Annotated in this window: 56 protein-coding genes and 2 pseudogenes (2 of these 58 running past the window's edge); 19 read left to right on the forward strand and 39 right to left on the reverse strand. The window is 63.5% G+C overall.

Annotated features, from left to right (window positions below):
* The 4 genes from gntR to ACFFNA_RS03135 all read right to left on the reverse strand — a co-directional run.
* Nucleotides 1-11: the 5' end (the start) of an HTH-type transcriptional regulator GntR gene (gene gntR, locus ACFFNA_RS03120; RefSeq protein ID WP_378915500.1), read on the reverse strand. 1018 nt of this gene lie to the left of the window's left edge; only the first 11 of its 1029 coding nucleotides appear in the window; its start codon is at nt 9-11; its stop codon lies off the left edge, out of view.
* A 158-nt stretch (nt 12-169) separates the two neighbouring features.
* On the reverse strand, nt 170-1396 hold the full coding sequence (locus ACFFNA_RS03125) for an MFS transporter (protein ID WP_378915502.1): 1227 nt from the start codon (nt 1394-1396) through the stop codon (nt 170-172).
* 256 nt (nt 1397-1652) lie between these two features.
* A complete protein-coding gene (locus ACFFNA_RS03130) occupies nt 1653-2429 on the reverse strand; it encodes a FadR/GntR family transcriptional regulator (RefSeq protein ID WP_111543824.1) in 777 nt (258 codons plus the stop codon).
* A 103-nt stretch (nt 2430-2532) separates the two neighbouring features.
* On the reverse strand, nt 2533-3429 hold the full coding sequence (locus tag ACFFNA_RS03135; protein WP_378915504.1) for an NAD-dependent epimerase/dehydratase family protein: 897 nt from the start codon (nt 3427-3429) through the stop codon (nt 2533-2535).
* A gap of 119 nt (nt 3430-3548) precedes the next feature.
* Here ACFFNA_RS03135 and ACFFNA_RS03140 point away from each other — a divergent pair, with 119 nt between their 5' ends.
* Nucleotides 3549-4487 (forward strand): NAD(P)-dependent oxidoreductase, encoded by a 939-nt coding sequence (locus ACFFNA_RS03140; RefSeq protein WP_378915506.1) that lies wholly within the window; start codon nt 3549-3551, stop codon nt 4485-4487.
* Nucleotides 4488-4599: 112 nt separating this feature from the next.
* Here the strand turns inward: ACFFNA_RS03140 and ACFFNA_RS03145 are convergent, their stop codons facing one another.
* Both ACFFNA_RS03145 and ACFFNA_RS03150 read right to left on the reverse strand, forming a co-directional pair.
* A complete protein-coding gene (locus ACFFNA_RS03145; RefSeq protein ID WP_111543567.1) occupies nt 4600-5382 on the reverse strand; it encodes a FadR/GntR family transcriptional regulator in 783 nt (260 codons plus the stop codon).
* 181 nt (nt 5383-5563) lie between these two features.
* Entirely contained in the window at nt 5564-6553 is a 990-nt protein-coding gene (locus ACFFNA_RS03150; RefSeq protein WP_111543566.1) for a sugar-binding protein, read from the reverse strand.
* 468 nt (nt 6554-7021) lie between these two features.
* Here ACFFNA_RS03150 and ACFFNA_RS03155 point away from each other — a divergent pair, with 468 nt between their 5' ends.
* The 12 genes from ACFFNA_RS03155 (at nt 7022) to ACFFNA_RS03210 (ending at nt 17863) form a co-directional block, all read left to right on the forward strand.
* A complete protein-coding gene (locus ACFFNA_RS03155; RefSeq protein ID WP_111543565.1) occupies nt 7022-7762 on the forward strand; it encodes an ATP-binding cassette domain-containing protein in 741 nt (246 codons plus the stop codon).
* 40 nt (nt 7763-7802) lie between these two features.
* Entirely contained in the window at nt 7803-8801 is a 999-nt protein-coding gene (locus tag ACFFNA_RS03160) for an ABC transporter permease (protein ID WP_378915509.1), read from the forward strand.
* Nucleotides 8802-8836: 35 nt separating this feature from the next.
* The gene (locus ACFFNA_RS03165; protein WP_378915636.1) at nt 8837-9634 is read left to right on the forward strand and encodes an SDR family oxidoreductase; all 798 of its coding nucleotides are present in this window, start codon (nt 8837-8839) and stop codon (nt 9632-9634) included.
* 177 nt (nt 9635-9811) lie between these two features.
* Nucleotides 9812-10639: an AraC family transcriptional regulator gene (locus ACFFNA_RS03170; protein ID WP_378915511.1), complete on the forward strand. Its 828-nt coding sequence runs from the start codon at nt 9812-9814 to the stop codon at nt 10637-10639.
* A gap of 133 nt (nt 10640-10772) precedes the next feature.
* A complete protein-coding gene (locus tag ACFFNA_RS03175; RefSeq protein WP_111543561.1) occupies nt 10773-11216 on the forward strand; it encodes an SRPBCC family protein in 444 nt (147 codons plus the stop codon).
* 21 nt (nt 11217-11237) lie between these two features.
* Nucleotides 11238-12032 carry an FAD binding domain-containing protein gene (locus ACFFNA_RS03180; RefSeq protein WP_378915513.1) on the forward strand — a complete coding sequence of 265 codons (795 nt, stop codon included), beginning with the start codon at nt 11238-11240 and terminating at the stop codon, nt 12030-12032.
* 61 nt (nt 12033-12093) lie between these two features.
* A complete protein-coding gene (locus tag ACFFNA_RS03185; protein WP_378915515.1) occupies nt 12094-12576 on the forward strand; it encodes a (2Fe-2S)-binding protein in 483 nt (160 codons plus the stop codon).
* Between the two features lie 11 nt (nt 12577-12587).
* Entirely contained in the window at nt 12588-13955 is a 1368-nt protein-coding gene (locus tag ACFFNA_RS03190) for a xanthine dehydrogenase family protein molybdopterin-binding subunit (RefSeq protein WP_378915517.1), read from the forward strand.
* A gap of 1 nt (nt 13956) precedes the next feature.
* On the forward strand, nt 13957-14961 hold the full coding sequence (locus tag ACFFNA_RS03195; protein ID WP_111543557.1) for a xanthine dehydrogenase family protein molybdopterin-binding subunit: 1005 nt from the start codon (nt 13957-13959) through the stop codon (nt 14959-14961).
* A 9-nt stretch (nt 14962-14970) separates the two neighbouring features.
* A complete protein-coding gene (locus ACFFNA_RS03200) occupies nt 14971-15852 on the forward strand; it encodes an AAA family ATPase (RefSeq protein ID WP_378915519.1) in 882 nt (293 codons plus the stop codon).
* A 5-nt stretch (nt 15853-15857) separates the two neighbouring features.
* The gene (locus tag ACFFNA_RS03205) at nt 15858-16976 is read left to right on the forward strand and encodes a vWA domain-containing protein (RefSeq protein ID WP_378915638.1); all 1119 of its coding nucleotides are present in this window, start codon (nt 15858-15860) and stop codon (nt 16974-16976) included.
* Nucleotides 16976-17863 (forward strand): amidohydrolase family protein, encoded by an 888-nt coding sequence (locus ACFFNA_RS03210; protein ID WP_378915640.1) that lies wholly within the window; start codon nt 16976-16978, stop codon nt 17861-17863. The genes ACFFNA_RS03205 and ACFFNA_RS03210 overlap by 1 nt, the downstream gene beginning before the upstream one ends.
* Nucleotides 17864-17885: 22 nt before the next feature.
* Here the strand turns inward: ACFFNA_RS03210 and ACFFNA_RS03215 are convergent, their stop codons facing one another.
* The 8 genes from ACFFNA_RS03215 to ACFFNA_RS03250 form a co-directional block, all read right to left on the reverse strand.
* Nucleotides 17886-18416 (reverse strand): GNAT family N-acetyltransferase, encoded by a 531-nt coding sequence (locus ACFFNA_RS03215; protein ID WP_378915521.1) that lies wholly within the window; start codon nt 18414-18416, stop codon nt 17886-17888.
* 30 nt (nt 18417-18446) lie between these two features.
* Entirely contained in the window at nt 18447-18854 is a 408-nt protein-coding gene (locus ACFFNA_RS03220; protein ID WP_111543553.1) for a carboxymuconolactone decarboxylase family protein, read from the reverse strand.
* 261 nt (nt 18855-19115) lie between these two features.
* Complete coding sequence (locus ACFFNA_RS03225; protein WP_378915524.1) at nt 19116-20612, reverse strand: sugar ABC transporter ATP-binding protein; 1497 nt, start codon at nt 20610-20612, stop codon at nt 19116-19118.
* A complete protein-coding gene (locus tag ACFFNA_RS03230) occupies nt 20612-21661 on the reverse strand; it encodes an SMP-30/gluconolactonase/LRE family protein (protein ID WP_378915526.1) in 1050 nt (349 codons plus the stop codon). The genes ACFFNA_RS03225 and ACFFNA_RS03230 overlap by 1 nt, the downstream gene beginning before the upstream one ends.
* Nucleotides 21658-23781, reverse strand: coding sequence for an ABC transporter permease (locus tag ACFFNA_RS03235; RefSeq protein WP_378915528.1), 2124 nt, complete (start codon nt 23779-23781; stop codon nt 21658-21660). The genes ACFFNA_RS03230 and ACFFNA_RS03235 overlap by 4 nt, the downstream gene beginning before the upstream one ends.
* Nucleotides 23782-23857: 76 nt before the next feature.
* Entirely contained in the window at nt 23858-24883 is a 1026-nt protein-coding gene (locus ACFFNA_RS03240; RefSeq protein ID WP_111543549.1) for a sugar ABC transporter substrate-binding protein, read from the reverse strand.
* Between the two features lie 59 nt (nt 24884-24942).
* Nucleotides 24943-25929: an ABC transporter permease gene (locus tag ACFFNA_RS03245; protein ID WP_378915530.1), complete on the reverse strand. Its 987-nt coding sequence runs from the start codon at nt 25927-25929 to the stop codon at nt 24943-24945.
* A 271-nt stretch (nt 25930-26200) separates the two neighbouring features.
* On the reverse strand, nt 26201-27634 hold the full coding sequence (locus ACFFNA_RS03250) for a DHA2 family efflux MFS transporter permease subunit (protein ID WP_378915532.1): 1434 nt from the start codon (nt 27632-27634) through the stop codon (nt 26201-26203).
* 118 nt (nt 27635-27752) lie between these two features.
* On the opposite strand from ACFFNA_RS03250, the gene ACFFNA_RS03255 reads away from it, so the two are divergent.
* Both ACFFNA_RS03255 and ACFFNA_RS03260 read left to right on the forward strand, forming a co-directional pair.
* Nucleotides 27753-28754 carry an ornithine cyclodeaminase family protein gene (locus tag ACFFNA_RS03255; protein WP_378915534.1) on the forward strand — a complete coding sequence of 334 codons (1002 nt, stop codon included), beginning with the start codon at nt 27753-27755 and terminating at the stop codon, nt 28752-28754.
* Nucleotides 28751-30274, forward strand: coding sequence for an HAL/PAL/TAL family ammonia-lyase (locus ACFFNA_RS03260; RefSeq protein ID WP_378915536.1), 1524 nt, complete (start codon nt 28751-28753; stop codon nt 30272-30274). Before ACFFNA_RS03255 ends, ACFFNA_RS03260 begins: the two co-directional genes overlap by 4 nt.
* Here the strand turns inward: ACFFNA_RS03260 and ACFFNA_RS03265 are convergent.
* The 11 genes from ACFFNA_RS03265 to ACFFNA_RS03315 form a co-directional block, all read right to left on the reverse strand.
* A complete protein-coding gene (locus tag ACFFNA_RS03265) occupies nt 30239-31018 on the reverse strand; it encodes a 3-methyl-2-oxobutanoate hydroxymethyltransferase (RefSeq protein WP_378915538.1) in 780 nt (259 codons plus the stop codon). The genes ACFFNA_RS03260 and ACFFNA_RS03265 overlap by 36 nt on opposite strands.
* 34 nt (nt 31019-31052) lie before the next feature.
* Complete coding sequence (locus ACFFNA_RS03270; protein ID WP_378915540.1) at nt 31053-31367, reverse strand: MocE family 2Fe-2S type ferredoxin; 315 nt, start codon at nt 31365-31367, stop codon at nt 31053-31055.
* Between the two features lie 11 nt (nt 31368-31378).
* Nucleotides 31379-32473 (reverse strand): fatty acid desaturase family protein, encoded by a 1095-nt coding sequence (locus ACFFNA_RS03275; RefSeq protein WP_378915542.1) that lies wholly within the window; start codon nt 32471-32473, stop codon nt 31379-31381.
* A gap of 61 nt (nt 32474-32534) precedes the next feature.
* Nucleotides 32535-33719, reverse strand: coding sequence for an aldose 1-epimerase family protein (locus ACFFNA_RS03280; RefSeq protein WP_378915544.1), 1185 nt, complete (start codon nt 33717-33719; stop codon nt 32535-32537).
* Nucleotides 33720-33777: 58 nt separating this feature from the next.
* The gene (locus ACFFNA_RS03285) at nt 33778-34692 is read right to left on the reverse strand and encodes a sugar phosphate isomerase/epimerase family protein (RefSeq protein WP_378915546.1); all 915 of its coding nucleotides are present in this window, start codon (nt 34690-34692) and stop codon (nt 33778-33780) included.
* Nucleotides 34693-34734: 42 nt separating this feature from the next.
* Complete coding sequence (locus ACFFNA_RS03290) at nt 34735-35823, reverse strand: Gfo/Idh/MocA family protein (RefSeq protein WP_378915548.1); 1089 nt, start codon at nt 35821-35823, stop codon at nt 34735-34737.
* Between the two features lie 35 nt (nt 35824-35858).
* Nucleotides 35859-36920, reverse strand: coding sequence for an ABC transporter ATP-binding protein (locus ACFFNA_RS03295; protein ID WP_378915550.1), 1062 nt, complete (start codon nt 36918-36920; stop codon nt 35859-35861).
* Between the two features lies 1 nt (nt 36921).
* Nucleotides 36922-38013 carry an ABC transporter ATP-binding protein gene (locus ACFFNA_RS03300; protein WP_378915552.1) on the reverse strand — a complete coding sequence of 364 codons (1092 nt, stop codon included), beginning with the start codon at nt 38011-38013 and terminating at the stop codon, nt 36922-36924.
* On the reverse strand, nt 38010-38969 hold the full coding sequence (locus tag ACFFNA_RS03305) for a carbohydrate ABC transporter permease (protein ID WP_378915554.1): 960 nt from the start codon (nt 38967-38969) through the stop codon (nt 38010-38012). Before ACFFNA_RS03305 ends, ACFFNA_RS03300 begins: the two co-directional genes overlap by 4 nt.
* Nucleotides 38966-39826 carry a carbohydrate ABC transporter permease gene (locus ACFFNA_RS03310; RefSeq protein ID WP_111543537.1) on the reverse strand — a complete coding sequence of 287 codons (861 nt, stop codon included), beginning with the start codon at nt 39824-39826 and terminating at the stop codon, nt 38966-38968. The genes ACFFNA_RS03305 and ACFFNA_RS03310 overlap by 4 nt, the downstream gene beginning before the upstream one ends.
* An 81-nt stretch (nt 39827-39907) precedes the next feature.
* Nucleotides 39908-41521, reverse strand: coding sequence for an extracellular solute-binding protein (locus ACFFNA_RS03315; RefSeq protein ID WP_111543536.1), 1614 nt, complete (start codon nt 41519-41521; stop codon nt 39908-39910).
* A gap of 330 nt (nt 41522-41851) precedes the next feature.
* Between ACFFNA_RS03315 and ACFFNA_RS03320 the strand changes: the two genes are divergently transcribed.
* Nucleotides 41852-42880, forward strand: a complete 1029-nt coding sequence (locus ACFFNA_RS03320) for a LacI family DNA-binding transcriptional regulator (protein WP_111543535.1) — start codon at nt 41852-41854, stop codon at nt 42878-42880.
* Between the two features lie 52 nt (nt 42881-42932).
* On the opposite strand, the gene ACFFNA_RS03325 is transcribed toward ACFFNA_RS03320, so the two are convergent.
* The 10 genes and pseudogenes from ACFFNA_RS03325 to ACFFNA_RS03370 all read right to left on the reverse strand — a co-directional run bounded on the left by ACFFNA_RS03325 (nt 42933) and on the right by ACFFNA_RS03370 (nt 52010).
* A complete protein-coding gene (locus tag ACFFNA_RS03325) occupies nt 42933-43385 on the reverse strand; it encodes an aconitase X swivel domain-containing protein (RefSeq protein WP_111543534.1) in 453 nt (150 codons plus the stop codon).
* On the reverse strand, nt 43382-44632 hold the full coding sequence (locus ACFFNA_RS03330) for an aconitase X (protein WP_378915557.1): 1251 nt from the start codon (nt 44630-44632) through the stop codon (nt 43382-43384). The genes ACFFNA_RS03325 and ACFFNA_RS03330 overlap by 4 nt, the downstream gene beginning before the upstream one ends.
* Nucleotides 44633-44867: 235 nt before the next feature.
* The gene (locus ACFFNA_RS03335) at nt 44868-45929 is read right to left on the reverse strand and encodes an ABC transporter ATP-binding protein (protein WP_378915559.1); all 1062 of its coding nucleotides are present in this window, start codon (nt 45927-45929) and stop codon (nt 44868-44870) included.
* The gene (locus tag ACFFNA_RS03340) at nt 45929-46717 is read right to left on the reverse strand and encodes an ABC transporter permease (RefSeq protein WP_378915561.1); all 789 of its coding nucleotides are present in this window, start codon (nt 46715-46717) and stop codon (nt 45929-45931) included. Before ACFFNA_RS03340 ends, ACFFNA_RS03335 begins: the two co-directional genes overlap by 1 nt.
* Entirely contained in the window at nt 46717-47580 is an 864-nt protein-coding gene (locus tag ACFFNA_RS03345) for an ABC transporter permease (protein WP_378915563.1), read from the reverse strand. Before ACFFNA_RS03345 ends, ACFFNA_RS03340 begins: the two co-directional genes overlap by 1 nt.
* A 67-nt stretch (nt 47581-47647) precedes the next feature.
* Entirely contained in the window at nt 47648-48709 is a 1062-nt protein-coding gene (locus ACFFNA_RS03350) for an ABC transporter substrate-binding protein (protein WP_378915565.1), read from the reverse strand.
* A gap of 58 nt (nt 48710-48767) precedes the next feature.
* Nucleotides 48768-49741 (reverse strand): annotated as a pseudogene (locus tag ACFFNA_RS03355) (PfkB family carbohydrate kinase).
* Nucleotides 49738-50778, reverse strand: a complete 1041-nt coding sequence (locus ACFFNA_RS03360; protein ID WP_378915567.1) for an ADP-ribosylglycohydrolase family protein — start codon at nt 50776-50778, stop codon at nt 49738-49740. The pseudogene ACFFNA_RS03355 and the gene ACFFNA_RS03360 overlap by 4 nt, the downstream one beginning before the upstream one ends.
* A gap of 3 nt (nt 50779-50781) precedes the next feature.
* Complete coding sequence (locus ACFFNA_RS03365) at nt 50782-51507, reverse strand: GntR family transcriptional regulator (protein ID WP_378915569.1); 726 nt, start codon at nt 51505-51507, stop codon at nt 50782-50784.
* 230 nt (nt 51508-51737) lie between these two features.
* Nucleotides 51738-52010 (reverse strand): DUF982 domain-containing protein, encoded by a 273-nt coding sequence (locus ACFFNA_RS03370; protein WP_378915571.1) that lies wholly within the window; start codon nt 52008-52010, stop codon nt 51738-51740.
* 71 nt (nt 52011-52081) lie between these two features.
* Between ACFFNA_RS03370 and ACFFNA_RS03375 the strand changes: the two are divergent.
* The 3 genes and pseudogenes from ACFFNA_RS03375 to ACFFNA_RS03385 all read left to right on the forward strand — a co-directional run bounded on the left by ACFFNA_RS03375 (nt 52082) and on the right by ACFFNA_RS03385 (nt 54048).
* Nucleotides 52082-52338, forward strand: a pseudogene (locus ACFFNA_RS03375) (hypothetical protein).
* 161 nt (nt 52339-52499) lie between these two features.
* Entirely contained in the window at nt 52500-52787 is a 288-nt protein-coding gene (locus tag ACFFNA_RS03380) for a hypothetical protein (protein ID WP_111543524.1), read from the forward strand.
* A gap of 190 nt (nt 52788-52977) precedes the next feature.
* Nucleotides 52978-54048: a sensor histidine kinase gene (locus ACFFNA_RS03385; protein ID WP_378915573.1), complete on the forward strand. Its 1071-nt coding sequence runs from the start codon at nt 52978-52980 to the stop codon at nt 54046-54048.
* A 5-nt stretch (nt 54049-54053) separates the two neighbouring features.
* On the opposite strand, the gene ACFFNA_RS03390 is transcribed toward ACFFNA_RS03385, so the two are convergent.
* From ACFFNA_RS03390 to ACFFNA_RS03405, 4 genes are all read right to left on the reverse strand, one after another.
* Nucleotides 54054-54539 (reverse strand): pyridoxamine 5'-phosphate oxidase family protein, encoded by a 486-nt coding sequence (locus tag ACFFNA_RS03390; protein ID WP_378915575.1) that lies wholly within the window; start codon nt 54537-54539, stop codon nt 54054-54056.
* A 19-nt stretch (nt 54540-54558) separates the two neighbouring features.
* On the reverse strand, nt 54559-54732 hold the full coding sequence (locus ACFFNA_RS03395) for a hypothetical protein (RefSeq protein ID WP_378915577.1): 174 nt from the start codon (nt 54730-54732) through the stop codon (nt 54559-54561).
* Between the two features lie 272 nt (nt 54733-55004).
* Nucleotides 55005-55169: a DUF3309 family protein gene (locus tag ACFFNA_RS03400; protein WP_111543521.1), complete on the reverse strand. Its 165-nt coding sequence runs from the start codon at nt 55167-55169 to the stop codon at nt 55005-55007.
* 255 nt (nt 55170-55424) lie between these two features.
* Nucleotides 55425-56060, reverse strand: partial view of a methyltransferase family protein gene (locus ACFFNA_RS03405; protein ID WP_378915579.1) — the 3' portion only. The gene runs 45 nt beyond the window's last position; only the last 636 of its 681 coding nucleotides appear in the window; its start codon lies off the right edge, out of view; the stop codon is at nt 55425-55427.

Here is a 56060-nt window from a genome sequence, read left to right on the forward strand (position 1 = left end):
GGCTTGATCAAGGGCCCGCTCGCTCGGAAGGGCACCTGCCAAAGCGCGGTCGCGATACGATCGTCCTTGCAGTCGTCATCTCACCCGGCCCGCTTTGCCGCACCCACTCGTCTTCTGGCGTCGCGCAGCCTTTCGTCCTTGTCAAGCAACAGGAAACAACTCTCCACGTTCAAGCCATCGCCATAGCACGTTGCCTTGCCTTCCAAAACAACAGCCCGATCGCCAGTATGTTCAGCAGATTCCAGGCGATACCGTTGAGGAATGCCGCGGCATAGGAGCCGGTCAGGTCGTAAATCCAGCCCGACATCCAGCCGCCGATCGCCATGCCGAAGATCGTCGCCATCATGACGATACCGATACGCTGGCCGGCCTCCCTGGCCGGCATGTATTCGCGCACGATGATCGCGTAGCAAGGCACGATGCCGCCTTGCGACAGACCGAACACCAACGACACGACGTAAAGCGAGGCAAGCCCGTCGAAGGGGATGTAGAACAGCAGCGACAGGCATTGCAGCACCGAGCCGATGAGCAGCGTCTTCACGCCGCCGATGCGGTCGGCGAGAAAACCGGACGCCAGCCGGCTGACGACGCCGGCCGCCATCATGATCGACAGCATGTCGGCGCCGTGCGCCATGCCGTAGCCGAGATCCATGCAATAGGCGACGATATGCACCTGCGGCATCGACATCGCCACGCAGCAGCCGAGGCCAGCGACGACCAGCAGCACCTGCAACGCCGCCGGTGACAGTGAAATCGACTGCACCGGCCGGCTTCCCGGCGAACCGGCGGCCGCCGCCGGGGCACCGCGCCGCAATAGCAGCACCAGCGGCACCATGGTCACCAGGCAGAAGATGCCGATTGCGGCATAGGTGAAGCGCCAGCCTTCCGCCTTCATCAGCGTCGGCATGATGGTCGGCCAGAATGCTCCAGCAAGGTAGTTGCCGGCGGCCGCTGCCGTCACCGCGACACCGCGCCGGCGATTGAACCAGTGCGAGATATCGGCGATCAGCGGCCCGAAGATCACTGACGTGCCGACACCGATCAGCAACCCTTGAGCCAGGGTGAATTGCAGGATCGAAGTCGACAGCGCCGCGAGCAGGAGGCCAGCGGCGAGCGCAATCGAGGAGAGCAGCGCCGGGATCCAGTAGCCCATACGGTCGATGGCGCGGCCGACCAGCACGTTGCCGGCGGCGAAACCGACCATGGTCGCGGTGTAGGGCATGGACGCCGCGGCGCGATCAACGCCGAACTCGGCCTGCACGGCGGGCAGCACGACGACAACAGCCCACATGCCGACGGCGCCGATCGTCGCCAGCAGCATCGAAATGGCGAGCCGCATCCAGGCATAGGTGCTGTCGATGCCGGGGCTCGGCCGGCTCAAGTCGGTTCGGGTCAAGGCGTTTCCTGTCGGCGGTCTCAAAAATCGGCTACCGTTTGCGCCACTATCGGCGCATTCGCAGCGCAGAGCAGCGCCACGGCGGGCAAATCCGTGGCTCCAGGGCCAGGGGCGGACATGGGAACCGATGCCAGTGTGCGGAGTTTTCCGGCAAGAACCTGCCCGCTTCGCGAAAGAAAGTGCTCGAGGACGCCAAGGACGAACTGCGCGCCGCCTTCGGACATACAAGGAGAATTAGCCGCGATCCTTTAGCGGCCTACCGCGAACGGATGACGCCGTCGGTGTTGGCCAACAACTTGCGCACCGCGTTGCGCGCCGCATCCGGCCGTTGCAGGCGGATGTTCTTCTCGATCGCTTCATGCAGCTTCTGCGCATGCTGCAAATCATCCAGCTCCCGCGTCGTATAGGCGAACAGATGATCGAAGGCGGATTCTATCAGCACGCCAAGCGGCACCAAAAGGTCGTTGCCGGATGCCCGCAGGATCGCCAGGTGGAAACGCGTGTCGGCACGCGTGCGCTCCTGCAGGCTGGTCGCCTCGCCCATCTCGCGGCAGGCCTGGCTGATCTCGGCCATCTGCTCGTCGGTCCGCCGCATGGCGGCAAAGGCGGTCGCTTCCGGCTCGATGATGTGGCGGAACTCCTGCACGGTCTTCAGGAACACCTCGCGATCCGGTGACGTCGCGTACCAAGCCAGCACATCGCGGTCGAGCAGGTTCCAGCGTTCCTTCGGCTCGACCCAGCTGCCGATCTTGGGGCGCGACGCCAACAGGCTCTTGGCCATCAGCATCTTGATCGCTTCGCGTACCGCCGAACGGCTGACGCTGAAGGTCTCAGACCATTTCGCTTCATTGGGCAGGATGGTGCCGGGCGGATAGTCGCCGCGCACGATCCGCAGACCAATCTCGCTGGCCAGCGAAGCATGGACGCTCGAGCCTGGAATGCGCGCCGCGTCAGGTCGGCGAACGCCGGCCGGACGGTCGCCGGAGGCCGCTTTCGCTGGCGATTTTTCCTTGTTCGGCTTCGCGTCCCGCATGGGCTCCAGAAAGTCCGGATTGAAGGGGCTGTCAAGCGCGGCAAGCGGCTCGGGCGGCAAAGCCGGCCGCTGTGCACAGATCAGCCCCAATTGTTCCTGCGGATCAGGCCTGCGTGACGTATTTGCGCCAGCTATGCTCCGGGCGAAAACCCAGCACGTCCCGCGCCTTGCGGCTCGACAGCAGCGTCTCATATTCACCGAGTTCGGCCTTGACCGGTACGCCCGGATAGAACCGCTTCAAGAGTTCGGCCGTCGGCAGGTCGGACGAAGTGTCGTCATTGGCGGCGTTGAATACCTGATAGCCGAGCCCGTCCTTTTCGATGGCACGCAGCGTGATCTGGCCAAGGTCGCGCGCGTCGACATAGCTCCAGGCGATGCGCTTGCGGAAACCCGGGTCGGCGAACCATTTCGGAAACAGCGAATACTCATGCGGCTCGATGACGTTGCCGATGCGCAGCGCATAGATGTCGATGCCGCTGCGCAGCGCAAACGCGCGAGCCGTCTTCTCGTTGACGACCTTGGACAGTGCGTAGCTGTCCATCGGATCGACATCATAGTCCTCGTCAAGCGGAAAATACTGGGGATCACGCGGCTCGTTGGCGAACACCAGCCCATAGGTCGTTTCGCTGGAGGCGATCACCACCTTGCGGATGCCGAGCTTCACTGCAGCCTCGATGACATTGTAGGTGCCGAGCGCATTGATGCGGAACACCTCGTTGTCGGTGGTGATCATGATGCGCGGGATGGCGGCGAAATGCACCACGGCATCGACCGGCTGGGGGCGCAGCGACGGGTCGAATTCATGCAAACCTATATAGCTCGACAGCGCGTTGAACACCTGCCCGCTGTCGGTGATGTCGGTGATCAGCGTGCGCACCTTGGGGTTGTCGAGCGGCTTGGTGTCGATGTTGAGCACCTGGCAGCCCTGCTCCACCAGATACTGCACGACATGGCGTCCGGCCTTGCCGCTGCCGCCGGTGAACATGATCCGCTTCGTCATTTTGCTCTCCACATCCTCTGGGATTTATGTGTATTGTCAGACAATATTGCGATCCGCAACCACCCTCGCCTGCAAAACGGCAGCGCTGATCATCAATCATTGCAACAGGACTTGAAGACATGAACACGACTGCCGCGAGCGAAAAGATCGGCTTCATCGGCCTTGGTCTGATGGGGCACGGGATCGCCAAGAACATCGTCGACAAGGGCTACAGCCTGACCTTTCTCGGCCGCAAGAACCGCAAGCCGGCGGAAGACCTGCTTGGCCGCGGTGCCGCGGAAGCGTCGACCTCGCGCGAGGTCGCGGCGGCATCGGACATCGTCTTCATCTGCGTCACCGGTTCGCGCGAAGTCGAAGCCATCATTCGCGGCCCCGGCGGCCTCAAGGAGGGCTTGAAAAAGGGCTCGGTCGTCGTCGACTGCTCGACCTCAGATCCGGTCTCGACCATTGCACTGGCGGCCGAACTCAAGGCCCTCGGCATCGACTATGTCGATGCGCCGCTGAGCCGCACGCCGAAGGAGGCCTGGGAAGGCACGCTCGACGCCATGGTCGGCGCGCCGGACGCCGTCTTTGCCCGGCTGAAGCCGGTGCTCGAAACCTGGGCCGGCCGCATCGTCCATATCGGCGACACCGGCGACGGCCACCGCATGAAACTGCTCAACAACTTCATCTCGCTCGGCTACGCCGCGATCTATTCCGAGGCGCTGGCATTGGCGCAGAAGGTCGGCATCTCGCCGCCGCGCTTCGACAGCGTCATCCGCAACGGCCGCATGGATTGCGGCTTCTACCAGACCTTCATGCGCTGGACGCTGGAGGGCGACCGCGACGCCCACAAATTCTCCATCGCCAACGCCTTCAAGGACCTGACCTATCTGGAATCGATGGCGGGTGCCGCCGGCATCGCCAACCCGCTCGGCAACGCCACCAAGAACTCTTTCGCCGGCGCCTTTGCCACCGGTCCGGTCGAGCAATTCGTGCCGATGCTGGCCACCCATATCGGCAAGGTCAACGGTGTCGACCTGATGCCGATGAAGGACGGCAAGAAACAGACGATTTGAGGTGAGAAGCGGTCCGCGCAGCGGACGAAAAGCCAATTGCTTGGCTTTTCGAGTTTCGAACGCCCTGAGCCTGCGAAGGGCCGCCGGAGGCTATGCGCAGAAAATGCGCCGGTCACCGCCTTGAACGCCCGATTCCTTCATCGGTGTTTTCAAGCAGCTTGTGCACGGCGTTGCGCGCGGCTGCCGGACGCCGCAGGCGGATGTTCTTCTCGATCGCCTCATGCAGCTTCTGTGCCTGCCGCTGATCACCAACCCTCTGCGTCGTGAAGTCGAAGAGATGGTCGAGTGCCGATTCGATCAGCACGCCGAGCGGCACCAGCAGATCGTTGCCGGAGGCGCGCAGAATGGCGAGATGGAAGCGCGTGTCGGCGCGGATACGCTCCTGCAGGCTCAAGGCATCGCCCATCTCACGGCAGGCCTGGCTGATCTCGGCCATCTGCTCGTCGCTGCGCCGCATTGCGGCAAAGGCCGACGCCTCCGGCTCGATGATGTGGCGAAACTCCTGCACGGTGCGCAGGAACGCCTCGCGGTCGGGCGCCGTCGCGTACCAGGCCAGAACGTCTCGGTCGAGCAGGTTCCAGCGCTCTTTCGGCTCGACCCAGCTGCCGATCTTGGGGCGGGAAGCCAGCAGGCTCTTGGCCATCAGCATCTTGATGGCTTCGCGCACTGCTGACCGGCTGACATTGAAGATCTCGGCCCACTTGGCCTCGTTGGGCAGGATGGTGCCCGGCGGATAGTCGCCGCGCACGATCCGGAGACCAATCTCGCTGGCCAGCGAGACATGGACGCTCGCTCCCGGAAAGTGCGCTGCACCAGCCCTGCGCATGACAGCCGGACGGCGGCCAGCTTGTGCCGTGGCCTGGTCGGCTCGCTTCTTTGACTTTTCGTCCGGCATCCACGTTCCAATGCGTCGGCCGTCTGTCGTCCGGATTGATCCGAACCTGCACGGCGCGCCGATCTCGTTGCCGAAAATTCCAGACATGGGCGCGTCAAAGCCGGAGCCGGTTGCCCCAACCACAGCGTCCCGTTCATGAATTGACGGGGCGCCCGTTACCGAGCGCCCCGAAATCGAGAACCTACTTCTGGATGCAGGTGTCGACCGTGTCCTTGGTGCATTCGTCGAGACCGGTGAACACCGGATCGGCGACGGCCTTGCCTTCGATCAGGTCGATCATCACCGATGGCGCCTTGTAGCCCATTTCGAACGGCCGCTGACCGACCAGAGCCGTCACCAGGCCATCCCTGGCAATCGCCACCTCGTCGCCGATCGTGTCGGCGGCACCGATGACGAAGTCGTTGCTGGCTATCCGGTCCTTGAGCGGCCCGAACAGATCGCGATAGGGCTGCGGGGCGCCGAACAGCGGCCAGCCGCCCATGATGCCGAACGCATCCAGCTTGGGGTTGGCGGCGAGGATGTCGGTCATCGCCTGCACCCCCTTGGCGCCGTCGTCATTGGTGAACACCGGGCAGCCGGCGACTTCGGTCCAGCCACCTTCGCCGGCAAGTGCGGCGAGGCCTTCCTTGCCCGACAGCGCGTCACGCATGCCTTGCGCGCGGCGCAGGATGTTGTCGGCCGCCGGATTGCCCTCGATGGTGCAGATCGTGCCGCCATTCGGCTTGCCCTTCTTGATGTACTCACCGATCTTGTGACCCATCAGGTAGTTGTCGGTGCCGAGATAGGTCTTGCGCAGCGCCGCATCTTCCTTGCTGAGGTCGGCATCGACCGTCATGATCGGGATCGTGGGATTGGCGGTCTTGATCGTCTGCGCGATCAGCGGCGCGTTGGACGGCGAAATCGCCATCGCCACGGTGTCGGCCTTGCTCAGCATGTCCTGAACGATCTGCGCCTCGCCGGCCTCGTCCGAAGTCGACGCCGGACCGGTGTAGAAGCACTCATATTCCGAGCTGGCGTTTTCCTTGTTCCATTTCTCGCAGCCCTGGTGGATGGCTTCGAAGAACGGATTGTCGAGACCTTTCACGACGATGACGAGCTGTTTCTTGGCCAAAGCCGGCCCGGCGCCAAGCGCCATCATGGCGGCGGCAGCGAGCAAAAGTGATTTCCTCATGTCAGTCCTCCCTTGAAACAGACGGACACGGCGTGCCCGCCACACAAATCGACCGGATGCGTGATGACCGAGCTTCGTTTCGCGAGCGCTCGTGTCGCCAATACAGGTCGATAAGCATTTCCAGATGCGGCTTTGGACCGGCTCGAACACACGGGTGCCGCCAGAACCTCGACCGATAAACCTCCGCCGATTCCACCCGGCGAACGCCAGCAGGGATCGGCATAATCTCCTCCGACGCTTAGCTAATATCGGCTCGCCGCCAACGTCAATGCTATTTGTCCTACAAAACGGATTTTTAAAATAACCCGGCTTCAATTCGTCCGACAATTGATTGACGCGCGCCGGCTTTTGCGTAAAAGAACGCTAACGCTGGTTCCGGGAGGAGCTGGGGAGAGCGAGGCCTAAGCAGCGCCGGCATTCACGCCGGGAACAGCGGCAGGTAGCAAAAACGGGGAGGCAAGAAGGCTGGTGGCGGTTCTCGAACTCACCAATATCTCGAAGCATTTCGGCGCCATTCAGGCGGTTAACGACGTGTCGCTGTCGATCGAGCCCGGCCAGGTGGTCGGCCTGATGGGCGACAACGGCGCCGGCAAATCGACGCTGGTCAAGATGATCGCCGGCAATTTCCGCCCGAGCCACGGCAGCATGCAGATGGACGGCAAGGATCTGGTGCTGCACAAGCCGGTCGAGGCGCGCCAGCACGGCATCGAGATCGTCCACCAGGATCTGGCGCTCTGCAACAATCTGACCGCGGCGGCGAATGTCTATCTCGGCCGTGAATTGCGCCGCGGCGTCGGTCCGTTCCGCATTCTCGACTACGCCTCGATGTACAAGCGCGCCGGCCAGATCTTCGCCGAACTCAAATCCGAGACCCGTCCGCGCGACCTCGTCAAGCAGATGTCGGGCGGCCAGCGCCAGGCGGTGGCGATCGCCCGCACCATGCTGTCGCAAGCCAAGATCGTGCTGATGGACGAGCCGACGGCGGCGATCTCCGTGCGCCAGGTCGCCGAAGTGCTGAACCTGATCCGCCATTTGCGCGACCAGGGCATCGCGGTCGTGCTGATCAGCCACCGCATGCCAGACGTCTTCACCGTCGCCGACCGAGTCATCGTCATGCGGCGCGGCCGCAAGGTCGCCGACAAGACGATTGCGTCGAGCTCACCCGAGGAAGTCACCGGGCTGATCACCGGCGCCATCGAACAGGTATGATTTCAAGCGTTTTCACCATGGCAGCAGATGAAGGCCGACGATGGCACTGACAATTGACCAGCCGATCGAACACAAACAGCAATCTCTGCCGGCAAGGCTGTTTGCCAGCCAGACCTTCTGGGTGGTGATCGCGGTCATCCTCGCCTGCCTGTTCCTGTCGTTTGCCACCGACGCCTTCGCGACATCGAAAAACCTCTACAACATCACCCGCAACATCACCTTCGTCGCCATCATCGCGCTCGGCATGACCTTCGTCATCATCACCGGCGGCATCGACCTGTCGGTCGGCTCGGTGCTGTGCCTGTCGTCGATGGTGCTGGCCGTCACCATGCATGCCGGCTACTCGATCGAGGTCGGCATCATCGCCTCGATCGCCACCGCGCTGGCCATCGGCGCCTTCAACGGCATCCTGATCGCCTATCTCGGCTTTCCACCCTTCGTGGTGACGCTCGGCATGCTGTCGATCGCCCGCAGCCTGGCGATGGTCGCTTCCAACAACACCGTTGTCTTCCAGTTCGGCCCTGACCACGCCAAGCTTCTGGCGCTGGGCGGCGGCGCCTGGGTGTTCGGCATCGCCAATCCAGTGCTTTACATGATCCTTTTGGCGCTGATCACCGGCTTCATCCTGCGCTGGACCAAGTTCGGCCGGCACATCTTCGCCATCGGCGGCAATGAGCATGCGGCGACGCTGACCGGCGTGCCGGTGCGCCAGATCAAGGTCGCCGTCTATATGATCTCGGCGCTTTCTGCGGGCATTGCCGGTGTCATCGAAACCGGCTGGCTGGGCGCCGTCACCACCAACATCGGCACCGGCATGGAGTTACAGGTCATCGCCGCCACCGTCATCGGCGGCGCCAACCTTGCCGGCGGCGTCGGCACCGCCTTCGGCGCCATCGTCGGCGCGGCGCTGATCGAGGTGATCCGCAACAGCCTCGGCCTGCTCGGCATCAATGCGTTCTGGCAAGGCGTGTTCATCGGCGGCGCCATCCTGCTTGCGGTGCTGTTCGACCGCATCCGCAATTTCCGCCGTAGCGATTAGGACCATGATCCCGAAAAGTGGAAACCAGTTTTCGCATAAGATCATGGTCAAGCAAAAGACAGCCTGATGGCAACTCGCTGTTCAGCCTCGAGGGCCGGCTGGCCTTGGTGACTGGCTCCGGCCAGGGCATAGGCTTTGCCCTGGCGCGCGGCCTGGCTGAGCACGGCGCGAGCGTCGTGCTGAACGGCCGCGATGCCGCCAGGATCGGCAGCGCCGTCGACAAGCTGCGCGATGCCGGCTTCAAGGCGCATGCCTCGACCTTCGACGTCACCGATTTCCAAGCGGTCGACGCGGACGTCGCCCGCATCGAGGCCGAGATCGGCGCCATCGACATCCTCATCAACAATGCCGGCGTGCAGTTCCGCGCCCCGCTCGAGGACTTTCCCGAGGAGCAATGGGAGCGGCTGTTCAAGACCAATGTGTCGGGGGCCTTTCATGCAGGCAAGGCGGTCGCCCGCCACATGATCACGCGCGGCATGGGCAAAATCATCAACATCGGCTCGGTGCAGAGCGAACTCGCAAGACCGAACATCGCGCCCTACACCGCAACCAAGGGCGCGATCAGGAACCTGACGAGGGGCATGTGCGCCGACTGGGCGAAGTACGGCCTGCAGATCAATGCGATCGCGCCCGGCTACTTCCGCACCGAGATGAACCAGGCGCTGGTCGACAATCCCGAATTTTCCGCCTGGCTGGAAAAGCGCACGCCGGCCGGGCGCTGGGGCAATGTCTCCGAACTTATCGGCGCCGCGGTCTTTCTAGCCTCCGACGCATCGTCCTTCGTCAACGGGCATACGCTGTATGTCGACGGTGGCATGACGGCTTCAGTTTGAGGGCTCGGCGTTCTCCACCGCTATTCGTTCCAGTACCTATCGCTTAGTCTGAAAATCCACCGCCAAGGCACATCGCAGAAGGCTCCAGCCGCCCTGCACCTTGACGCGGCCCCGAACTCCGCCGCACAATCCCCCTGCAGGCGAAGGGAGCCCAGTCGTCTGCGGGAGGAAACACCCATGACGGAAGCGATCAGGCTCTACTGGGGCCGGTTCGGACATGTTTCTGTCCTGAATGTCGCAAGCGACTTCGTCACCCATGCCCATGTCGAAGCACATTTGATCATCTGGCTGGAAGGCACGGCCGGCGAGATGACCATCGGCCGCGAGATGGTACGGCTTGGACCGCGCACCGCCGCCGGCATCAACTCCTTCCAGCCGCACAGCCATGTCCTGTCGCAGAACGGCACGCCGGGCCTGTTCCTCGCGTTCTACATCGATCCCGACTGGGCGCGGCGGCGCCGCGACTTGCCCTCGTCCGCACCGCTGTTCTCGCAGGCCACGATCACGCTGGAGCCCTGGCTGCACCAGGCTGCCGCCTGTCTGCTCGACCATCTCAGCGACAATGAAAGCGTGGACGATGTCGCCCACTACGAGATCGAGCGTTTCATCGACAGCGTACTCGATGCCGCCGACGCTTCGGCGCCGCAGGAAGCGCGCGTCCGCATAAACACCATGCAGGATTTCCGCGTCCGCAAGGCAATCCAACTGATGAAGGCCAATGTCTGCGAGCGCATCTGCTTCGACGACGTGGCGCGCGCCGTCGGCCTGTCGCGTCCGCATTTCTTTGCCCTGTTCAAGGAACAGACCAATCTGACCCCCAATGTCTACTGGAACACGCTGCGCATGGAGGAAGCGGTGCGGCAGTTGCAGTGGTCGCAGGAGCCGCTGATCTCGGTTGCCTGCAATCTCGGCTTCACCACGCAAGGCAATTTCTCGCGCTTCTTCCGCGACCATGTCGGCGTGCCGCCGACGCTCTACCGCGAAGCGGCGCGGATGATCGCCTGAGCCAACCGGCCGCTACTCTTTTTCAGACCCTTTTTCAGACTCCTTGATACGGGCTCAAGACGCATTGATAAGCGTCCCTGACATGGCCGCCCTACCCTTGCCCAACTGCCGCATTTGCAAGGGAACATTTGATATGGCGAACGTCACCATCTCCAGCGTCATCGACGCACCGGTCGAAAAGGTCTGGGCGCGGATACGCGACTTCAACGGCCTGCCGAGCTGGCACCCGCGCATGGTGGAAAGCCATATCGAGGACGGCAAGGACGCCTCAACGATCGGCTGCGTGCGCAATTTCCAGCTCGCCAGCGGCGCCCGCATTCGCGAAAAGCTGCTCGACTTCTCCGATCCGAATTTCCTCGTCAGCTACTCCATCCTGGAGACGCCGCAGCCGCTCACCAACCACAAGGCGACGCTGCAGCTCAGGCGCGTGACCGATGGCGACCGAACCTATGCCGAATGGACCGCCAGCTTCGACGCCGCACCCGAGGAAGCGGGCAAGCTTGCCGAGGGCATGGGCGCCAATGTCTTCCAGGGCGGCTTCAATGCCTTGAAGAGCCATTTCGCCGGCCAGAGCTGAGCCGGAGCGCGGGAGCATGCCATGGCACTAGCACTGCAGACTTTTGCAACGGTGAAGGACGCCAACACAGCGCTGAAATCCCAAGGCAGCCGCTATCTCGGTGGCGGGACGCTGGTCGTGCGCGCCGCCAATGAAGGCGATGTTTCGGTCTCCAGCCTTGTCCGTTCGACCGATCCAGCCTTGTCATCCATCGCTGCCACCGACGGCAAGGTCCGCATCGGCGCTTCTGTGACGATGGCGGCAATCGCGCGTCATCCGGACCTCAGCTCCCTCGCCCGCGCCGCCCGCGCCGTCGGCGGTCCGGCGGTCCGCAACATGGCCACCGTCGGCGGCAATCTGTTCGCCCCGGCGCCTTATGGCGATTTCGCCGTTGCCTTGCTGGCGCTCGACGCGACAGTCAGCACCGATGATGGCGAAGCGCCGATCGAGACCTTTCTGACCGGGCGCGACAGCAACCGCGCCATCGTCACTACGGTCGGTTTCGTGCTCCCGCCACAAGGCGACTTTCGCTTCCTGAAAGTCTCGCGGGTCAAGCCCAAGGGGGTCTCGGTGCTCAGCATCGCCGCCGTGCTTGAGCTGGCTGGCGACGGCACCGTGTCCGCGGCGCGGATCGCGCTTGGCTGCATGGCTGATCGGCCAACGCGCGCCAGGGCGGCGGAAAAAGCTCTGATCGGCCGGCGCCTGACCAAGGACGGCATCGCTCCGGCGCTGGCTGCCGCGGGTAAAGGCACCTCGCCCATCACCGATCCGATCGCCAGCGCCTGGTATCGCGCTGAAGTTCTGCCGGTCCATCTCGGCCGGCTGCTGCTGACCTGAAAACACCCGTTGGGGGGCGCGCGTCTGTCCGATCAATCGGGCAGGCGCGCAAGGAGGAAACATGGCAAAGGTCCCGGTCCAGTTCACGCTCAATGGTTTTGAAAAGGCCGAATTCATCGACAGCGGCACGACGCTGCTTCACGCGCTGCGCGACAAGATCGGCGACACCTCACCGAAAGGCGGCTGCCATCAAGGCACCTGCGGCGCCTGTTCGGTCATCATCGACGGCGAGCTCCGGCTGTCCTGCCTGACGCTGGCCGAGACCTGCAACGGGGCTGCCATCAGCACGACGTCGGGGCTTTCGGAGGGCGGCGTTCTGCACCCCCTGCAGCGCGCCTTCCTCGACACCTTTGCCACGCAGTGCGGCTTCTGCACGCCGGGCATGATCATGGCAGCCAAGATGCTGCTCGACCATACGCCCAACCCCAGCCGCGACGAGGTGGTCGAGGCGCTGTCGGGCAATATCTGCCGCTGCACCGGCTACGAGCCGATCATCCAGGCGGTGCTCACCGCCGCCCGTTCCAACTCGCAGAACGCGGCCTGAGGGAAGCAAACATGGAACTGCGCAAGAGCTACTTCGCCGATGTCCGCAAGGACGATCTGCACGAGATCGGCCGGCCCCGACCACGCTCGGATTCCCCCGGCCACGTCACCGGCAAGACCGCCTTTTTCGCCGACCGCAACTTTCCCGGCACGCTGCACCTGAAGATGGTGCGCAGCCCGCATCATCACGCCCGCATCCGCTCGATCGACACCTCGGAGGCCGAGAGACATCCGGGTGTCGTCAAGGTGCTGACCGCCAAGGACGTGCCGCACAATGTCTACACAATCCTGATCCTGATCCAGATCGGGCCGGAGGACGAGACGGTGCTGGCCGACGGCAAGGTGCGCTGGAAGGGCGAGCCCGTGGTGGCGGTGCTGGCCGAAACCGAGCGTGCCGCACAGGAAGCCGCCGCCAAGGTCAAAATCGACTATGAGGTGCTGCCGGCCGTCTTCGACATGGAGGAAGCGCTGAAGCCCGGCGCGCCGCTGGTCAACGAGTATCACGGCCAGAATTATTATCTCTATGACAGCGGCGAATGCCGCAAGGTACGTTTCGGCGATGTCGAGGCAGGCTTCGCATCCGCTGACCATGTGCTGGAGCAGAGCTATCAGTCCTCGCCGATCGAGCATGCGCCGACCGAGACCACCGGCTGCGTGGTGGCGCCCGAAGGCAATGACCGTTTCACCTGCTACACCAACACGCAGGCGATGTTCTTCACCCTCGACAATGCCTCGATCATCCTGCAGATGCCCGGCAACAAATTGCATTTCGTCGGCGGCACCGTCGGCGGCGGCTTCGGCGGCAAGGTCGACGTCATCGTCGAGCCGATCGCCATTCTCGGTGCCAAGCTGACCGGTCGTCCGGTTTCCTTCATTTATAGCCGCGAGGAGGAGATGCAGATCTCCTCGCCGCGCGCCGCCGAAAAGGTGGTCATCAAGGACGGCGTCATGAAGGACGGCCGCATCGTTGCGCGCAAAGTCACCGGCTACACCGACGCCGGCGCCTATTCGCGCCACTCGCCCTATGGCGCACAGAAAGGCGCCGGGCATTACCCCGGCCCCTACACCATCCCCAATGTCTGGATCGACACCTATTGCGTCTACACCAACCGCACGCCCTCCTCCGCCATGCGCGGCTTCGGCGTCACCATCGGCGATTTCGCGCTGGAGGTGCAGATGGACAAGCTGGCGCGGCTGATCGGCATGGATCCGCTCGAATTCCGCTTCATCAATGCCTATCGTGACGGCGACATGAAGGCGCATCGCCAGCCGACCGAGGGTGCGGCGCTGATCGAGTGCATGCAGGAAGCCTCGCGCGCCGCCAATTGGCCGGTGGCGGAAAAATTCATGGCGATGTCGTCCTACGTGAAGGGAGCTTGAGATGGCGATCAGGCGCGGGCGCGGCGTTGCCGCCATCAACTATCCGACCGGCATGAACCTTGGCGGCGACCCGACCCAGGCCTTGGTGCATTCGACGCCGACCGGCAATTTCATGGTCACGCTGTCATCAGTCGATCTCGGCCAGGGCATGAAGCAGATCATGGCGCAGATCTGTGCCGAGACGATTGGCGTGCCGACCGATCGCGTCGTCGTCGACACGGCCGACACCGACACCGGCCCGCACTGCATGGGCACCTTCGCCTCGCGCGGCACCCACCGCGCCGGCAATGCCGTCATTCAGGCCGCGAAGGAAGCCCGGCAGGTGATGCTGGAAGTGGCCGCAGAGGAGCTGGAAGTGAACGCCTCCGACCTCGAGACCGACGGACAGGGCAACATCCTGGTCAAGGGCGCGCCGCAAAAGTCGATCTCGATCTTCGATGTCGCGCTGTCGGCGCATTTCAAGCGCGGCCGCTCAATCTCCGGCCGCGGCATGTTCCTGATCCCGCGCTCCTATCCCGAGAAAGAGACCGGCGCGATGAAGCCGTCGACCTGCTACGCGCACGCCTGCACGGTGGCCGAGGTCGAGGTCGATGACGAGACAGGCGAGGTCACCGTGTTGACGGTCAAGAACATCTTTGAGATCGGCCGGGCGCTGAACCCGAAAATGGTCGAACAGCAGTTGGTCGGCGGCTCGTGGATGGGCATCAGCCACGCGCTGTACGAAACGACCGAGCCCTATTATCCCAATCGCGACCACGGCGGCACCGACTTCAATCAGTATCTGATGCCGGGGCCGGGTGACCTCGCGCAAACCGAGATCATCGTGCTGGAGAGGCCGTCGGCCGACGGGCCTTACGGCGCCAAGGGGCCGGGCGAAATGTGCGCCAATCCTCAGATCCCGGCGGTCGCCAACGCCGTCTTCGACGCCGTCGGCGTGCGCATCGACACACTGCCGATTACGCCGGAGCGCATCCTGCGCGCGCTCAAGGCGCACGCGGCGAACTGAGTGGTCGAAATGCCTGAGGTGAACGCCGAGACTGTAGCGACCTCGCCGGAGGCGGTGGCGCAGCACCTGGCCGCCTCGCACTACCTGGCCGATGACAGCCTGGCGACCGCCATCTTCCTGGCCATCCGGCTGGGCAAGCCGCTGCTGCTCGAAGGCGCGCCCGGCGTCGGCAAGACGGAAGCGGCGAAGGCGATCGCGCAGCTGCTCGGTCGCGATCTGGTGCGGCTGCAATGCTACGAAGGCATCGACGCCGCGCATGCGCTGTACGAATGGAACTACCAGCGCCAGTTGCTCGCCATCCGCCATGCCGGCGAGCACGAGATCGACATCTATGACGACCGTTTCCTGATCGCGAGACCGCTACTGCAGGTGCTGAAGGCGCCGGATCAGCGCGTGCTGCTGGTCGACGAGATTGACCGTTCGGACCATGAATTCGAGGCGCTGCTTCTGGAATTCCTCTCCGATTTCCAGATCAGCATTCCCGAGCGCGGCACCATCCGCGCCACCGCTCAGCCGATCGTCATCCTGACCTCGAACCGCACCCGGGAACTCGCCGAGGCGCTGCGCCGGCGCTGCGTCTATCACTGGATCGGTTACCCCGACGCCGAGCGCGAGGCCGCCATCATCATGCTGCGCGCCGGCGATGTCGCCGAAGCGACGGCGCGCGCGGTGGCGGCAGCCGTGCAGACCATTCGCGCCCGCCCGCTGGCCAAGCCGCCCGGCATCGCCGAGGCGGTCGAATGGGCCAACGCCGCGACCATTCTGGAAAAGGTTGGCAGCCCATGGCCCGAAGCCTTCCGCCGCGCCATCGGCGTGCTGATCAAGGACGAAGAAGACCTGACCTACATCGCGCCAGAGCTTGGCCGGATTGTCGAGGAGGCGCTGGCGTGAGCGCCCTGCCCCGCGCGGCCACGCCGTTCCTCGGCTTCGGCCGGCTGCTGCGCCGCTACGGCTTTGCCGTCGCGCCGGAGCAGGTGTCCGGCTTCATGCAAGCGGTGACATTGCTCGGGCCGCGTTCGATGGCCGACATCCGCGAAGCGGCCCTTGCGACGCTGGCGCCGCCGCCCGACCGCCGCGACGAATTCGAGGCGCATTTCCAGAGCCATTTTTGTGGTAACGCATCTGCCGTGGTCGAAGGCGAGGCCGACGAGGAAACCCGCATCAAGGACGATGGCGGCGCGAGCCAGGAAGAGATCGAGGTGATCAGCCAGCAGGAAGGCGGCGAGCTGTCCTCCGGCGCCGAACAGTTGAGCACTCGCGATTTTCAGCGCGACATCGATGGCTTGGCCGCCTTCCGCCGCAAGCTCGCTTCCGCCCTGCCCGCCCGCCGCTCCTTCCGCACCGTGCGCACCCACTCGCGCGGCAAGCTCGATTTGCGCCGATCACTCAAGGAAATCGTCAGCGCCGATGGCGACGTGCCCTCGCCGCTGTTGCGCCGCAGGCAGACCGTGCCGCGCAAGCTGCTGATCCTGATCGACGTCTCCGGCTCGATGAAGCTGCACACATCGGACTATCTCAAGCTCGCCCATGCCGCCGTGCAGGGCGCGGACCGTGCCGAGATCTTCACCTTCGGCACGCGGCTCACCCGCATCACCGCGGCGCTGCGCATTCGCGACCGCGACCAGGCGCTAGCCCGCGCCGCTGCACAGGTCGACGACTGGGACGGCGGCACCCGCATGGGGCCGACGCTGCTCGCCTTCCTCTCAGTGCCGCGCTTTTCCGCTTTCGCCCGCGGTGCAGCGGTCGTCATCCTCTCCGACGCGCTGGAGCGCGGCGAGCATGCCGAACTGGAGACAGCGATGCGCCGGCTGAGCGCGCGCGCCTTCCGGCTTTCACTGGCGACGCCGCTGGCCGGCGACCCGCGCTTCCGGCCTGCAACGGCGGCACTGCGCGCCATCCTACCGGTGCTCGACGATCTCATCGACGGCTCGTCGCTCAAGGCCCTCACCGATTTCATCCTGTCGCTTGCCCGCCCAGCCCCGGCGGCGGCGGCAATCTGGAAGAGGGTTTCGTGATGCAGAAGGCAATCGACGCGCATTTCCACATCTGGCGCCAAAGGGACCAGCCCTGGCTGGTCGGACCGATGGTGCCGCGCATCTTCGGTCCCTACGAGCCGATCCGCCGCGACTACCCGATCGAGGAGTTTTTAGCCGACCAGAAGGGTGCCGGTGTCGAAAAGGCCGTCTATGTCCAGACCAACTGGGCCAAGGAGGATTTCGAGAAGGAGGTCGCCTTCCTGCAGAAGACCGCCGACGAGACCGGCTGGCCACACGCCATCGTCGGCTACACCGATATGACCGTGGACGATATCAGGCCCCAGATCGACCGGCTGAAAAAATATCCGCTGCTGCGCGGCGTGCGCATGCAATTGCACTGGCACGAGACCCCGGCCTTCCGCTTTGCCACTTCGGCCGACCAGGTCATCGACCCGAAGGTGCGCGCCAATGTCGCTCGGTTGAAGGATTATGGCCTGTCCTTCGACCTGCAGCTTTTCCCCGCCCAGATGAAGGACGGGCTGACGCTGGTCGGCGAAAACCCGGAGACCGATTTCATCCTCACCCATGCCGGCATGCTGACCGGCATGGAGCCGGAAGCCACCGAAGCCTGGAAAGCAGGCCTGCGCACGCTATCGGCGGCGCCAAACGTCTACGCCAAACTGTCCGGCCTCGGCACCTTCGTCCACCGCAACGACCCGGCGCTGATTGCCTACATCGTCGACAATGCGATCGACATCCTGGGCGCGGACCACCTGATGTTCGGCTCGAACTTCCCGATCGAGAAATTGTGGACCAGCCACGCCGAGCTGATCAAGGCACACCGCGCAGTGGTGGCCAAGCATGGCGCGGCGGCAGAGGCGGATATTTTCCGGAACACGGCAGAGAAGGTGTATCGGCCGGTATAGTACAGATTGGCAATGGATCTGCTCACAACGGCCGACCTAAAACCTGGACCATATGCCGTTTGACACCGATGTTGACTGGCCCCGCCGTCCGCACCAACTCGAAGCCTTGCCCCCGCCAAAAGCGATGAGCCTGCTCATTTTCTGCGAGCACGCCGAGTTCCACCCACTTGACGTTCTGGGATTTCAGCCACCTGAAAAAGTCGTCGCACAGTGCTCGCCCCAACCCTCTTCCGCGAAGTTCTTTGTCGATCATGAACAATGCGATCCACCAACACTCCACTCGCGGATAATTGCGGTCGCAGGCCAGCAAGCCCACAAATTCGCCATCGATTGCCTTCACCCCGAATACGAACTTGTCGGCTTCCGTCCGGTTCGGTGGAAAGTTCTCAAATTCCTCCTTTGCACTGGCAGCGTTGGGCGGCTCGCCTCGTTCCAGCACGACATAGTCCGAGCAGCCCTGATACAGCGGCTCCAGTCGTGGAGCATCAATTCCAATCAGGCCTTCAATCTCGTAGCCAGTGAGCGAGGTTGGAAATCTGGTGCTTTTGTCCATGAAAATTCCAGCCCCGGAAAGCAGCCGCCCTCACTTCACCTCGAACTGCGGATCGACCGGGATCTGCATCGCAGTGACCATATGGTTGGTCTGCCCGGCCAGCCCGATGATCGACACCAGTTCGCCATGCTGTGCATCGGTCATGCCTTTCGCACGAGCGGCGGCGGTGTGCGAGTGGACACAGTAGGAGCAGCCATTGGCGGTCGAAACCGCGATATAGATCATCTCCTTGGTCAATGGATCGATGGCGCTGTCAGCGACCATCACCACCTTCAACTGTTCCCAGATCCGCTTCAGCGCCGGCGGATCATTGGCCAGCCCGCGCCAGAAATTGTTGACGAAATCGGATTTGCGCGTCGCGCGGATGTCGTCGAAGACGGCTTTCACGGCAGGGATTTTCTCCACCTCGGCATCACTTAGGAGTTTTGTGGTCGCCATGATCTGGTTCCTTCGTTTGGATTGTCGTGTCAGCGCATTGAATCAGGTCTTGAGCAAATGAGGCCAACTACTTTGGATGATTCGAATTTCTGCTTTCGGGTGTTGAAGACGGGCGCCGACAAGGTGTGTTGAGATTCAGGTCAGGCCGCGCCGAAACGGTGGGTTCCGAGAACCGGAGCGGAGCGTACTTTTCGTGCGCGAGCACCGGAAGCGCAGGAAGCTACCGTTTGCAGGCCGGCCTCACCTGAAAACCAGTACGCCTTAATGCACCGCCGCATACATTATCTTCTCCTCCGTTGCCTCCGCCGGCGAAAACTCTTCGACGATGCGGCCCTGGCGGCAGACCAGGATGCGGTCGGACAGGTTCATGATCTCCGGCAGGTAGGACGAGATGACGACGACAGCGAGGCCTTCGTCGGCCAGCCGGTTGATGATCTGATGGATCTCGGCGATCGCGCCGACATCGACGCCGCGCGTCGGCTCGTCGAAGATGACGACGCGCGGCTGCTGCACCAGCCCCTTGCCGATCACCACCTTCTGCTGGTTGCCGCCAGACAGTTCGACCACGCGCGCATTGTCGTTGATCGCCTTGATGTTCAGCGTCTTCGTCCATTCGGCTGAAAGCGCGCGCATCTCATGTTGATTGATCACCCATGCCTTTTCGCGGCCCGCCGCCAGCAGCCCGCCGAACAGGTTCTCGGCAATGCCCATCGTCTCGAAGATGCCCTCGCTCTTGCGGTCCTCGGTGACATAGATAATGCCGTCAGCCACCGCTTCGCTCGGCACGAGATAGCGCACGGGCCTGTCGTCCAGCTCGATGGCGCCGCCGCGCAGGAAATCGCGCTTGTATATGCCGGAGACGATCTTGAAGGTCTCGGTGCGGCCAGAGCCGATCAGCCCGAACACGCCGGTGATCTGGCCCTCGAAGATCGAGAAGGAGTTATTGCGCACGACATTGCTCATCGAGATGTCCTGCACTGACAGCACCTTCTTGCCGGCCTTGCGCAATTTCGCTTCGTCACGCTGGCGGTAGATCTGCCCCGACAGTGTGCGTCCGACCATGGCGGCGACGATCCGGTCGCGGTCGAAGGCGGATGTATCGTCGGTGATGACCAGCTCGCCATCGCGCAGGATGGTGATGCGATCGGCAATCATCAACGCCTCTTCCAGCGCGTGGCTGATAAAGACGATCGACACGCCGCTCGCCTTCAACCGCCGGATCAGCGCGAAGAAGTGCCGTTTCTCCTCCGGCGTCAGCGTCGCCGTCGGCTCATCGAAGATGATGATCTCGGCATTGTGGTGGACGGCGCGCGCGATCTCGACCATCTGCCGCTTGGCCGCACCCAGCGTCGCCACCATGGCGTTCGGATCGACCGGAAAATTCAGCGATTGCAGGAACTGCTGCGCCGAAATGTAGGTGCCGCGCAGTCGGTTGAGGAACTTTTCAGTGCCGAGGTAAAGGTTCTGCGCCACCGTCATCGACGGTACCAGACTGGTCTCCTGGAACACCATGGCGATGCCGGCTTCGAGCGCCGCATGCGGTGACACGTAGGCGATCTCCTGGCCCTTGTGGAACATCTTGCCGGAGGTGGCGTCGACCACCCCGGCGATGATCTTGGTCAGCGTCGATTTTCCAGCACCATTCTCGCCGAGCAGCGCGTGGATCTCGCCCTTGCGCAAGTCGAAGCTGACGTTTTTCACCGCCGGCACGCCGCGATAAGTCTTGGTGACGTTCTCCAGGCGGACGATCGGTTCCATCAGAAGCCTCCCGTGGCGACGGACAGCACGCAGTCGCCGCCCCTGGAGGCGATGAACAGAAGGCCGTCCTTTTCTGCGACGCTGCAGATGCCGTGGCGCGTGCCGTTGGCGCGGCTGTGCAGGCTGAATTGCGGCTGCATGTTGCGGTCGAGCCTGACCACCAGCCCATAGGAACGGCTGGGCGACCACGGCTTGTGGATGCCCATAGTGCGGATGCCGCCGCATTGCAGCGGTTCGAGGAAGCTGCGGCTGGAGGCCAGCGCGGGCGCGATCCAATAGGCCGGCGGCACCTGCTCGATCATGTCCTGCCGGTAGTGCGTTTCCTGCAGCACGAATTCGATCAGCCGGTTGCGCGGCGCAAACAAGGTCAGCCACGCCCCGCCATCGGCGGCCGGCGACAGCCGTGCGGGATAGCCGGGCAGATGCGTCAACACCGTCGAGCGGTTGCCCGTCACGCCGTCAAACCGCACGAGCTGATGACGCCAGCTTTCGCTGACCAGCACATCCCGCCCCATCGGATGCAGCCCATAGGGAAAAGCGATGTCGCCGGCTACCATGTGGATGTCACCGCCCGCCGCGTCTCGCTTCCACAGCGAACCGGACGCACCCTTCTTCATCAGGTCGGCGGCCCATTGCGACGGCGTATGCTCGGCCGAACCATTGGCCAGCCACAGCGTGCCGTCGTCGGCATGGGCAAGTGCTGTGATGCAACGGACCTCGGCAGGCAGCGCAACCTGCTTGCCGCCAGTCAGCAGCCTGCCGCTTTCCAACCCAACCGTCAGTTCACCCGATGGCGAGAGCGCCAGCGCTGTGACCGGAGATGGAAATTTCTCGACCACCGTTGGCTCCGCCCCGGCAGCAATCGCGAAGACGGCGTTGCCGCTGGAGGACAACAGCCTGTCGCTGGAAATCAGCAGATTGTCCGGCTCGGTCAGCTCGGTGAAAGCCGGCGCGTCATCCAGCCGCGTGTTGGGGCGGAAAGCGCCGTCGAGCGGCGGAATGGTCACCGCCTTGCCGCGAAAAAGGTCAAGCACCGGATCGAGGATCATGACTTCGCCCCCCAATAGGAAGCGGGACTGGTCCAGTTCGGGTCGGCGCCTGATATCTTGTAGCGGCCAATGCGGTTGTTGAGGATGCCGCCGACGAACAGAAAACCCTTGTGCTCGCGCATTGAGGTGACCATCGGGTGCGCGCCGCCGGTGAGGTCGCCCATCGCCTCGATGATGCCGCCCTTTTCGTTGAACTTCACCACCCCACCGGTGTTGATGTTGGGGAACAGCCATTCGTCCTGCGGCAGCCGGCGCGTCATGCGCTTGCGCATGTCGGGGTGGCGCAGCGACAGGTCGAAGCTCGGCGTACGCATGCCCAGCCACGCCATCCAGTAGTTGCCGTCGGAGGCGCGGTTGATGTTGTCGGGGTAGCCCGGCATGTCGCGGATGACGCATTCGGCGGTGCCCGCCTTCGGCCCTTCCAGCCAGTAGCGATGCACGCGGCAGGCCCAGCTTTCGGCGAAGAACAGCGACTTGCCGTCATGCGCCATGCAGACACCGTTGGTGTAGCGATAACCGTCTAGCAATGTCTTCGTCGAGCCGTTCTTCGGGTCGTAGACCAGCAGCCGACCGGTGGCACGGTTCTCGATCGAATCCAGCGCCCAGTCATGCGCATCGTAACGCTTGGTCGAGTCGGTGAAATAGATGCGGCCGTCCGGTGCGATATCGCAGTCATTGGGATCGCGCAGCCGCGCATCGTCGACGATCGAGGTCCACGAGCGCGACGTCTCGGCCGACAGGCATTTCACCTCCCGATCCGATGAGACCGAATAGAGCCCCATGGCGCCGACGCAGCTGATCAGATTGCCTGATTTGTCGAAGGCAAGTCCAAGCGGAAAGCCGCCAATATGGGCAAACACTTCCGACCTGACATAGTCCGGCGCGAAGAAGCGGACGATCTCGCCATGGCGGGTTCCGCAATAGAGATTGTCGTCGCGGTCGAGAATAACGTCCTCCGGCCCTTCAAGTTCGCCGAGCCCGATGTGGTCGGCGGCAGACAGCCGGTTGTCGAGCACGTAGGGCGTGCCCGAGCCCGGCACCGCCGACTGGGTCGCGCCCATCCTGAGATAGACCGGCGCAACATAGACCTCGTTCAGCACCTTGTGGCGGTTCTTCAGCCAGCGGATGTCGATGGTCACCGCCACCGCCAGCATGATGCCGAGCACCATCTGATTGGTGCCGGTGCCATAGCCCAACCGGATCAGCCCGTTGGTCATGGTCAAGACGATGATTGCGCCCATCAGCCCCTTGATCACCGAGCCACGACCGCCACCGAGGCTGACGCCACCGACCACCGCCGCCGTCAGCGCCATGATCTCGAGGTTCAGGCCTGTGCCCGGTCCTGCCCCGCTCAGGCGACAAGCGATGAGGAAGCCGCCGATCGAGGCGCAGAAGCCGGAGAAGACATAGGTCATGAACACGGTGCGGCGCACGCGGATGCCGGCATTATGCGCCGAGCGCCTGGAGCCGCCGACCGCCAGCACATGCCAGCCCGGCCGCGAACGCGTCAGCGCGATGTGGGTTACGATGGCGAGGATGATGGCCAGCCAGACCGAGACCGACAGGCCCCAGAAGGTGCTGTCGCCGATGAAGTCGAGCACATCCGATGTGGCGGTCGAGAGCTGCACATCGGCTGCATAGGTGGTGACCAGGATGTCGAACAGCGCCCGTCCGAAGATGAAAGTGACCAGGGTGGTGAGAAAGGCGCGCAGGCGGAGGTAGCCGACGAGATAGCCATTGAAGGCGCCGAACACGAGGCCGGCGGCAAGCGAGGCGGCAAGCGCCAGCCAGATCGACTGTTCGAGGATGAAAAAGACATAGACGGCGGAGAAGCAGGACAGCGCAAAGATCGAGCCGACCGACAGGTCGATGCCGCCGCCCAGCATCACCACCGTCATGCCGGTGACGACCATCGAGAACTCGCCGAGCTGGCGGGTCGATTCCTGCAGCGAGGTCAGCTTGAAGAAGCCCGGAATGATCGAGCCGAAGGTCGCCAATGTTACCACCAGCGCCAGGAACGGAATGGCGTTGTCGGTCCAGCGTTTGGTCAGGATCTCGCCGACAAGGTGATCGGGCACGAGATTATAGCGCCAGGACTGGAGGCGTTCGCGAAAGGACATCAGGTCACTGCTGCAAGAGAAAGAGGTGGCCGGGCAATCCGGCCACCTCGTTGATTGGTGTTGGCAAGGATCTGCTTTATTTCGCCGCCGCTTCGGCCTGCAGCGCCTTCAGATCCCAGCAGCTGTCGGGCTTGAGGTCCGCTTTGGTCGTCGCCTTCTCCAGCGTGTAGATGTAGGTGTGCGAGGTGCCGGCAGGCTGGCCGCTCTGCAGCAGGAACTTGATGATGGCGTTCATGTCGCCCGACTGGCGGGCAAGCTCGGTCATCACCACGGCGCCATAGGTGCCGTCCTGCAGCTTGTCGCAATCGGCGGTCTTCTCGCCGCCGCCGGTGGTGACCAGGAACACCTTGCCCTCGAGCTTGGCGTCGCGGATCGCGGCCGAAGCGCCGGTGGCGTCACCATCCCAGAAGTCGATGATCGAGCAGATGTCCGGATTCTGCTGCAGCATCGTCGTCGTCACGTTGCGCGAGGTCGTCGCATCCCAATTGGAGTCGGGCTTAGCCACCACCTTGAAGTCGGGATGCTTGTCCAGAACCTTCATGATGCCGGCATACTGATAAAGGCTGGAGGAGTTCGCCTGGTCGCCCTGCACCAGGCCGATCTTCTTCGACGAGTTTTCGCCGCAGCCCTTGATCGCCGCTTCGGCCTCGAGCTGACCAAGCCGATCCCAGTCACTGCCGACAAAGGCGTCGGCGGGGAAGTTGGCCGGATTGTCGACCAAGAGCACATAGGTGCCGGCGGCCTGTGCCTTCTTCATCAGCTTGGAATAGGAGTTGAGGTCCGGTGCGTGGATGATCAGCACGTCCGGCCTGGTGTCCGACGAGATGGCGTCGGTGATCGCCTGCGCGCCGGCATCGACCACCCAGTTCGGGTCGCGCGTCTCGAACACGCCGCCCCAGGCCTCGACTTCGGTCTTCAGATAGTGCGCCCAGCCCTGCGCCAGGTCGAAGCCCATCGCCAGCGGCACCAGCATGACGCGCTTGCCCTTGAGCGACTGCGCATAGGCGGCCGGACCCGGATCGTCGGCGGCGAAGCTGGGCGCCACGAAGGCGGTAACGGCAAGCGCCGTGGCGGCGGCCATGAGTGTCTTGATCAGTTTCATGTCACGTCCTCTGTTTTGCTGTTGTTGTTCACGGACGGCCCCAACCGTCCGCGTTTGGTTTAGATATCGCCCTGCTGCGCGGTCTGTTCGTCACGTGGATTGATGATGCCGTCGACGATGATCGCCCCCAGCAGGATCGCCGCCTTGATCAGGTTCTGGTAGAGCAGCGGAATGTCGATGATCGTCATGGCATTGAGCAGGATGCCGATCAGCGCCGCCCCGACCAGCACGTTGCGCACCCCGCCCCGCCCGCCGGAAAGACCAATGCCACCGATCACCGCCACCAGCACAATGTCGTAGAGCAGCGTTGAATTGACGACGCGGGTGTTGATCGAATGCAGGCTGGCCGCCGTCAGCAGGCCGGCAATCAGTGCGACGAAGGCTGACAGCACATAGCGCAGCACCAGCATCGGCCGCACCGGAATGCCGATGTTGCGCGCCGCCACCGGATTGTCGCCGGCGAAATAGATATAGCGGCCCCATTTGGTGTAGCGCAGGAACAGGAAAAGCAGGAAAGCTAGGCCGGCGAAGACGAACACCTCGATGGGAATGTCGAGGAAACGCAGGCCGCCGAGTCGCTCGACCCAATGGCCCTGCGGCACCGGCACGGCATCCTGCGTGATCAGTTGCGAGCGCACATAGCCGAAGACGAAGGAGCCAGTCGCCAGCGTCACGAAGATCGCCGGCACATCGGCATAGGCGACGAGGAAGCCGTTGAGCAGGCCGATGGCGAGCACGCCGGCCAGCACATAGGCGAAGGCCAGCCCGTCGGGTGTTCCCGAATTCAGAAGTTGCAGATACCAGGCGACAGACATCGCCATGATCGCGACCGCCGAGAGATCGATGCCCCGGCCGATGATGACGACCGCCATGCCGAGCGCGAGTATGCCCAGCACCGACACCGAGCGGACGATGGCGACAAGGTTGTTGGGGTCGATGAAGCCCGGCAGGCCGATGGCGGCGGCAACGAACAGCACCACCGCAATGGCAAAGACGATGCCTTCCTGGTTCAGGCTCCTGAAATTCGGCCAGCCAATCGTGTTCATGTCTGCTTACGCCCCGATGGCAACGCTGCCACCCCTTGGGGAAGAAAGCTAATCGGCTCAGCGCCGGTTCGTCAAATGAATCCGCGTTCAGAAGCCCGGCCAGCGGCGATATTCATCGAGTGGACGCATCGATTGCCAAAACTGGTGCAATGCCCGGAAAAGCCTGGATTTTTGGCAATTGGTTGCGCCATCGCAATGGCTCGCGAAATCGCCAAACCAAGGCGAAAGGATAGAGTGGAATTTATCTCCGCATCGGGCGGAAAAGTCGATCTCAATTCCTCGGCGCGTGGCCTGAAACCTCGGCGCCCGCACCCGGCTGCAGCGCGAGGAAGCGGAACGACGCCACCAGCCCGATGGCGCCGATCGCCAGGAAGGCGATTCGAAAATCGACGAGGTCGAGCGCCGGCCGGTCCCTGGCGATCTGCGACAGGTTGAGGATCGCCGCCGCCACCGCGACGCCGAACAGCATCGCCACTTGCTGCAGCATGCTCGACAGCGTCGCCGCCGAGCTGCGCTGCGCCGCGTCGATGTCGGCGAAGGCCAGCGTGTTGAGGGCAGTGAACTGCATCGAGCGCGACAGGCCGGCGATCAGCATCAGCACAATCACCAGCGCTTGCGGTGTTTGCGGCGAGATCGCCGCGCAAGCCGCGATCGACGCCGAGGCGATCAGGCCGTTGACGACCAGCACCGAGCGGAAGCCGAAGCGCCGCAGCGTCGGCGTCGTCACCGTCTTCATGCCGAGATTGCCGAGGAAATAGGCCAGGATCATCATGCCGGCATCGACGGGGCTGAGACCGAAACCGACCTGGAACAGCAGCGGCAACAGGAACGGCGTGGCATTGATCGCCACCCGGAAAATGGTGCCGGCGGCAAGCGTCGATATGGCGAAGGTCAGCACCTTGAACGACGAGAGGTCGAGCAGCGGATGCGGCGCACGCCTGAGATGGCGCATTGCCAGCCAGCCGATGACGATGCCGGCGGCGATCAGCAGCACTGTTGGCAGGACACCGTCCTCAGGATGCGCGATGCGCTCGAGGCCGTAGAGCAACAGGGCGAGCCCGGCCGATGTCAGCACGAAGCCCGGCCAGTCGAGCGGCTTGGGATCGGCTTCGCGGTCGCCCGGAATGAAGCGGGCGACCAGCGCCAGCCCGATCACCCCGAGCGGGATGTTGATGAAGAAATTCCAGTGCCATGACAGATAGGTCGTGATGAAGCCGCCGAGCACCGGCCCGACCACGGGCGCGAACAGCGCCGGCCAGGTGATCAGTGCCGTGGCATTGAGCAGTTCGGACTTCGAGGCGTTGCGCAAGACGAGAATGCGGCCGACCGGTGTCATCAGCGCGCTGCCCAGCCCTTGCACGACACGTGCGGCGACGAACTGGGTCAAATTCTGGGAGAAGCCGCAGGCGAGCGAGGCCAGCGTGAAAAGGATGATCGCTAGCAGGAAGATGTTGCGCGCGCCGAAGCGGTCGGCGAGCCAGCCCGACAGCGGCACGAACACCGCCATGGTCAGCATATAGACGGTGATGCCGATGCTCATCGCCACCGCCGGCACGCCGAAGGACGCGCCCATCTGCGGCAGCGAGGTCGAGATGATCGTCGAATCCAGCAACTGCATGAAGAAGGCGATGGCGACGATCAACGCCACGCGCCGCGCATTGGTGGCCGTTTCGGGTAAGGTTTCAGTCTCGGGAATGGCAGTCATGACGGGACCGGTTTGAACAGCATTTGGCCGGCCGCGTCCAGACACGGCGCAACAAACTTTCGTGTCGCATCGCGGCCTGTTATGGATGAGCGGCGACCGGGGAAAGTGCACGCAGCAGATGAAACCCATCTATATCGACTACCTCAATGCGCTCGACATTGACGCCCTTGCCATGACCGATGGTGAAATCATTGCCGCCGTCGAGGCTGGCCTGGTGGCGCAAGGCAATGGCCAGACGGTTATCGAGCCGCGCGTTCATCTCGAGCCGGATCCGTCCTTCCACGGTCATTTCAATGTGTTGCGCGGCTACGTCGCGCCGCTCGACACCGCCGGCGTCAAGATCGTCGGCGACTATGTCGACAATTACCTGCACGGCCTTCCCTCGGAATTCGGCATCCTCAATCTGTTCGATCCGCGCACCGGCACGCCGCGCGCCATCCTCGACGCCACCGTCATCACCGACATGCGCACCGGCGCCGTCACCGCTATCGGCGCCAAACATCTGGCGCGCAAGAACTCGAAGGTGCTGGCCCATATCGGCGCGCGCGGCACCGCCTACTGGAATGTGCGCCTGCTCGACCATCTCTTCGACTTCGACGAGATCCGCGTCCATTCGCGACGCCCGGAAAGCCGCGACGGCTTTGCCGCCAAACTCTCCGCCGATCTCGGCAAGACGGTGACGGCGGTAGCCGACTGGAAGAGCTGCGTCGAAGGCGCCGACATCGTCTTCGAGGCCTCGCGGCTGCCGGAGCCACAACCGCTGCTCAAGACCGAATGGATCAAGCCCGGCGCGCTGGTCGTGCCCTATGGCACGATGAGCGCGGTGGAGCTGTCGCTGACCGACATCATGCAGAAGATGGTCGTCGACGACTGGGGCCAGTGCAAGGGCGGCAAGTTCGGCTCGCTGCGCGCTCATGTCGAGACCGGGCGGCTGAGCGAAAAGACGCTGCACGCCGAACTCGGCCAGATCGCCGCCGGCCTCAGGGCCGGGCGCGAAAACGACAGCGAGACGATCCTGTTCTGGCACCGCGGCCTGTCGCTGTCCGACATCGCGTTGGGCAAGGCGATGCTGGCCAAGGCACAGGCGCAAGGCATCGGCCAGAGGCTGCGCTTCGCATGAGTGCGCTCGTCCTCACCGGAGCCGGCGTCAGCACTGCGGATGTCGCCGCCGTCGCTCGCGAAGCGCGCAAGGTGGAGGTCGCGCCTGATGTCATCGGCAGGCTGGAAAGGGCGCGAAAGGTGCTCGACCAGGCCGCCGCGTCCGGCCAACCCATCTATGGCCTCAACACCGGGCTCGGCGCCAATCTCGGCACCACGGTGGAGGGCGACGCCAGCGTCTTCCAGCGCCAGTTGCTGGAAGGACGCAGCGGCGCGGTCGGCGAAGCGCTGTCGGTCGAAAGCGTGCGGGCAACCATGTTTGCGCGCGCGGCGATGCTTTCTACCGGAGGCTCCGGCCTTTCGCCTGCCGTGTTTGTGGCTTTGGTCGACGCGCTCAATGCCAGCGTCCATCCGGTGATGCCGTCGCTCGGCTCGATCGGCGCCGGCGATCTGGTGCTGATGACGGCGCTCGCCCGCCTGCTGACCGGCGAAGGCGAAGCAGACTATCAGGGTCGGCGCATGCCGGCCGCCAAGGCGTTGATGATGGCCCGCCTCGTCCCCATCAGCCTGGCGCCCAAGGACGGGCTGTCGCTGATCAACGCTTCGGCGGTTTCAGCGGGCAGCGGTGCGCTCGTAGTGACGGATGCGCTGTCCGCCCTTGCCCAGCAGCACCAGGCCGGCGCGCTGACCATGGAAGGCATCGGCGCCAACCGCACCATCCTCGATCCGCGCCTGCACATGGCGCGCCCGGCGGCAGGCCAGCAGGAGGCAGCCAAAGCCCTGCACGATCTGCTCGCCCGCGACGAGGCGCCGGCGCCGGCGCCGACCACCTTGCAGGATCCGCTGTCGATCCGCTGCATGCCCTCGATCCATGGCGCGCTGATCGAGGCGATCGGTCAGGCCCGGCAAGCCGTGGAGATCGAGCTCAATGCCGCCGCCGACAACCCGCTGGTGCTCAGCGACGACGACCTGGTGCTGTCGACCGGCAATTTCCACACAGCGGCGCTGTCGCTCGTCTTCGAGACGCTCGGCCTGGCGATCGCTCAATGTGCCGCCGCGAGCGCTGCCCGCTTCATCCAGCTCACCGGCTCCGGCCGCAACGGCCTGCCGAAATATCTGTCGCCGGTGGGCGGCGCCTCGGCCGGCTTCGTGCCGCTGCAGAAGACGGCGACATCGATCCTGGCCGCCATCCGCCACAGGGCCAATCCGGTGATGCTCGACTTCCTGCCCGTCTCGGAAGGCGTCGAGGACCATGCAACGCAGACACCTCTGACTGTTGCGAAATGCGCCGGGATGATCGCGCTGTGGCGGCGGCTGATCGCCTTCGAATTGATGGCGGCCGCACAGGCGATCGACCTGCGCGACCGGTTCACGCCAGCGCCCCGTACCGCCGCTGTTCACACGGCGATACGCGCGCTGGTCCCCGCCCTGAAAGAAGACCGGCCGCTCGGCATCGACGCCGAAGCACTCTATGCCGCCCTCGCCGGCGGAGGCTGGCAGGTGAATCTACGCCCGGCCGACCTTGTCCAGGAACAGGCGTAGCTCACCCGGATCCATGTGCACCACATGCCTGTCCTCGGGATAGGCAAGGCTGTTGACGTCGGCGACGTACTCCGAGAACGCGGCGATGCGCTCGGCCTGCAAGCGATCATATTCGGCGGCGAAATTGCGATAGACCTTGGAGTGGCGGGGCATGTGGCCACGGTTCTGGCCGAGGATGTCGTCGGCGAACAGATACTGCGCGTCGCAGCCGGTGCCCGCCCCCATCGACAGCATGATCAGCGACGTCCGCTCCGAGATCGCCTTGGCCACCTCGACCGGCACCACTTCGATCTCGGCGCCGATGGCGCCGGCGGCCTCCAGTTGCTTCACCGCTGCGAAGACCTCCATGGCGGTGTCGGCGGTTTTGCCGACCGCCTTGAAGCCGCCCGTCCAGGTGGCGCGCGACGGGATCAGGCCAACATGGCCGATGACCGGGATGGCGTCGTCGGCCATCCGCTTGATCGTGGCGTAGCCGGCGCTGCAATAGACCGCGTCGGCGCCGGCCTTGTAGAGCCGGAAGGCCCAGCGCAGGAAATCGTCGGCGGTGCCGATCTCGAAAAAGTTCTCGCCCGGCATGGTGAACAGGCTGGGCGCCGCATCGCGGTATTGCGGGTTGAGCACCAGTTCGGGCGGCACCGGTTCGGCAGCCTCGGCCTCGTCCATCGTCAGCACACGCAGCATGGTCAGCTGGCGCTTGCCCTTCATGGCGCGCAGGTCCGCCACCGTCGGTCTTTTTCGGCTCATCGAAAGAATTCCCTCTGTTATGTGCTGCGGCAGGTCAGCCGATCTGGATCATCACTTTGCCAGCCTCGACCTTCACCGGATAGGTTTTGAGATTGACGCAGACCGGTGCGCCCTTGGCGGCACCAGTTTTGTAGTTGAAGCGGCCATTGTGCTTGGGGCATTCGATGATGTCGTCCATCACCAGCCCGTCGGCCAGATGTGCCTTCTCATGCGTGCAGTACCCGTCGGTGGCGAAGAACTCGTCGTCCGGGCTGCGATAGATGGCAAAGGTGCGTCCGCCATGGTCGAACCGGATGACGTCCTCTTCCTCGACATCATCGACGCCGCACGCTTCAACCCAGTCGGTCATCTGGTTCTCCCCTATTCCGCTGCTGCCGGGACGGTCAGGGCATGGAACTCCTCCCGGTACGGCCGCGCCGTCGGCGGCAGCTCGCGCTTGAGGAAATAATCCTCGTACTGGAGCTGTTTGATCAGCACCGGCCAGACCTCGCGATAGGCATGCCACATCGAAGGGTCTGGCTCCGGCAGATCGTGCTTGATCAGTTCATGCAGCTTCGGCAGCGCGTGATAAGGCACCATCGGGAACATGTGATGTTCGACGTGGTAGTTCATGTTCCAGTAGATGAAGCGGCTGATCGGGTTCATGTAGACGGTGCGCGTGTTCAGCCGGTGGTCGGTGACATTGTCAGCCAGCCCGATATGCTGCAACAGCCCGGTCAGCACCATGTGCCAGCTGCCGAAGAGGCGCGGCAGGCCGATCAGCACCAGCGGCAGGAATGACCAGAGGTAGAGGGCCAGCGCGATCGTCGCGACATAGATGGCGACATGCCAGCGCGCGGCGATCACCGCCTTGTGCTGCTCCATCTCGGGTACGAAGCTCTTTTCGTCGGGCGAGAGGTTGCCGAACGCGTTGCGCACCAATGTCGGCAGCGAATAACGGAAATCGAGCACGCCGGTGAAGGCGAGTGCGGCGCGCAACAGGTCCGGCGGACGCATCACGGCGATCTCGGCGTCGCGGCCGACGATGATGGTGTCGGTGTGATGACGGGCATGGCTCCAGCGCCAGGTCACCGGATTGCGCATCAGCATGAAGCTGGCGATCTGGTACACGACGTCATTCATCCAGCGTGTGCGGAAGGCGGTGCCGTGGCCGCATTCATGCCACCGCGAGTCGCTGGAGGAGCCGTAAAGCACGCCGTAGACCAAGAAGAACGGCACGCACCACCATGTGCCCCAGAACCAGATGCCGCCGGCAGCCGAGCCGAGGATGGCGGCGATCCAGATGATGGTGTCGCGGATCGCCGGCCCGTCGGAGCGCTGCATCAGCTCCTTCATCGTCTTGCGCGGCACATCGGTATGATACCACTCGGCCGAGGCCAGCCCGGTCTCGATCGCGATCCGCGTGCTTTCGCCAACCAGGCTGTAGTCGCGCTTTGTCTTGCCAGCCGTCATCATGGCCTCCGGATAGTGAACCGGGCGGGCTGATCAGCCTGCCCTTCCTGGCGGCACGCGCCCGTCATCGACCTGTGCCCCCGAGGATCGGAAAATTACCTGATGGCATCGGGTAATCCTCTTGCGGCTGTGTGGCGATCGCCGCGATCCGTCGCTCGCATGCAGCGATCGCGCCGGCGCCGTCGAGCACCCGAAACACCGCATCATAAGAGCGGCTGTCGCCATGCTCCAGCCAGATCATCTCGCCACGTTCGCGGGCAGCGAGATTGCCCAGCACATGATGCGTCGAGGGCTCTATTCCCAGCGCATACTGCCCCGCCTGGAAATTCTGCCATTGATAGGCGCAAGGCAGCTGGTCCTTGCGCGTCACCAGTTCAAGGCCAAGCCCGATGCGGTCGTTGACCACCGCCACGGGCACGTCGCCATTGGCATCGGCCGCCATGTCATGCTGCCAGACCTGTTCGCTGAAACCCAACTGTGGCGCCGGCATCGTGCGGTAGCCGACCTTCTGTGCCTGGTAGCGCTCGCCCTCATGGCTGGCCCAGACGACCTCCCGGATCGGCGCCAGATAGCGCGAGCCTTCGTCGAGTAAGGGATGGCTGACATTGACGTGGTAGAAATACATATGCGGCGTGCGGTTGAAGCCGTGATTGACGACACGGTCGAAGAGCCGGATCTCGTTGCCGCCGACATCGGCCTCGATGCGCCGCAGCAGATGCAGGTCCTCGCCGAACACCGCCGACTGCTGGATGATGCCTTCGGCCCACAGCACGCAGCGGTCGCCGTCCCAGGTCTCGCCATAGCCGGTCAGCCTGGCCGGAATGGTGCCGACGCGGCCATGCAACGAGTGGACCACGGTCTTCTTGCCTGGGTAGTTGTAGTTTTCGGCTGGCACTTCTTCCTGGCCCAATATGTGGTCGAGACCGCACGTCACCAGCAGACCGGAGAACGACCGAGCCCAGCCCAGCCCCCCTTCCCCCTCATACTCGTGCAGACCGGGGCTGCGAAAACCGCTCGGCGAATGCCAGCCGATGGCCTGGCCCTTGAAGTCGCAGTCGGCGATATCAAGCGCCCGGTCGACCAGCGCGGTGAAGCGCAGGCCCGAGCCGGTGCGGAACTCCAGCATGCGGACGCCGCGTTCCACACCGTCGCCGAGTGTCATCAGCCGCACGCCGGCGAATTGCGACAGCATGCCCGAGCGTTCACGGACCTGCCGGCGCGACAGCGTCTTGCCGTAGAGCTCTACCATGTCACGGCCGCTTCTTCACTTCACTGTCGTCCCTTCAACCGGCGGCGCGGAGTGACTATCACAGGCCGTTGGCGCGGAACTTCCCGTCGAGGAACTTCTTGGCGCGCGGCACGTCGTCTTCGGCCAGATGCTCGATGATGACCGGGATGTTCGGATGCTTCTCGGCCAGCCGCTGAAGGTAGAGATCGTAGTTCAGCGAGCCGAGGCCGGGCGCCGGCAGTTCGATCTCACCGACGCCGCGGAAGGTGTGGCTCTCCATGGCGTTGTCGTCGCCGATGTCGGCGTGCTTCTCGGACTTGTCGCTGCCCGAACGCTTGACGTCCTTGGCGTGGGCAATCTTGATCTTGTCGGTCAGCGTGTCGAACACCTGATTCAGGATCTGGTCCATCCTGTCGATGTTGTGCGTCTCGAAATAGTTGGTCGGGTCCATCAGCAGGCCGAGGCCGGGATGGTCGACCTGGGCGAACATCCTCACCGTCTCCTCGACCGAACCGACGACGTTGTTGACATAGGTTTCGAGCAGGAAGACCGCGCCATGGTCATAGGCCGTCTGCGCGAGGTCGGCGACCACCTTGCGGCATTCCTCGAAACCTTCCTCGGTCTTGTTCTTGGGGTGATGCACCCAGTCGGATTCGGTGTTGTAGGTGCCGGTTTCCGAGATCACAAAGGGGCTGCCGAAATGGCGGGCGTTGCGGATGATCTCCTTCAAATAGCCGACACGCTTGTCGCGCTCGGCCTTGTCCGGATGGATAATGTTGGTGTAGCCCGACACGCAGCAGATCGGCAGATTGTGTTCGCGAAACGTGTCGCGGACTTTCTTGGCCTTGTCCTTGGTGATCTGCCCAGCCGACAGGTCGACGTCCCTGAAATGCAGGTCGAGCTGCACCGTGTTGAAATCGAGCCCGCGGATCTTCTTCGCCGTCTCTTCGAGGCCGTACGGGAAATAGCCCGTGAAAATACCTGCCTGCATCATGGTGTGAATTCCTCCCTGTAAGCGATTCAGTTGACTGGTGTTTCAGTTGATCGAGATTTCGGAAAGCTTGACCGTGCGGCCCTCGTCGATCGAGCGGTAGCCCGCCTCGACCAGCGCCATGGTCTTGACGTTGTCGGCGACGGAGAGCGCCGGCGGCGTGCCGGTCTTCACCGCATGCTGCAGCTGTTCCATCACGCCGATGAAGGCATGCGGGAACCACATCGTCTCCCAGTTCGGGCTGACCCACGCGCCACCGGTCGTCTCCGTCGAGGCGTAGGTCAACGTCGAGGCAGCGCCCGTCGGCCAGCCGATGGTGCCCTTTGCGACACCCTTGGTGCCGTCGACGCGCCAGTTGATGTGCTGGTCGTCCTTGTAGCCATCCTGGCGCGGGCCGGACCAGACATCCTCGAGCGACACGGCGAGCACGCCGGACGGAAAGCGCAGCGTCGACACGGTGATGCCGTCGGAATGGTCGAAGCGCGTGCGCGGGTCCTTGCGCGTCAGTGTGGTGATCTCGTCGGGATCGCCGAACAGGAAGCGCAGCACGTCGAGATGATGCACGCTCATATTGGCGAGCGTCAGCCGGTCATAGTCCTCGAGAAAGCTCTGCCAGTGCGGGATGGCATGCATGTCGATCTGCGCGAAGACGATGTCGCCCAGCGCGCCACTGTCGATGATCTGCTTCAACACGCGCATCGACTGGTCGTAGCGCATGTTCTGGTTGACCGAGAGGATCTTGCCGGCCTTCGCCGCCTCATCGCGCAGCTTGACCGCTTCCTCGACCGACAGCGCCAATGGCTTCTGCGCCAGGATCGCCTTGATGTGCTTCTGCTTCAGTGCGTGGCGGATCAGCGCCGGCTGCTGGTCGGGCGGAAAGGCGAGATCGATGATCTCGACATTTGTATCCTCTATCAGCTTTTCCGGCGTGTCGTGGACGGTCGGGATGCCCCAGCGCGTCGCCACCTTCTCGGCGCTGGCCCTGGTGCGCGAAGCGATCGCCACCACCGGAAAACCGGCCTCCTTGTAGGCGGCGAGATGGCACTCGGCCATGATCATGCCGGCGCCGACGCAGCCGATCCTGTATTCTTTCGTGCGCACCTTCACGTCCGGCTCGAAGCCATTATCTGCCATCTGATCCTCCCGAAGCTCTTTTCTTGCGGCCGCCGTCATCTTGCCAGCGCTCCCCCGCTTGGCCCGAAATAATGCACGCGGGCCGGCTCGCAGGATATCGCCACCATCGCATCGGGCCTGATGTCAGGCTGGCCGCGCAGCAATGCCTTCAGCCGCGCCTGCCCGGCAGCGAGCGTCACCACGGTGTAGCCGCCAAGCGGCTCAACCTCGAACACCCGCGCCGGGCGGCCCGAGCCCCCGTCCGCCCATGGTCCAACCTTGATATCTTCCGGCCTGAGCCCGATCTCGACGGCATCGGTGGGAGCAGCCTTGTCGGCAATGCGGATCGTGCCTTCGGCCGCTTCGACACCGCCCTCGCCACGCGCCGATCTGAGGATGTTCATCATCGGCGAGCCGAGCAGCCGCGCCACATAGGTGCTGGCCGGGCGGTCGTAGATTTCAGCCGGTGCGCCGATCTGCCTGATGCTGCCGTCCTCGAGGATGGCGATGCGGTCGGCGACCGACATCGCCTCCTCCTGGTCGTGCGTGACATAGATCAACGTCTTGCCAAGTTCGCGCTGGATGCGCTTCAGCTCGACGCGCGTCTCCTCGCGCAGCCTGGCGTCGAGCGCCGAGATCGGGTCGTCCATCAGATAGGCGTTGGGATCGCGCACCAGCGCGCGAGCGATCGCCACACGCTGCCGCTCGCCGCCCGAAAGCTGCGCCGGCGGCTTGTGCAGGATATGACCGATATGCAGCTTCGCCGCGACGTCGGCGACCCGCCTTTTGATCTTCAGCTCGGCGACCCGGCGTTCGACCAGGGGGAAGCGGACATTGTCGAGAGCGCTCATATGCGGAAACAGCGCCAGGTTCTGGAACACCATCGCCACGTTGCGTTCGGCCGGCGACACCATGTTGACCGGCTTGCCGCCGATCAGGATTTCTCCGGTATCAGGCGTCTCCAGCCCGAGCACCATGCGCAGGATTGTCGACTTGCCCGACAGCGGCGGACCGAAGAAGCAGAAGAACTCGTTGTCGTTGACCGTGAACGAGGCGTCATCGACGGCGAGTGTCTTGCCGTAGCGCTTGGTCACATTGCGGAAGACGATATCGGCCATCTCAACCTGCCGTGATCGCAAGGCCGGTCGCGGCGTCGAAGACACGCACCGACGACGCGGCGGGGGCAACGACGGCGGTGTCGCCGATCGCCAGGCCGACATCATTGTCGAACACGGTCTTTACCGCGCTTTCGCCCTCGCCGAGATGAACGATGGTGCGCGCACCGATCCGTTCGACGAAGCTCACCGGCATGGCGAGGCCCCGCCCATCTTGCACCAGCGTCGCCTGTTCGGGCCGAAATCCGTAAAGCACCTCGCCGCGCGCGCCACGCAAGGCCGCCGCGAGCGCGTCCGGCAGCCGCGGGGTGATGCCCAACGGCCCGAGATCGACGACCAGCCCACGGTCGCTCTCCGCCGGCCTGCCCTTGAGCAAATTCATGCCCGGCGCGCCTATGAAGCGAGCGACGAAGACATTGGCTGGATCGTTATAAACCTCGAGCGGCGTGCCGACTTGCTGCAGCACGCCGTGATCCATGACAGCGATGCGGTCGGCCATGGTCATCGCCTCGAGCTGGTCGTGGGTGACATAAACCATCGTCTGCCTGAACTGGCGCTGCAGTTGCTTCAGTTCGGTGCGCATGACGGCCCGGAAAGCGGCGTCGACATTGGACAGCGGCTCGTCGAGCAGGAAGATCGCCGGCTCCATGATCGCCGAGCGGCCGATTGCCACCCGCTGCAATATGTTGACCGACAGCCGATCGGCCTTGCGGTCGAGCAGCGGCGTCAGCTGCAGCATCTCGGCAATGGCGCCGACGCGGCGATCGATCTCGGCCTTCGCGGCACCACGCATCTTCGGCCCGTAGGCGAGGTTCTGGCGCACCGTCATATGGGTGAAGATGGCATAGTTCTGGAAGACGAAGCCGACGCCGCGCCGCCCCATCGGCACGCCGGCCATGTCGCGCTCGCCGAACAGGATCTTGCCGCCGGTCGGCTCCTCCATGCCGGCGATCATGTTCATCGTCGTCGATTTGCCGCAGCCCGAAGGCCCGAGCAGTGCCATGAACTCGCCGTCCGATATGGCAAGATCCATCGTCTTCAGCGCAGTGAAGTCGCCGAACTTCTTGACCAGGCTCTGCAAGTGGATCGCACTCATGCCGGCACCTCGCGCGACCGCGCCATGCGCTTCATGGCCAACACCGCGACAATGGACAGCACGATCAATATGGCCAGCGCGATTGCCGCCACATAGCCCCAGATCAGGTCCTGCGTGGTGAGCTTGTAGATGTAGACGGAGATGGTCTCGGTGGCGACGCCGGGGCCGCCGCCGGTCATGATGTAGAGCGTGTCGAAGATCTTGAAGTTCTCGATCACCCTGATCGCCAGCGCGATGATGATGATCATCTTCATCTTCGGCAGCACGATGGTGACGAAGCGCTGCCACGGATTGGCGCCGAGCAGCGTCGCCGCCTTGATCTGATCCTCCGGCACGCCGACCAGACCGGCAAGCAAGATGAGGAACATCAGCGGCGTCCACTGCCAGATGTCGGCGACCATGACCGCAAACAGCGCCAGCGTCGGATCCGACAGCCAGGCAATGGTGACGGGAGAGCCGGTGAGCGACGACAGGATATCGTTCACCGGTCCGCCCGACTGGAACAGCATGAAGAACATGTAGCCGGCCACCGCCGGCACCACCATCATCGGCATCAGCAGGATCGAGTAGAAGATGCGCTTGCCGGGAAAATCGTCGGCAAACAGCGTCGCCAGCGCCAGCCCGAACAGGAATTCCGCCGGCACGCAGACGATCATGACGATGGCCGTGCGCTTCAGCGCGCTCCAGAAGCGCGTGTCTGCGGCGAGATCGGTGTAGTTGGCAAAGCTGTTCCACAGCGACCAGGCGTTCCACCAGCCAAGGCCCGACAGCGGCGACCAGTCGGTGACGCTGATGTAGAGCTGCATCAACAGCGGGAAGGCCGAGATGAACAGGACGAGGATCTGCGCCGGCAGCGTCAGCCGGAAGCCGAGCCTTGCGCCTTCGTCCGACACGGACGGCCTTGCCCGCGCGGCGTCCATCTTGTCCTCCGCAATCGTCGTCATCACCGCGCTCATTGCTTGAGCGCCCCGAAAGTCAGCCCGCGCACCAGATGGCGCTGGATGGCGATGCCCATGATGACCGGCGGCACGGCAGCGATGAGGCCAAGGGCCGCCTTGGCGCCATAAAGCTGTCCGGTCATCGAGGACGACAGCGAAGCCATGTAGACCGGGATCGTCACCCATTCGCGCGTCGTCAGAAGCAGCGCGATCAGATAGTCCGACCAGTTGAGGATGAAGACGAAGAGCGCGGCACTGGCGAGGGGGGCGCGCATCATCGGCAGCGTGATGCGGGTGAAGACGCGCAGCCGCGAACAGCCCTCGACAAGTGCTGCCTCCTCGATCTCGCGCGGCATGTCGTCGAAGAAGGTTTTCATCAGCCAGAAGGCGAAAGGCAAGGTTACGATGCCATAGATCAGCGACAGCCCCCACCAGCTGTCGGTGAAATTGAGGAAGGACCACATGATCATCACCGGGATCATGACCGCCATCGGCGGAAACAGCCTGAGCTGGATCAGCGCCAGCGGCAGGTTCTGGCCGGAGCCGAAACGCGACAGGCCGTAGGCGGCGGCAGTGCCCGCCGACATCGAGATCACCGTGCCGAACACCGCCGACAAGAGCGACGAGGCGATCGGCTTCAGAGCGGTGCGGTCGAGCGCGACGATCAGGTTGTTGGTGGAGTCGCCGAAGACGAAACGGAAATTGCTGAGCGTCGGATTCTTCGGCCACCATGTCAGGTCGGCTCCGGTCGCCGACCATTCGGCGATCGGCTTGAACGCCATCGACACCATCCACAGGATCGGCACCAGCGTCACCGCCATCGCCGCGAAGATAGCGGCGTAACGGAATATCTCGAAAGGGATGGAACGCTTCATCTGGCGGCTTTGCTGGTGGCGTCGTTGGCGGAGGGGAGAAGCAAGCTCCTCCCCTCCTTCGATGTGATCCCGGGAGGAGGATCAGGCGATTGGATCGAGAACTGTCGGCCAGGCTTCCTTGTTGGACTTGATGGCTTCGAGCAGCTTGTCCTCGCCGGTGCGCCTGGCGATCTTCTTCCACTCGGCTTCGGTGTCGGCCATCGCCTGCTCGGCGGTCTTGGCCTTGGTCAGTGCCGCCATGAGGTTCTCGTCCAGCGCATTGTGGAAGGCTGTCGCGCCGGGATAATTGATGGTCGGCACGGTGCGGGCCACCGTCTCGCGCACAATGTCCATGTGGTAGGCATGGTAGGTCTGGCGCACCAAAGGATCGGAGAAATCCGAAAGCCGGAACGGGTCCAGATAACCGCCGGGGTTGGCGCTCATCCAGGCGTAGATGCGGGCGGAGCCCAGCCATTGCAGCAGGAGATACGCAACCTCCTGGTTCTTAGACTGCGACGAGACCATGCCGGTCAGCGAGAACCACAGCACGGAACGGCTGATCAGCTTGCCGTCGATCTCGCGGCCGGGCGGCAGCATCGAGCCGATCTTGCCGGTGACAGCTGAATCCTTGTTGCCGGCATTGTCGAGGAATTTCGGCAGGTTGGAGAAGGCGCAGGTCATCGCCGCCCCGCCCTTGGCGAAATTGCCATACTGTTCAGGCCAGCCCCACGAGATCGCATCCGGCGAATGATGCGACAACGATGCGATATATTCGTTGGTGGCGGCGATGCCTTGTTCCGAATTGATCAGCGGCTTGCCGTCATCGCCAAACAGGAACTGGTTGGGCGAGGCCATCGAGACATAGCGCTGGTACCAGTTGGTGTAGCCCCAGCCCTGGTTGCGCAGGTCGGTCGAGCCGAACAGGCCCTTGTCCGGGCGCTGGAAGAAGGCGGCGATGTCGCCGTGCTGCTTCCAGGTCTTCGGCGGCGCCAGATCGTAACCATACTTGTCCTTGAAGGCCTTCTTCTCGGCCTCGTCGCCGAACAGGTCGGTGCGGTAGACCCAGGTCTGGAAGTCGCCGTCCAGCGACACGCCATAGTTCGAGCCGCGATATTTGTTGAGCAGCGACACGCCCTTGGCGCCGTTGACATAGCCGGTCACCGGATCGTCCCACTCAGGCTTGTACTGCGCGACAAAGTCGTCGAGCTTGGCGATGCCGCCGGTTTCGGCGAGGTCGCCGAGGCGGTTCCATTCGGTCGAGTAGATGTCGTACGCCCCACCCTTGGTGGAGATGTCCTGCATCGTCTTGGTGAATTCCTGGCCGTTCGGCAGGCCGACGATTTCGATCGGAATGCCGGTCTCCTTTTCCCACAGATCCTTGATCGACGGCGCGCCGGCAGGGAACGGCTGCGTCAGTTGGCCGATCGAACCGTCCGACAGGCCAAGCACGATCTTGGCCGGCGCCTTGCCGGCACCCTTCAGCGCCTTGGCCGCCTCGATGGCGCGGCCTTCCGGCGTGTCGGCGCCATATTGGTAGCGCTCGGCTCCATCGAAGCCGGTCGGGCCACCGATCATGCCTGGCGCCAGCGCGTCGGCCGCATAGGCGCGGCTCGGACGAATGAATTTCGGCGCAATACCAGCGGCGGCCATGATCACGGCCGCTTTTCCTCCGGACGCCAGCAAGCGGCGCCGCGACATGCGGATCAAGTCAGACATTGAAACTCCTCCCTCAGGGCCACGTTTCCTCCACGGCCCTATGAGGGATATTGACGGCAGCATGGGAACGCTGTCAACATCATAAATAATCAAAATACCTCACAACATTGCAAACAGAGCGAGAAAAAGCGTTATATCGGGATCCATACATCACTCCTGATGCCTAGATTTGAGGGGAAATGCATCTTGCCAGCCTCGTGCAGCCCTGCCGGGCGATTTGATTTAGCCCGGCGGCTTGCGCATCGGCCAAGGGCGGATACATCATTTCCCATCAGAATCGCGAATGGCAGAGAAGCCACCCGACCTGACGCATGCAGGAGATGAAAGACGGTGCGGTCCACCCTGACTGACATAGCCCGGGAAGCCGGTGTCTCGGCCGCCACGGTCGACCGAGTGCTCAACAACCGCCCCGGCGTGCGGGCGCGCACGCGTGAAATCGTGCTCGAAATGGCGCAGCGGCTCGGCTACATCGCCGAAGGCCCGAACGGGGCGCCGCCGGGACACTTGCCCAGCGATGTCATCCGGCTCGACTTCGCGCTGCCGGCCGGCACCAATTCCTTCATCAAGATGCTGCACCGCCACATCGAGGCGCAGGCGCAGTCACGACCCGACCTCGATGTGCACATCGCCACCATCGAAGGGTTCAACCCGGACGGCCTCGCCCGCCTGCTGCAGGAATTGCGTGGACGGACGCAAGGCGTCGGCGTCATTGCGCTCGACCATCCGACGGTGCGCGAGGCGATCCGCTCGCTGTCGGCCAACGACATCAAGGTGGTGACCATCGCCTCCGACATCCTGCATGTGCCGAGGGTCGCCTATATCGGCATCGACAACCGCGCCGCCGGGCGGCTGGCCGGCTATCTGCTCAACCGCTTCATGGGATCGGGACGTCCGGGCAAGGTAGCGCTGTTCGCCGGCTCGCTGTCCTATCGCGGCCACGAAGAACGCGAGATGGGGTTCCGCCATATCCTGACGGAGGAATCGCCCAATCTGCAGATCGTCGAGATGCGCGAAATGCTCGACGACCGCGAAAAGGCCTATTCGGAGGCGTCCGCCCTCCTGGAGCGGCATCCCGACCTTGCCGCAATCTACAATGTCGGCGCCGGCAACACCGGCATCGCCCGCGCACTCAAGGAGCGCGGCCGCGCGCAGTCCATGGTTTTCCTCGGCCATGAGGTGACCGACGGCACCAAGGACCTTCTGCTCGATGGCACGCTCGACGCGGTCATCGACCAGAATCCGCGCGTCGAGGCGCGTGAAGCGCTCAACACCTTAACCCATGCGGTCAGAGGACTGCCCTATGAATTGCATCAGCCAAGGCTGCAGGTGATCTTCAAGGAGAACATCCCGGAGATCTGACCCAGCCGAGCGGGGCAGCGCTGCAAAGGCCCGCCCCATCAGATGCTTCCACTCAGTCTGGGAGACTCCCGATGCTGACAATCGCCCGGCCATCCGCTCCGAGGCCGACCGCGATCCGGTCGCCGGAGGCGACACCGGCAATGTCGCACACCACCAGCGGCATACGGATGTCGTAGAGGAATTCGGCGACGATGGCGCCCACCGCAAGGATCGGGTCCGGCCGCTCCAGAAGAATGCCGGCCGGTGCCGTGCCCCTGCGGATCGCTTCGGCCAGGACCGAGGATGAGGATGACGAGCCGCGCCCGCTCGGCATGACCAGGATTTTGCCGGCGACATTCTGGCTGAGGCCCGGATGCGAATGGTCAATGATGTCGCCAGTCTCGGCGTCGATGCCGCCCCAGAAGCTGAGCGGCTGCGAAAACACCAACGCCTGGCCCTCGGCCTCGCCGGCCAGCTGGAAGGTGCCGAACCGCTCGACGGCCCCGGTTTCTGTCGACCAAATCATGGCGCACCCCGCACGACATACCCGACTGCAGCCGAGCGGATGCAATCCTTCATGTCGGCGAAGGCGACGGACACACCGATATTGCCCGGCGCATAGTGCGCCCATTTGCCCGAATTGGTCATCACCACGCCGTCGAGCCGCTCGAGGATCGAGGTGACATAGGTGCAGGTGTCGGCGACCGGGATCAGGCCGAACGCCTCCATGCCGGCCAGCGCGCCCTCCTCCTGCAATCGCGTCAGCGTTGCGCGGCCGGTGTTGACATAGATCGGGATGCGCCTCCCCGGCGCAACGTCGCGCAGCATCGGCAACAGCCGCATCCATTCGTCATGCGAGAAATGCGGAGTACCAAGCGACACGGCCGCCAGCGGCGCGCCATCGGGCACACTCGATAGCTTCGCCAGCGCTTGATCGATGTCGACCCGGGTGATGCGGATCGTCTCTTCCGCCGCGTAGCCCTGGAACGCCTCGTCAAGCGTGCTTGCTTCCGGCGTGATGCCGATCGCATGGAACAACGCCACCGCGCCGGTGGTTGCCGCGGCGGCGCCCAGCGCCTTCAACTGGTCCTCGTCGCGCGGCTGCGGCAGGCCTGCAATCACCGGAATCCGGTCGCCGCTCGCTTGCCCGATGAATAGCCCAACGCCGACGAACAGGCTGTCGTTCGGCTCCGGGTCAGCAACGGCCAGCTCAAACAAAACCCGGCCACGCCGGTTGTCGCGCAGATGTAGGCCCCAGGCCGGCGCGCGCCCGGTCATGGCGCAACACAGGTCGATGAAATCGCCGTAGCGGTTGGTGCGCGCGCCGATGACCGAATTGGCAAAGACAATGGCGTTGGATTCGCCCCAGGCGATCTGCTCGCCGAAACTTGGCCGGAACCGCGTCTGATAGGGCGCGCAAGTGAATGTCGCCTGGCAGCCGAGTTCCAGATGCGCCTTCATCAGCCGCCGCGCCGGCACTTCCTCCGCCACCGGCATCTTCACCATGCCGGGATGGATGAGATCGAACGAGCCGACATTGAGCGTCGTCGGCACCTGGACGCGGCCGCCGCCCTCGACCAGCCGTTCGACGAAATCGAGCCCGGCCTTGCCGTGGTAGAGACAGCCATCGATATGCGCGCCGACAATGTCGAGCAGGCTGCCCGCGCCGACCGCATTGGAAAACGCGACCAGGATCTTCATCGCGGCGGCTGCGGACGGGCCTTGCTCGCCGTCGAGCATGGATCGGTCCCTGGCCGTCAATTCCAGCGTCATCGATGTGCTCCGGCCCTTATTCGATCTTATGGAGGGACAGCACCCCCCTCTGCCCTGCCGGGCATCTCCCCCGCAAGGGGGAGATCGGCTATCATAGCTGTTTCGCAAATTCTTGCGTTGCTGGAGAGGCTAGAAGGGTGAAGCGGACAATCTCCCCCCTTGCGGGGGAGATGCCCGGCAGGGCAGAGGGGGGTGGGACGGAACGCCAACCTCCCCCATCCGGCGACAGCGCCAACTAACCCGCGATCAGCACCGTGCTCTCCGGCGACCACCGCAGCACCACATCCTGGCCCTCCGCCAGCCGCTCGATGCCGGTGTTCTGCACGATGACCTTCAGCGTCTGGCCGGCACGTTCAACGAAATAGGTGCTGTTGTTGCCGGCAAAGATGCGCTTGGAAACCTGGCCCTTGAGCATATTAGAGTTGCCATCCGAAACCCCTGCATCGGTGGCGATGCGGATGCGTTCGGGGCGCACGGCGCAGCTCGCCTTGGCACCGGCTGCAAGCGTCGCGCCCGCTCCCGCGGTGATCGCCGTGCCGTCCGCCAGCCGGATGCCGCTGCCCGTACTGTCTCCGCGAAAGATGTTGGCGTCGCCGAGGAAGGTGGCGGCGAACTCGCTCTTCGGCCGGTCGTAGATCTCCTCGGGCGGGCCTTCCTGCACCAGCCTGCCGTCGCGCAATATGCCGATGCGGTCGCTCATCGTCAGCGCCTCTTCCTGGTCGTGGGTAACGAAGATGGTGGTGATGCCGATCTCGCGCTGGATGCGCTTGAGTTCGATCTGCATGTCGACCCGCAGCGCCTTGTCGAGCGCGCCCAATGGTTCGTCGAGCAGAAGCACGCGCGGCTTGGTGACGATGGCACGCGCCAGCGCCACGCGCTGGCGCTGGCCGCCCGACAGCTGGTGCGGCCGCCGACCGCCGAGCTTGCCGAGTTGCACAAGGTCGAGCGCGCGCTGCACTTCCGTCGCAATCGCCGCCTTGGCTTCGCCGCGCACCGACAGGCCGAAGGCGACATTGTCGGCAACGCTCATATTGGGAAACAGCGCATAATTCTGGAACACCATGCCGATGCGCCGCTTCTCGACCGGCACCCGCTCGACACTCTCGCCGCCGATCGAGATGCGGCCACTGTCGGGAAAGTCGAAGCCGGCGATCTGCCGCAGCAGCGTGGTCTTGCCGCTGCCCGAGGGCCCAAGCAGCGCATAGAAGCCGCCATCGGCGAAATCGATGGAGACGTCATCCAACGCCTTGTGCGCACCAAAGCTGCGCGACACGTTCGATACCTGCACGCCGGCCATTATTTCTCTCCGCCGAATTTGAAGAAGCGCGCCGTGAGCAGCATCAGCGCCATCGACACGACAATGATGATCGTCGAGACCGCATTGATCTCGGGCGTGAACCCCTTGCGGATCGCCGCGTAGATTTCGACCGGCAGCGTCGTCTGCCCCGGCGTCGCCAGGAAATAGGACACCACGAACTGGTCGAACGAAACGGCGAAGGCAAACAGCCCGCCGGCAATGACGCCGGGCATGATCCACGGCAGCGTGACGCGCCGCGTCACTTGCCATTGGTTGGCGCCAAGCGAGCGTGCCGCCTCTTCCAGTTCCGGTGCGAAGGTCTGCAGCCGCGCCGAAACGACGACGATGACATAGGGCAGCGCCAGCGCCACATGGCCAAGCAGGATGGCATGCAGCCCGCGACCGATGCCGACGCCAAAGAAGAAGATCAGCATCGCCGTGCCGGTGATCAGCCACGGAATGGCGATCGGCGGAAACAGCAGCGCCTGCAGGAATTTCTTGCCGCGAAATTCATTGCGATAGAGCGCCAGCGACGCCGCCGAACCGAGCACCGTGCAGATGATGGTGGTGATGACCGCGATCTCGACGCTGTTCCAGGTGGCGGCGATCAACTGGTCGTTCTGCCACAGCGAGGCGTACCATTCCGTCGTCCATTCGAACGGCAATTGATAGAAGGGAGAGACGTTGAACGACATCAGCGCCATGATGATGATCGGCAGGTATAGGAAGGCGAGCAGCAGCCAGATGTAGAGGCGGCCGAGCCATTCGAGGATGCGGGTCGTCGCCATCACGCAGCCCTCTTGAGCACTGGCGAAGCGACCGCCAGGATCACCAGCACGACGGCCAGCAGGATGAAGGAGAGCGCCGCCCCAAGCGGCCAGTTGAACACCGCGACGAACTGGTCCTCGATCACCGTGCCGTAGAAGGTTCCGGTGCGGCCGCCGAGGATGCGCGGCTCCATGAAGGAACCGACAACGGGGACAAAGATGAGCGCCGCGCCCGCCACCAATCCGGGCATCGATAGCGGAATGATGACCCGCTTCAGCACCTGCAGCCGCGAGGCACCGAGCGAGCGCCCGGCCTCGATCAGCGAGTCATCGATGGCCTGCAGCGTCAGGTAGCAGGTCAACACCATGTAGGGCACATAGGAATGCACCAGGCCGATGATCACAGCCGGGTAGGAATACATCAGGTCGATGTTGATCTTGAAGGGCAGCACTGCGTTGAGCGCCGTGTCGAGGATGCCGCCTTCGCGCAGCACCATCGCCCAGGAGAAGATGCGCACCAGCCCGTTCGACCAGAACGGCAGGATGACGAGCAGGAAGATCGCCTCGCGGCTGCGGCCCTTCAGCACCTTGGCCAGCACGTAAGCCGCGGGATAGCCGATGACGATGCACCACAGCGTCACCTCGAGGCCAAGCCGTAGCGACGCCAGCAGCAGCGTCAGATAGAGGCTTTGCGAGAAGAAGGCGGCATAGTTGCCGAGCGTGAACGCCCACGGCTTCCCCGACAGCGGCAGCTCGGTCATGAAGGAGAAGAAGACCATCGCCGACAGCGGCAGGAAGATCGCCACCGTCAGCCAGAGATAGGCTGGCGCCAGCAGTGGCAATGCCGATCTCAGCCCGCTTCGCGACGCTGTCGCAGCTGCCATGATACCCTCCTCCCCAGAATTGAAAGTACCAGCCGGCGCGAACCGCCGGCTGGCCCGGATGTCGGCCTTATTTCACGTCGACCTTGAGCTGCTGCCACAGCGCCAGATAGGCCTCGCGCTGCGCATCGGTTATCGGCGCCTGGAACTGGATGCGCTTGGCCACTTCTGGATCGCCCATCACCTTGCGGTTGAAGGCATCCTCGGGCAACGCTTCCACCGCCTTGGTGTTGGCCGACACCGGCGCGCCGACCTTGGTGACCCATTCGACATAGAATTTCGGATCGATCATGTAGTTGATGAAGGCCTCGGCGTCGGCGACATTCTTGGCGCCGACCGGAATGGAAAAGGCATCAAGCCAGGCGACGGCGCCTTCCTGCGGCACGACCAGCGAGACCGGCAGCTTGAAATGCGTCTTGGCGCGATCGGCCGAGCCGCTCCAATAGGTGCCGATGTCGATCTGGTTGGAGGCGACCATCTGGTTCCAGTCATTCTCCGAGCTCCAGAAAGTCTTGATCTGCGGCATCAGCGAAGTGAGCTTCGCCTTGACGGCGTCCATATCCTTGATGTCGTTGATGTTCTGGCCGGTGGCGATGGCACCGAACTGAACCGCCTCGACGGCATCGTCACGAATGACGACGCGGCCCTTGTGGGCGGCATCCCACATCTCGGCGATGCTCGTTGGCGGCTTGTCGAAGGATTTGTCGTTGATGGCGAGCGCCGTCAGGCCCCACACCCACGGCACGCCATAGACCTTGCCATCATGGACGAGCATTGGCGAGCCCGCCTTGTCCTTGCTAATGTCGGCGTAATTCGGCAACTTGGAAGTGTCGATTGGCTGGATCAGCTTTCCGTCCATCGCCTGGTCGTTGAAGGCGGCATTGATCATGACGACGTCGTAGAGGCCGGGATTGGTCCGGATCTTGGTCAGCATTTCCTGTTCGGAATTGAAGAAGTCGTTGATGACCTTGTTGCCGGTCGCCTTTTCGAAAGCCGCGACGGCCCACGGCTCGTCGGTGCCGTAGCCCTTCCAGTTGAGCACATGCACGTCGTCGGCCTTGGCGGCGAAGACGAGTGCGGATGTAAAGACGGCGGTCGCCGTCAGCAGAGCAGTCAAATCAGGCATGCGCATGGTTGGTTCCTCTCTGTGGGTTTGCCCGCTTTCCCAGGCTTGTCAGGCTTTCTGGCAGTTATGCATTGGCCTTCTGTGTCCGGCCCTGTGCGCCCGACGGTCGGCGACATGGCTTAGGAATGTCTGGATCTCGTGTTCGGTCGGCGCCGACGAGCCGCCATGGCGGGTCACCGAAATCGCCGCCGCCGCATTGGCGTGGCGCGCTGCTTCGAAGGGCGGGATGCCACGCGACAACGCGCCGACGAAAGCGCCGATATGGGTGTCGCCGGCGCCGTTGGTGTCGATGGCGGTGACTTTGAAGCCGGCAACGGTCTGCACCGAGCCATCGGCCAGCCGTACGTAGCAGCCCTTGGCGCCGGCGCGAATGACCACGCCCGCTGCCTTCGGGCAATGGACTTCCAGCAACCGCGCGGCAACCGTTTCAACGTTGCCCGAACCGGCGATCTCGGCCGCTTCCGTCGTGTTGCAGCTCAGCCATGTGGTGCGGGCCAGCACCCGCGACAGGATGGGGCGCGGAATGTCCGATATCACCGGCGTCGGATCGAAGACAAAGGGAATGTCTGCCGGCAGTGCCTCGATCCAGTCGGTGAGCGCGTCGCGGCTTGCCGGATAGCTCAGCGTATAGCCGGAGGTGAACACCCAGTCTCCCGGCGCGGCCGAGACGGGCGCCATCATGTCGAGACTGAGCACGCTCTCCGAACCTGGCCACGACACGAAGGTGCGTTCAGCGTCGCCGCTGATCATGGCGACGCAATTGCCGCTGTCCATCAGGGGCGATGGCGGCGTCAGTGTCTCGATGCCCTCGTTGGCGAAAGCGGCACGCAGGAAGTCACCGTTGGGTCCACTGCCGAGTTGGCCGCCGAACACCACCTTCATGCCGGTACGGCTCGCCGCGACCATCATGTTGAACCCTCCGCCGGCGACCTGGGCGAAGCTCGATGCGGTCTTCTCCGTGCCGGGCGCCGGCAAGGCATCGATGCGGTAGACATAGTCGACCACGGCACTGCCGATATGGACGAGGCGTCCGCTCATGCCGCCGCGTCCTTGCCTGGACCTTTTTTCGCCACCCTTGCCGCAATGAGATCGGCGGCAAGGGCGCGAACCTCCGACATGTCGATGCCGACAAGCCTGGCGATATGCTGCTGCGGCAATCGGGAAAAGCCGGTGCAAGCGCCGGCCATGCCGGCCGCGATGGCGCCTATCGTGTCGGTGTCGCCGCCGAGATTGGCGCTGATGACGGCCGCTTGCCATGGATCGCCGCCGGCGACTTCAAGTACCGCGAAGGCGGCCGGAACCGATTCCTGGCTGGCGACGCCGGTGCCGACCAGATCGGTGATCAGCCGGATCGCATCCTTCTCCGCCTTGCCGCGCACGATATCCTGCGCCCAGACAATGCGGGCGGCGATATCGCCGCCGGTCACCCAATGGCCGAGCGTGGCCCCGCGCCTCGCCGCCGCAACGGCGCTGTCGGACGCGGCGCGCCAGCCGCCGCCGGCGACGCCGCGGCTGACGGCGGCAGCGACGGCAGCGGCCGAAGCGATAGCGATCGCAGTGTTGTGCGTCGCCCGGCAGGTCTCCGCAACCTTGGCGACCAGCGCGTCGAGCGGCGCCACCGGCATCATGATGCCGACAGGGGCAATACGCATCGCCGCACCATTGGTGTCGCCGCCGCGCCCGGCCTCTTCCGCCGGCACGCCATTGTTGATGGCGTCGATGGCGCGTTTGGTTGACGGCCCCAGCAGATCGTAGCTGCCGCGCGCCTTGACCTCGCGCTCCCAGCCGAGCAGCGCGTTGACCCAGCGCGCATGGTCGAAACGGTCACCGGACTCCACAAGGATGCGGCCAAGCAGTAGCGCCTGTTCGGTGTCGTCGGTGATGGTCCCGGCCAGAAGCCCTTTTGACACTGGGTGGTCGGCCACCGGGGCGACGAAATCGTCGACATGGCCATAGAGCTCGGCGATCCGGGCCGGTGACAGGAGTTGCGTCGGCATGCCCAGCGCATCGCCAATCGCCCCGCCGACAAGTGCGCCCATGGCGCGGTCGATCGCCTTGCTTGTTGCATCTGACATCGCTCAGAACCTCATATGCAGCGCGAAATGCGCCGGGTTGAGCAGGCTGGTGACATATTCGATCGGCCGATCGTCGGCGGCGCGGGTCAGCCGGCGGCCGCGCAGGAACGGCGTGCCTTGCGGGCAGCCGAGGATGGCGGCATCCTCGGCATTGAGCATCTCTATCTCGACCCATTCCTCGCCATGATCGGGCACGAGCCCGGCGCCGCGCAGCGTCTGGTGCAGTGAACCCTCGCGCAGGCCGCGCAGCGGCACGTCCTCCAGTTCCGGCGACAACGGCAGCCGGCTGCGCTCGATGGAAATCGCATGGCCGTCGCTGGCGTTTGTGCGCACCCGGTCGACGGCGATGAAAAACGGGCTCTCAATGTCAAGCCAGGCAGCCAGGTCGGCGTCCTCGATCACCTCCAGCCGCAGCGTCCGCGTCTCGGCATTGGCACCCGCATTGGCGAGCGCCCGCGACCAGCCGATCGCGTCGTCGACCGGCTTGCCGTCGAAGGTGACGAACGAGCCGATGCCGACCTTGGTGGTGATCAGCCCGCGGCTGGACAACTCCTCGAGGCCTTTGCGAACTGTGTTGCGGCTGACGGAGAAGCGCTGGACCAGCTCGTTCTCGCTCTGCAGGCGGTCGCCGAAGCCGAGCACGCCGGAGCGGATTTCGTGCTCCAGGACAGTGGCAATCTGCTCGGGCTTGCCCGTGCCGGGAGACAGTTGAACCGCGCGCCGCTTCATATGCGTACCTGTCTAGTGAACCTGTATAATCCTGTTCAATATATGGATGCGGATACCGTGTCAACGGGATGCCGAAGACACGCCAAACGGGCAGCGAACGGTGCGGAAATGCCTGCAAAGCGTCCACAGGCCGGGCACTACGGGTCCCGAAAGCTGACCCAAATCGCCGAAAAGACCTCAATCAATCAACAGGATAGAGCCAAGTCTTGATTCAACTTTTCCGGAACAGGCTACGGCAGCGACACCTCACGGGGCTCAACGAGGATGTCCGCCTCGATAGCGGCGCTGATGAATGCCGCTCGTGCCGCCGAGGCTTCCTTCTTTCCCTCGAGCACGGCCAGGCAGACCTTGCGGGCTGCCATGTGCCTTTGCCCTGTCGCCACCGGCCAGCGGTTCATCAGAATATCGGCGGCCTGGGCGACCCGCTCCACGTTGAAGATCGAGTTTCGCGACCGGCCGAGCGCAATCCTGACCGGCTCGTCGAAACGCTGGTCCTGCACCACGTCACCTCCCGAGGTCGAACGTGCCGACCTAATTCCCTGCAAAGTGATAGATTCTCTGAGGAAGGTGCAAGATGTCCGATTCCAGTGGCCAGAAAAGTCCCAAACTGATTGTCGTGGTCGCGTTCGACCGCGGCGAAGACGGCGAATTGTTTCCGGCCTTCGGCCCTGCCGACCAGCAGAGCGAGGACCGCGCATCCGCACCGCCAGGGCTCTGGCGGCAAAGCATGTCGGCGTCATCGCCTGGAGCCGTGATGCCGACCCCATGCTGGGCGACTACGGCCCACCGACGACGCTGTTCGTCAGCGGCGACGTGCCGGACATGGAGTAGGTCGACCGCCACAGCGCCAGTTGACTCGGCGGCGTTCCACACAGGGCCGGTAAAATAAAACGTCGTTTTAATATATGTTCATCTCAAGGAACTGTTTTCTCTCGATTCCGTTTGTCTGCAGGTCGTTTATTTTAATGACCTCCACAGAGAGGAATATCCAGATGAACTTCAAGATGCTCACCATGGGGGCGATGGCGCTTGCAATGATGACTGGCTCAGCGCTTGCGGCTACCCACACGTCCGCGCTCGACGATCCGGCAAAGATGTCGCCGTTCTTCACCGATGCCGGCATGAAGACCATGAAGTCCGAGGCGGAATTCAAGACCGCCTGGATGGCCATGAAGGAAGAAGACCGCGCAGGCATGACGAAGGAATGTGGCGACGAGGCCATTGCCAAGTCGCATGACAATTTCTGCAAGATGACCAAGCAGCTCGGCGGCGCGAACTGACGCACCACGATTTGGGCGCATACCCAAATCGAACAGCTGGATGAAGGCGGGCCAAATGCCCGCCTTTTTTCAGCGGCGATGTGAGGCATCACATCACCGTGCCTGCGGATTCACTTCGCGACAACGGTCGGGCAAATGTATAATGTCCCTATTTGGAGTGGCAGAACGCCGCTCATTTGGCTTTGTGCCCATGTTTCAACCCATTGCGAATATCGAGGACGCACAGACGCTGGCGCAGGCGATCGTCAACACGATCACCGAGCCGTTTCTCGTGCTCGACGAGCAGTTTCGCGTGCTGGCTGCCAGCCGCTCCTTCTACAAGACATTCGAAGTCGACCCCGCGCAGACCCAGGGCTCGCTGCTCTACGCGCTCGGCGACGGTCAGTGGGATATTCCCGCACTTCGCCTGCTGCTGGAGACGATCATTCCCGAGAAGACCGCCATGGACGGCTTCGAGGTCGAGCATGATTTCCCGCGCATCGGCCGCCGCACCATGCTGCTCAACGCCCGCAAGGTGCTTTACGACCACAGTTCGGCGATCACCATCCTTCTCGCTTTCAACGATATAACCGCCCGTCGTGTCATCGAGCGGGAAAAGGAGGAGTTGCTTGGCCGCACAGAGGATCTACTTCGGCAGAAGGACGTCCTGCTGCGCGAGATGGAACATCGGGTCGCCAACAGCCTGCAGATCATCGCCAGCATCCTGTTGCTGAAGGCACGCTCGGTCACGTCGGAAGAGACGCGCCAGCATCTCAAGGACGCCCACCAGCGCGTGCTGTCCGTGGCCGAAGTGCAGCGCCATCTTCACACCGCGGCCGGGGTCGACGAGATCGATGTCGGCTCTTACCTCCCGAAACTGTGCGGAGGCCTCGCCTCGTCAATGATCGGCGAAGCTCAACCGATCGCGGTCACCGTTACTGCCGAAGGCGGCAGAATGGACTCGCAGCGCGCCGTCAGCCTCGGTCTGATCGTCACCGAACTCGTCCTCAACGCCATCAAATATGCCTTCCCCAAGGAGAAGGCCGACGCCCGCATACAGGTGAGCTACGAGACCGCGGGCAGCGATTGGAAACTGACGGTTTCCGACAATGGCGTCGGCAAGATCGCCAACGACGTACCGGCTACCGGGCTTGGAACAGCCATCGTCGAGGCGCTGGTCAAACAGCTGGAGGCCAAGGTGGACGTCATCAGCGACGCCGACGGCACCAGCGTGTCGGTGACCCGGGCGACATTTACCTCACGGGTGCCGCGAGCGGCGTAAAACCGCTACCACGATGCCTGCCTTCCCGATATCGCCTCGATTCTGATCTGATAGAAGAGATGGCTGCCCGAAACCGTTGGCGCATCGCCTGGCTTCAGGGCTCCCGGTTCCCACCAGTTCGCGTGCTTTGCAAGAAGCGACCAGGCAAATTTGCGGTCACCGTCGATCGGAGCAGTCATTCTTTCGACGCCGGCAGCGCTGTCATCCAGGTCCGGCCCTTTGGGCAATGCCTCGAAGAGGCCGTCAACGACGACGCTCCTCCAGCCATGCGGACCACCAACATCATCGACCTGAAGGCAGACGTGGGGGTTAACCTGCATCCACTCGACCTTCCTGCCGGGAAGCGAGAAACTGAAAATGGCGTTGTCACCAAAGGCAAAATGGATCGGCACCACATAGGGTTTGAGGTCACGCACACAGGCCAGGCGGCCAATGCGTTGCGTCTTTAGCAGGGCAACGCAGTCATGCCGCGTCATCTCCTTGACGTTCATCGCAAATCCTACTTTCTGTTCAGGCAGCGCGATCGATGCGGCGGATGACCTTGATGGCCTCTGCTTCCGCCACCCCAATCAGCGCATCGATTCCCTGGATGGTCTCGGTATGGCCGCGAGCCGCCACTATCCGCCGCAGGACGTGAAGATCATCGCGAATTTCGCAGAGTGTGGTCCGGAGCGTCACGGGCATTTGGCAGCCTTTCCGCAACTCAACTGTCTTGACGGCGAGCCGGTTCCCTCGACCGCCAAGCAAAAGCCCGCCACGGCGAACCGGAGCGGGCCTTGGAGGAGGACAAGGGGTGGGACCCTCTCCTCTTGTTTCCACGGGGGGTGTGGACCGCAATCACCTTACAAAGTTTTCGAAACAAGCCGGATCACAAGCCAGCCTGCACACATCACAATCCAGTGCCCGCCGGCATCGATGCGGTCACGAGATTGAGATCGTTTCGGCGAGCAACGCGGCTAGATGCGTCCGAGCACGACAAGCACGATGATGACGAGCAGCACGAGCCCGAGGCCGCCGCCGCCATAATAGCCGGTGCCATAGAACGGCCCGCCGCCGAAGCCGCTGAAGCCGCCAAGCAGCGCTATGACAAGAATAATGATGAGTATGGTTCCGAGGCCCATGGCTTTCCCGCTCCTGTAGACGCTGACGCGCCGGTTTGAACATCGTCGCACGCGATGTTTCGATGACGTAAACGTTCGAGCAGCCTTACCGTTCCGCGAGATTGCCATGCGGCGCATGCATGAAGAAGATTCGCCGGCAAAATGAAAAAGGCCCGCCACCTTGCGGCAGCGGGCCTTAGCGTTTTCCAGCTTTAGCGGCGCGAAGTCAGCAGGCGCAGCTCGCGGTCGTAGCTGCCTCTGTCCACAGGCCTTTCGTCAGACGATCCCGTAGTACAGCCTGTAGTGGACGCGCTTCATATAGTCCCGATATTCCGGCGTGGCGGCAAGGAGCGCCTCTTCGCGCAGGATGCGATGCATCTGGAAGAACGTGATGACGGCGTAGACGGCGAGATTGTAGAAGGAAAAGGCCGACAGCAGGAACAGGAGATGGCCGACCAGATAGCCGGAATAGATCGGGTGTCGCACCAGGCGGTAGGCACCGCCGGTCATCACACCGCGATTGCCCGGCAGAATGGCGAACGAACGCCCCAGCGATATCTTTCCCCAGATCACGAACCCCAACGCCAGGGCTTGCAGGGACGCGGCGACATAGACCGGGATAATGGCAACGCCGGGCTCAAAGGTGATGAAGCCGACACCGAAGCTGGCAATCACGGAGACGATCACCGTCAGCGGGTTCCAGTCGCGAACCTGGGGCCGCCGCGACAGAAGCAGCCAGGTAAAGGTAAGGATCTCGGAAGTCGCCACCAGCGCCACGTTGAGACGGGTCGGGTCGAGCATGAGGTGAGATATGCCGCGGTAGACAAACAGCCCCGCGAAAACCAGCGCGCAGGTCCGAAAGAAACCTTCCCGCAAGTCGACCAGGATTTCCGGCCTTCGGGCTGCGGACAA

Origin of the sequence: Mesorhizobium kowhaii, from assembly GCF_042431665.1 — a bacterium.
In the GTDB taxonomy this organism is placed as follows: Bacteria; Pseudomonadota; Alphaproteobacteria; order Rhizobiales; family Rhizobiaceae; genus Mesorhizobium; species Mesorhizobium kowhaii.

Excerpts from the sequence above, each read along its gene's own strand:
- ACFFNA_RS03130 (WP_111543824.1), bottom strand. The coding sequence starts at position 2,429 with ATGCGGGACGCGAAGCCGAACAAGGAAAAATCGCCAGCGAAAGCGGCC.
- ACFFNA_RS03135 (WP_378915504.1), bottom strand. The coding sequence starts at position 3,429 with ATGACGAAGCGGATCATGTTCACCGGCGGCAGCGGCAAGGCCGGACGC.
- ACFFNA_RS03140 (WP_378915506.1), top strand. The coding sequence starts at position 3,549 with ATGAACACGACTGCCGCGAGCGAAAAGATCGGCTTCATCGGCCTTGGT.
- ACFFNA_RS03145 (WP_111543567.1), bottom strand. The coding sequence starts at position 5,382 with ATGCCGGACGAAAAGTCAAAGAAGCGAGCCGACCAGGCCACGGCACAA.
- ACFFNA_RS03150 (WP_111543566.1), bottom strand. The coding sequence starts at position 6,553 with ATGAGGAAATCACTTTTGCTCGCTGCCGCCGCCATGATGGCGCTTGGC.
- ACFFNA_RS03160 (WP_378915509.1), top strand. The coding sequence starts at position 7,803 with ATGGCACTGACAATTGACCAGCCGATCGAACACAAACAGCAATCTCTG.
- ACFFNA_RS03170 (WP_378915511.1), top strand. The coding sequence starts at position 9,812 with ATGACGGAAGCGATCAGGCTCTACTGGGGCCGGTTCGGACATGTTTCT.
- ACFFNA_RS03175 (WP_111543561.1), top strand. The coding sequence starts at position 10,773 with ATGGCGAACGTCACCATCTCCAGCGTCATCGACGCACCGGTCGAAAAG.
- ACFFNA_RS03180 (WP_378915513.1), top strand. The coding sequence starts at position 11,238 with ATGGCACTAGCACTGCAGACTTTTGCAACGGTGAAGGACGCCAACACA.
- ACFFNA_RS03185 (WP_378915515.1), top strand. The coding sequence starts at position 12,094 with ATGGCAAAGGTCCCGGTCCAGTTCACGCTCAATGGTTTTGAAAAGGCC.
- ACFFNA_RS03190 (WP_378915517.1), top strand. The coding sequence starts at position 12,588 with ATGGAACTGCGCAAGAGCTACTTCGCCGATGTCCGCAAGGACGATCTG.
- ACFFNA_RS03195 (WP_111543557.1), top strand. The coding sequence starts at position 13,957 with ATGGCGATCAGGCGCGGGCGCGGCGTTGCCGCCATCAACTATCCGACC.
- ACFFNA_RS03200 (WP_378915519.1), top strand. The coding sequence starts at position 14,971 with ATGCCTGAGGTGAACGCCGAGACTGTAGCGACCTCGCCGGAGGCGGTG.
- ACFFNA_RS03210 (WP_378915640.1), top strand. The coding sequence starts at position 16,976 with ATGCAGAAGGCAATCGACGCGCATTTCCACATCTGGCGCCAAAGGGAC.
- ACFFNA_RS03215 (WP_378915521.1), bottom strand. The coding sequence starts at position 18,416 with ATGGACAAAAGCACCAGATTTCCAACCTCGCTCACTGGCTACGAGATT.
- ACFFNA_RS03220 (WP_111543553.1), bottom strand. The coding sequence starts at position 18,854 with ATGGCGACCACAAAACTCCTAAGTGATGCCGAGGTGGAGAAAATCCCT.
- ACFFNA_RS03225 (WP_378915524.1), bottom strand. The coding sequence starts at position 20,612 with ATGGAACCGATCGTCCGCCTGGAGAACGTCACCAAGACTTATCGCGGC.
- ACFFNA_RS03230 (WP_378915526.1), bottom strand. The coding sequence starts at position 21,661 with ATGATCCTCGATCCGGTGCTTGACCTTTTTCGCGGCAAGGCGGTGACC.
- ACFFNA_RS03235 (WP_378915528.1), bottom strand. The coding sequence starts at position 23,781 with ATGTCCTTTCGCGAACGCCTCCAGTCCTGGCGCTATAATCTCGTGCCC.
- ACFFNA_RS03240 (WP_111543549.1), bottom strand. The coding sequence starts at position 24,883 with ATGAAACTGATCAAGACACTCATGGCCGCCGCCACGGCGCTTGCCGTT.
- ACFFNA_RS03245 (WP_378915530.1), bottom strand. The coding sequence starts at position 25,929 with ATGAACACGATTGGCTGGCCGAATTTCAGGAGCCTGAACCAGGAAGGC.
- ACFFNA_RS03250 (WP_378915532.1), bottom strand. The coding sequence starts at position 27,634 with ATGACTGCCATTCCCGAGACTGAAACCTTACCCGAAACGGCCACCAAT.
- ACFFNA_RS03255 (WP_378915534.1), top strand. The coding sequence starts at position 27,753 with ATGAAACCCATCTATATCGACTACCTCAATGCGCTCGACATTGACGCC.
- ACFFNA_RS03260 (WP_378915536.1), top strand. The coding sequence starts at position 28,751 with ATGAGTGCGCTCGTCCTCACCGGAGCCGGCGTCAGCACTGCGGATGTC.
- ACFFNA_RS03265 (WP_378915538.1), bottom strand. The coding sequence starts at position 31,018 with ATGAGCCGAAAAAGACCGACGGTGGCGGACCTGCGCGCCATGAAGGGC.
- ACFFNA_RS03270 (WP_378915540.1), bottom strand. The coding sequence starts at position 31,367 with ATGACCGACTGGGTTGAAGCGTGCGGCGTCGATGATGTCGAGGAAGAG.
- ACFFNA_RS03275 (WP_378915542.1), bottom strand. The coding sequence starts at position 32,473 with ATGATGACGGCTGGCAAGACAAAGCGCGACTACAGCCTGGTTGGCGAA.
- ACFFNA_RS03280 (WP_378915544.1), bottom strand. The coding sequence starts at position 33,719 with ATGGTAGAGCTCTACGGCAAGACGCTGTCGCGCCGGCAGGTCCGTGAA.
- ACFFNA_RS03285 (WP_378915546.1), bottom strand. The coding sequence starts at position 34,692 with ATGATGCAGGCAGGTATTTTCACGGGCTATTTCCCGTACGGCCTCGAA.
- ACFFNA_RS03290 (WP_378915548.1), bottom strand. The coding sequence starts at position 35,823 with ATGGCAGATAATGGCTTCGAGCCGGACGTGAAGGTGCGCACGAAAGAA.
- ACFFNA_RS03295 (WP_378915550.1), bottom strand. The coding sequence starts at position 36,920 with ATGGCCGATATCGTCTTCCGCAATGTGACCAAGCGCTACGGCAAGACA.
- ACFFNA_RS03300 (WP_378915552.1), bottom strand. The coding sequence starts at position 38,013 with ATGAGTGCGATCCACTTGCAGAGCCTGGTCAAGAAGTTCGGCGACTTC.
- ACFFNA_RS03305 (WP_378915554.1), bottom strand. The coding sequence starts at position 38,969 with ATGAGCGCGGTGATGACGACGATTGCGGAGGACAAGATGGACGCCGCG.
- ACFFNA_RS03310 (WP_111543537.1), bottom strand. The coding sequence starts at position 39,826 with ATGAAGCGTTCCATCCCTTTCGAGATATTCCGTTACGCCGCTATCTTC.
- ACFFNA_RS03315 (WP_111543536.1), bottom strand. The coding sequence starts at position 41,521 with ATGTCTGACTTGATCCGCATGTCGCGGCGCCGCTTGCTGGCGTCCGGA.
- ACFFNA_RS03325 (WP_111543534.1), bottom strand. The coding sequence starts at position 43,385 with ATGATTTGGTCGACAGAAACCGGGGCCGTCGAGCGGTTCGGCACCTTC.
- ACFFNA_RS03330 (WP_378915557.1), bottom strand. The coding sequence starts at position 44,632 with ATGACGCTGGAATTGACGGCCAGGGACCGATCCATGCTCGACGGCGAG.
- ACFFNA_RS03335 (WP_378915559.1), bottom strand. The coding sequence starts at position 45,929 with ATGGCCGGCGTGCAGGTATCGAACGTGTCGCGCAGCTTTGGTGCGCAC.
- ACFFNA_RS03340 (WP_378915561.1), bottom strand. The coding sequence starts at position 46,717 with ATGGCGACGACCCGCATCCTCGAATGGCTCGGCCGCCTCTACATCTGG.
- ACFFNA_RS03345 (WP_378915563.1), bottom strand. The coding sequence starts at position 47,580 with ATGGCAGCTGCGACAGCGTCGCGAAGCGGGCTGAGATCGGCATTGCCA.
- ACFFNA_RS03350 (WP_378915565.1), bottom strand. The coding sequence starts at position 48,709 with ATGCGCATGCCTGATTTGACTGCTCTGCTGACGGCGACCGCCGTCTTT.
- ACFFNA_RS03360 (WP_378915567.1), bottom strand. The coding sequence starts at position 50,778 with ATGTCAGATGCAACAAGCAAGGCGATCGACCGCGCCATGGGCGCACTT.
- ACFFNA_RS03365 (WP_378915569.1), bottom strand. The coding sequence starts at position 51,507 with ATGAAGCGGCGCGCGGTTCAACTGTCTCCCGGCACGGGCAAGCCCGAG.
- ACFFNA_RS03380 (WP_111543524.1), top strand. The coding sequence starts at position 52,500 with ATGAACTTCAAGATGCTCACCATGGGGGCGATGGCGCTTGCAATGATG.
- ACFFNA_RS03385 (WP_378915573.1), top strand. The coding sequence starts at position 52,978 with ATGTTTCAACCCATTGCGAATATCGAGGACGCACAGACGCTGGCGCAG.
- ACFFNA_RS03390 (WP_378915575.1), bottom strand. The coding sequence starts at position 54,539 with ATGAACGTCAAGGAGATGACGCGGCATGACTGCGTTGCCCTGCTAAAG.
- ACFFNA_RS03395 (WP_378915577.1), bottom strand. The coding sequence starts at position 54,732 with ATGCCCGTGACGCTCCGGACCACACTCTGCGAAATTCGCGATGATCTT.
- ACFFNA_RS03400 (WP_111543521.1), bottom strand. The coding sequence starts at position 55,169 with ATGGGCCTCGGAACCATACTCATCATTATTCTTGTCATAGCGCTGCTT.